The sequence below is a fragment of the Hyphomicrobium sp. 2TAF46 genome (assembly GCF_052114865.1).
Lineage (GTDB): Bacteria > Pseudomonadota > Alphaproteobacteria > Rhizobiales > Hyphomicrobiaceae > Hyphomicrobium_B.
Genome location: NZ_JBFRFO010000007.1, coordinates 225,989 through 283,659, shown reverse-complemented (window position 1 = coordinate 283,659; position 57,671 = coordinate 225,989). Strand labels below are relative to the sequence as shown.

General features: G+C 58.1%; 49 protein-coding genes and 1 tRNA gene (2 of these 50 running past the window's edge). 24 read left to right on the top strand and 26 right to left on the bottom strand.

Annotated features, from left to right (window positions below; all coding sequences use genetic code 11):
• From AB4Z24_RS16300 to AB4Z24_RS16280, 5 genes are all read left to right on the top strand, one after another.
• Positions 1–1,537: the 3' portion of an acetolactate synthase 3 large subunit gene (locus AB4Z24_RS16300; protein WP_441709933.1), read on the top strand. It extends 230 nt beyond the left edge of the window; the window shows 1,537 of its 1,767 coding nt (coding positions 231–1,767); its start codon lies beyond the left edge, outside the window; its stop codon occupies positions 1,535–1,537.
• Positions 1,534–2,079: a hypothetical protein gene (locus tag AB4Z24_RS16295; protein WP_441709931.1), complete on the top strand. Its 546-nt coding sequence runs from the start codon at positions 1,534–1,536 to the stop codon at positions 2,077–2,079. The genes AB4Z24_RS16300 and AB4Z24_RS16295 overlap by 4 nt, the downstream gene beginning before the upstream one ends.
• 5 nt (positions 2,080–2,084) lie before the next feature.
• Positions 2,085–2,759, top strand: coding sequence for a glutathione S-transferase family protein (locus AB4Z24_RS16290; RefSeq protein ID WP_441709929.1), 675 nt, complete (start codon positions 2,085–2,087; stop codon positions 2,757–2,759).
• Positions 2,760–2,793: 34 nt separating this feature from the next.
• On the top strand, positions 2,794–3,339 hold the full coding sequence (gene ilvN, locus AB4Z24_RS16285; RefSeq protein ID WP_441709927.1) for an acetolactate synthase small subunit: 546 nt from the start codon (positions 2,794–2,796) through the stop codon (positions 3,337–3,339).
• A gap of 66 nt (positions 3,340–3,405) precedes the next feature.
• Positions 3,406–4,014 (top strand): LysE family translocator, encoded by a 609-nt coding sequence (locus AB4Z24_RS16280; RefSeq protein WP_441709925.1) that lies wholly within the window; start codon positions 3,406–3,408, stop codon positions 4,012–4,014.
• 63 nt (positions 4,015–4,077) lie between these two features.
• Here AB4Z24_RS16280 and AB4Z24_RS16275 read toward each other — a convergent pair whose 3' ends face one another.
• Positions 4,078–4,821, bottom strand: coding sequence for a tetratricopeptide repeat protein (locus AB4Z24_RS16275; protein ID WP_441709923.1), 744 nt, complete (start codon positions 4,819–4,821; stop codon positions 4,078–4,080).
• An 84-nt stretch (positions 4,822–4,905) separates the two neighbouring features.
• On the opposite strand from AB4Z24_RS16275, the gene AB4Z24_RS16270 reads away from it, so the two are divergent.
• Entirely contained in the window at positions 4,906–5,100 is a 195-nt protein-coding gene (locus AB4Z24_RS16270) for a hypothetical protein (RefSeq protein WP_441709921.1), read from the top strand.
• Positions 5,101–5,117: 17 nt separating this feature from the next.
• Here the strand turns inward: AB4Z24_RS16270 and AB4Z24_RS16265 are convergent, their stop codons facing one another.
• Positions 5,118–5,594, bottom strand: a complete 477-nt coding sequence (locus AB4Z24_RS16265) for a DUF1190 domain-containing protein (protein ID WP_441709919.1) — start codon at positions 5,592–5,594, stop codon at positions 5,118–5,120.
• Positions 5,595–5,854: 260 nt separating this feature from the next.
• Between AB4Z24_RS16265 and ilvC the strand changes: the two genes are divergently transcribed.
• The 3 genes from ilvC (at position 5,855) to AB4Z24_RS16250 (ending at position 9,255) form a co-directional block, all read left to right on the top strand.
• Positions 5,855–6,874: a ketol-acid reductoisomerase gene (gene ilvC / locus AB4Z24_RS16260; protein ID WP_290989996.1), complete on the top strand. Its 1,020-nt coding sequence runs from the start codon at positions 5,855–5,857 to the stop codon at positions 6,872–6,874.
• A 611-nt stretch (positions 6,875–7,485) separates the two neighbouring features.
• On the top strand, positions 7,486–8,229 hold the full coding sequence (locus tag AB4Z24_RS16255) for an NUDIX hydrolase (protein WP_441709917.1): 744 nt from the start codon (positions 7,486–7,488) through the stop codon (positions 8,227–8,229).
• A gap of 114 nt (positions 8,230–8,343) precedes the next feature.
• Positions 8,344–9,255, top strand: coding sequence for a PhzF family phenazine biosynthesis protein (locus tag AB4Z24_RS16250; RefSeq protein ID WP_441709915.1), 912 nt, complete (start codon positions 8,344–8,346; stop codon positions 9,253–9,255).
• Between the two features lie 4 nt (positions 9,256–9,259).
• Here AB4Z24_RS16250 and AB4Z24_RS16245 read toward each other — a convergent pair whose 3' ends face one another.
• Positions 9,260–9,826 carry a cytochrome b gene (locus tag AB4Z24_RS16245; RefSeq protein ID WP_441709913.1) on the bottom strand — a complete coding sequence of 189 codons (567 nt, stop codon included), beginning with the start codon at positions 9,824–9,826 and terminating at the stop codon, positions 9,260–9,262.
• A 468-nt stretch (positions 9,827–10,294) separates the two neighbouring features.
• Here AB4Z24_RS16245 and AB4Z24_RS16240 point away from each other — a divergent pair, with 468 nt between their 5' ends.
• From AB4Z24_RS16240 to AB4Z24_RS16210, 7 genes are all read left to right on the top strand, one after another.
• Entirely contained in the window at positions 10,295–11,875 is a 1,581-nt protein-coding gene (locus AB4Z24_RS16240) for a 2-isopropylmalate synthase (RefSeq protein WP_441709911.1), read from the top strand.
• A gap of 208 nt (positions 11,876–12,083) precedes the next feature.
• Positions 12,084–13,124 carry a rod shape-determining protein gene (locus AB4Z24_RS16235; protein ID WP_441709909.1) on the top strand — a complete coding sequence of 347 codons (1,041 nt, stop codon included), beginning with the start codon at positions 12,084–12,086 and terminating at the stop codon, positions 13,122–13,124.
• A gap of 40 nt (positions 13,125–13,164) precedes the next feature.
• Positions 13,165–14,115 carry a rod shape-determining protein MreC gene (gene mreC, locus AB4Z24_RS16230; protein WP_441709907.1) on the top strand — a complete coding sequence of 317 codons (951 nt, stop codon included), beginning with the start codon at positions 13,165–13,167 and terminating at the stop codon, positions 14,113–14,115.
• On the top strand, positions 14,112–14,627 hold the full coding sequence (gene mreD, locus AB4Z24_RS16225; RefSeq protein ID WP_441709905.1) for a rod shape-determining protein MreD: 516 nt from the start codon (positions 14,112–14,114) through the stop codon (positions 14,625–14,627). Before mreC ends, mreD begins: the two co-directional genes overlap by 4 nt.
• The gene (mrdA, locus tag AB4Z24_RS16220; RefSeq protein WP_441709903.1) at positions 14,624–16,426 is read left to right on the top strand and encodes a penicillin-binding protein 2; all 1,803 of its coding nucleotides are present in this window, start codon (positions 14,624–14,626) and stop codon (positions 16,424–16,426) included. Before mreD ends, mrdA begins: the two co-directional genes overlap by 4 nt.
• Positions 16,426–17,562, top strand: coding sequence for a rod shape-determining protein RodA (gene rodA / locus AB4Z24_RS16215; protein WP_441709902.1), 1,137 nt, complete (start codon positions 16,426–16,428; stop codon positions 17,560–17,562). The genes mrdA and rodA overlap by 1 nt, the downstream gene beginning before the upstream one ends.
• Positions 17,563–17,754: 192 nt before the next feature.
• Positions 17,755–17,830 (top strand) — tRNA-Lys (locus AB4Z24_RS16210).
• 258 nt (positions 17,831–18,088) lie between these two features.
• On the opposite strand, the gene AB4Z24_RS16205 is transcribed toward AB4Z24_RS16210, so the two are convergent.
• From AB4Z24_RS16205 to AB4Z24_RS16135, 15 genes are all read right to left on the bottom strand, one after another.
• The gene (locus AB4Z24_RS16205) at positions 18,089–18,937 is read right to left on the bottom strand and encodes an alpha/beta fold hydrolase (RefSeq protein ID WP_441709900.1); all 849 of its coding nucleotides are present in this window, start codon (positions 18,935–18,937) and stop codon (positions 18,089–18,091) included.
• Between the two features lie 113 nt (positions 18,938–19,050).
• Positions 19,051–19,635: a TetR/AcrR family transcriptional regulator gene (locus AB4Z24_RS16200; RefSeq protein WP_441709898.1), complete on the bottom strand. Its 585-nt coding sequence runs from the start codon at positions 19,633–19,635 to the stop codon at positions 19,051–19,053.
• A gap of 29 nt (positions 19,636–19,664) precedes the next feature.
• The gene (locus AB4Z24_RS16195; RefSeq protein ID WP_441709896.1) at positions 19,665–22,757 is read right to left on the bottom strand and encodes an efflux RND transporter permease subunit; all 3,093 of its coding nucleotides are present in this window, start codon (positions 22,755–22,757) and stop codon (positions 19,665–19,667) included.
• The gene (locus AB4Z24_RS16190; protein WP_441709894.1) at positions 22,754–23,890 is read right to left on the bottom strand and encodes an efflux RND transporter periplasmic adaptor subunit; all 1,137 of its coding nucleotides are present in this window, start codon (positions 23,888–23,890) and stop codon (positions 22,754–22,756) included. The genes AB4Z24_RS16195 and AB4Z24_RS16190 overlap by 4 nt, the downstream gene beginning before the upstream one ends.
• A gap of 305 nt (positions 23,891–24,195) precedes the next feature.
• A complete protein-coding gene (locus AB4Z24_RS16185; RefSeq protein ID WP_441709893.1) occupies positions 24,196–24,759 on the bottom strand; it encodes a TetR/AcrR family transcriptional regulator in 564 nt (187 codons plus the stop codon).
• A 76-nt stretch (positions 24,760–24,835) separates the two neighbouring features.
• Positions 24,836–25,036, bottom strand: coding sequence for a hypothetical protein (locus AB4Z24_RS16180; RefSeq protein WP_441709891.1), 201 nt, complete (start codon positions 25,034–25,036; stop codon positions 24,836–24,838).
• Positions 25,037–25,161: 125 nt separating this feature from the next.
• A complete protein-coding gene (locus AB4Z24_RS16175; RefSeq protein WP_441709889.1) occupies positions 25,162–25,362 on the bottom strand; it encodes a hypothetical protein in 201 nt (66 codons plus the stop codon).
• Positions 25,363–25,629: 267 nt separating this feature from the next.
• Positions 25,630–26,907 (bottom strand): Glu/Leu/Phe/Val family dehydrogenase, encoded by a 1,278-nt coding sequence (locus AB4Z24_RS16170; protein WP_441709887.1) that lies wholly within the window; start codon positions 26,905–26,907, stop codon positions 25,630–25,632.
• Positions 26,908–27,071: 164 nt separating this feature from the next.
• Positions 27,072–27,863, bottom strand: coding sequence for an ABC transporter ATP-binding protein (locus AB4Z24_RS16165; protein ID WP_441709885.1), 792 nt, complete (start codon positions 27,861–27,863; stop codon positions 27,072–27,074).
• 10 nt (positions 27,864–27,873) lie between these two features.
• Complete coding sequence (locus AB4Z24_RS16160; RefSeq protein WP_441709883.1) at positions 27,874–28,674, bottom strand: ABC transporter permease; 801 nt, start codon at positions 28,672–28,674, stop codon at positions 27,874–27,876.
• Between the two features lie 86 nt (positions 28,675–28,760).
• A complete protein-coding gene (locus tag AB4Z24_RS16155; protein ID WP_441709881.1) occupies positions 28,761–29,735 on the bottom strand; it encodes an ABC transporter substrate-binding protein in 975 nt (324 codons plus the stop codon).
• Positions 29,736–29,850: 115 nt separating this feature from the next.
• A complete protein-coding gene (locus AB4Z24_RS16150) occupies positions 29,851–30,843 on the bottom strand; it encodes a LysR family transcriptional regulator (protein ID WP_441709879.1) in 993 nt (330 codons plus the stop codon).
• Between the two features lie 356 nt (positions 30,844–31,199).
• Positions 31,200–31,874, bottom strand: a complete 675-nt coding sequence (locus AB4Z24_RS16145; protein WP_441709877.1) for a DUF1028 domain-containing protein — start codon at positions 31,872–31,874, stop codon at positions 31,200–31,202.
• Between the two features lie 3 nt (positions 31,875–31,877).
• Complete coding sequence (locus tag AB4Z24_RS16140; protein ID WP_441709875.1) at positions 31,878–32,300, bottom strand: RidA family protein; 423 nt, start codon at positions 32,298–32,300, stop codon at positions 31,878–31,880.
• 45 nt (positions 32,301–32,345) lie between these two features.
• On the bottom strand, positions 32,346–34,445 hold the full coding sequence (locus tag AB4Z24_RS16135) for an oxidoreductase (protein ID WP_441709873.1): 2,100 nt from the start codon (positions 34,443–34,445) through the stop codon (positions 32,346–32,348).
• A gap of 330 nt (positions 34,446–34,775) precedes the next feature.
• On the opposite strand from AB4Z24_RS16135, the gene AB4Z24_RS16130 reads away from it, so the two are divergent.
• Both AB4Z24_RS16130 and AB4Z24_RS16125 read left to right on the top strand, forming a co-directional pair.
• On the top strand, positions 34,776–36,062 hold the full coding sequence (locus AB4Z24_RS16130) for a flavin-containing monooxygenase (protein ID WP_441710067.1): 1,287 nt from the start codon (positions 34,776–34,778) through the stop codon (positions 36,060–36,062).
• A gap of 71 nt (positions 36,063–36,133) precedes the next feature.
• Positions 36,134–37,624, top strand: coding sequence for an aldehyde dehydrogenase (locus tag AB4Z24_RS16125; protein WP_441709871.1), 1,491 nt, complete (start codon positions 36,134–36,136; stop codon positions 37,622–37,624).
• Between the two features lie 24 nt (positions 37,625–37,648).
• Here the strand turns inward: AB4Z24_RS16125 and argE are convergent, their stop codons facing one another.
• Positions 37,649–38,797, bottom strand: coding sequence for an acetylornithine deacetylase (gene argE, locus AB4Z24_RS16120; protein WP_441709870.1), 1,149 nt, complete (start codon positions 38,795–38,797; stop codon positions 37,649–37,651).
• A 1,964-nt stretch (positions 38,798–40,761) separates the two neighbouring features.
• The gene (locus AB4Z24_RS16115; protein WP_441709868.1) at positions 40,762–41,097 is read right to left on the bottom strand and encodes a hypothetical protein; all 336 of its coding nucleotides are present in this window, start codon (positions 41,095–41,097) and stop codon (positions 40,762–40,764) included.
• 556 nt (positions 41,098–41,653) lie between these two features.
• Between AB4Z24_RS16115 and AB4Z24_RS16110 the strand changes: the two genes are divergently transcribed.
• The 5 genes from AB4Z24_RS16110 to AB4Z24_RS16090 all read left to right on the top strand — a co-directional run bounded on the left by AB4Z24_RS16110 (position 41,654) and on the right by AB4Z24_RS16090 (position 49,273).
• On the top strand, positions 41,654–45,496 hold the full coding sequence (locus tag AB4Z24_RS16110; protein WP_441709866.1) for a beta strand repeat-containing protein: 3,843 nt from the start codon (positions 41,654–41,656) through the stop codon (positions 45,494–45,496).
• A 68-nt stretch (positions 45,497–45,564) separates the two neighbouring features.
• Entirely contained in the window at positions 45,565–46,197 is a 633-nt protein-coding gene (locus tag AB4Z24_RS16105; protein WP_441709864.1) for a hypothetical protein, read from the top strand.
• 389 nt (positions 46,198–46,586) lie between these two features.
• Positions 46,587–47,951 carry a tetratricopeptide repeat protein gene (locus AB4Z24_RS16100; RefSeq protein ID WP_441709862.1) on the top strand — a complete coding sequence of 455 codons (1,365 nt, stop codon included), beginning with the start codon at positions 46,587–46,589 and terminating at the stop codon, positions 47,949–47,951.
• A gap of 41 nt (positions 47,952–47,992) precedes the next feature.
• Positions 47,993–48,565, top strand: a complete 573-nt coding sequence (locus AB4Z24_RS16095) for a GNAT family N-acetyltransferase (protein ID WP_441709860.1) — start codon at positions 47,993–47,995, stop codon at positions 48,563–48,565.
• Between the two features lie 132 nt (positions 48,566–48,697).
• On the top strand, positions 48,698–49,273 hold the full coding sequence (locus AB4Z24_RS16090) for a DUF4337 domain-containing protein (protein WP_441709859.1): 576 nt from the start codon (positions 48,698–48,700) through the stop codon (positions 49,271–49,273).
• Positions 49,274–49,381: 108 nt separating this feature from the next.
• Here AB4Z24_RS16090 and cobD read toward each other — a convergent pair whose 3' ends face one another.
• The 6 genes from cobD to AB4Z24_RS16060 form a co-directional block, all read right to left on the bottom strand.
• Positions 49,382–50,437: a threonine-phosphate decarboxylase CobD gene (gene cobD, locus AB4Z24_RS16085; RefSeq protein ID WP_441709857.1), complete on the bottom strand. Its 1,056-nt coding sequence runs from the start codon at positions 50,435–50,437 to the stop codon at positions 49,382–49,384.
• A gap of 152 nt (positions 50,438–50,589) precedes the next feature.
• On the bottom strand, positions 50,590–50,718 hold the full coding sequence (locus tag AB4Z24_RS16080) for a hypothetical protein (RefSeq protein ID WP_441709855.1): 129 nt from the start codon (positions 50,716–50,718) through the stop codon (positions 50,590–50,592).
• Entirely contained in the window at positions 50,715–52,613 is a 1,899-nt protein-coding gene (locus AB4Z24_RS16075) for a potassium transporter Kup (RefSeq protein WP_441709853.1), read from the bottom strand. Before AB4Z24_RS16075 ends, AB4Z24_RS16080 begins: the two co-directional genes overlap by 4 nt.
• A gap of 171 nt (positions 52,614–52,784) precedes the next feature.
• Positions 52,785–53,732 (bottom strand): DUF4238 domain-containing protein, encoded by a 948-nt coding sequence (locus AB4Z24_RS16070; protein WP_441709851.1) that lies wholly within the window; start codon positions 53,730–53,732, stop codon positions 52,785–52,787.
• Positions 53,733–53,780: 48 nt separating this feature from the next.
• Positions 53,781–54,320: a universal stress protein gene (locus tag AB4Z24_RS16065; RefSeq protein ID WP_441710066.1), complete on the bottom strand. Its 540-nt coding sequence runs from the start codon at positions 54,318–54,320 to the stop codon at positions 53,781–53,783.
• A gap of 72 nt (positions 54,321–54,392) precedes the next feature.
• A complete protein-coding gene (locus tag AB4Z24_RS16060; protein WP_441709849.1) occupies positions 54,393–55,901 on the bottom strand; it encodes an APC family permease in 1,509 nt (502 codons plus the stop codon).
• A gap of 286 nt (positions 55,902–56,187) precedes the next feature.
• Here AB4Z24_RS16060 and AB4Z24_RS16055 point away from each other — a divergent pair, with 286 nt between their 5' ends.
• Positions 56,188–57,671, top strand: partial view of a DUF294 nucleotidyltransferase-like domain-containing protein gene (locus tag AB4Z24_RS16055; RefSeq protein WP_441709847.1) — the 5' portion only. It continues 583 nt past the right edge of the window; 1,484 of the gene's 2,067 nt are visible here — the first part of the coding sequence; the start codon lies at positions 56,188–56,190; its stop codon lies beyond the right edge, outside the window.

Here is a 57,671-nt window from a genome sequence, read left to right as displayed (position 1 = left end):
TCCCGGCGCGACGAACGCCGTGACGGGCCTCACCGACGCCTTGATGGATTCCATTCCGCTCGTGTGCATCACGGGGCAGGTGGCGACGCACCTCATCGGCAACGATGCGTTCCAGGAATGCGATACGGTCGGCATCACGCGGCCGTGCACGAAGCACAATACGCTCGTGAAGAGCGTGAACGATCTCGCGCGCATCCTGCACGAAGCGTTCTACATCGCGCGGACGGGCCGCCCCGGGCCGGTGGTCGTCGATATTCCGAAGGACGTGCAGTTCGCGCTCGGCAATTATGTCGGGCCGTCGAATATTCAGCATAAGACCTACCGGCCGAAGCTGAAGCCAGAGCAGACGGCTGTGCGCGAAGCCGTGGATATCATCGCCGGCGCCAAAAGGCCGGTGTTCTATACCGGCGGCGGCGTCATCAACTCGGGTCCGAAGGCAAGCCAGCTGCTGCGCGAGTTCGTGCGGCTGACGGGCTATCCGATCACGTCGACGCTGATGGGGCTCGGCGCCTATCCCGCGTCCGACAAGCAGTGGCTCGGCATGCTCGGCATGCATGGCACCTACGAAGCCAATCTCGCGATGCACGATTGCGACGTGATGATCAACATCGGCGCACGCTTCGACGATCGCATCACGGGCCGCGTAGATGCGTTTTCGCCGGGATCGAAGAAGATCCACGTCGACATCGATCCCTCGTCGATCAACAAGAACATCGTAGTCGATGTGCCGATCATCGGCGATTGCGCCTACGTTCTCGAGGACATGCTGCGGATCTGGAAGGCCAAAGCACCGACGCTCGACAAGCCGGCACACAAGGCTTGGTGGAAGCAGATCGATGGCTGGCGGGCGAAGAAGTCGCTCGCCTATAAAAACTCCAAAGACATCATCATGCCTCAGTACGCGTGTCAGCGTCTGCAGGAGCTGACGAAGAATCGCGATACGTTCTTCACGACTGAGGTCGGTCAGCACCAGATGTGGGCGGCGCAGTTCCTTCAATTCGAGGAGCCGAACCACTGGCTGACGTCCGGAGGACTGGGCACGATGGGATATGGACTGCCGGCCGCCATCGGTGTGCAGCTTGCGCATCCGAGATCGCTCGTCGTCGACGTTGCGGGCGACGCGTCGATCCTGATGAACATTCAGGAGTGCTCGACGGCAGTTCAATACCGGCTGCCCGTCAAGGTCTTCATCATGAACAACGAATACATGGGCATGGTGCGCCAGTGGCAGCAGCTCCTGCACGGCAACCGCCTGTCGGAGAGCTATACGGAAGCGCTGCCGGATTTCGTGAAGCTCGCCGAAGCCTACGGCTGGACGGGCATGCGCTGTGAGCATCCCGCAGATCTCGACGATGCCATCGAAGAGATGATCAATACGAAGGGACCGGTGATGTTCGATTGCCGCGTCGCCAAGCTCGCGAATTGCTTCCCGATGATTCCTTCCGGAAAGGGTCATAACGAGATGCTGCTCGGCGAGAACATTACGGACGAAGAGGTCGAGCGCGCGATCGGCGACGAAGGGAAGGTATTGGTTTGAGAAACGGGGGCTCAGGTTTCGGTATCGGACTGGTGTTGGCCGCCGCCATGTGCGCGGCCGCCATCGTCGCCGTGCCGCAGACGTCGGCTGCCAGGGAAACCTGGGACCACGTTGCCAACATCAAGGATGCCGCGAAACGCCTTGGCGAACTGCATCGCAGCCAGGGTTCGGCCGGCGTATTGAAATTCCTCGACGCCTGCTACCGGACGCAGACGCTCGCCAGCGAATATTCGGCAGGTCTCGAGTCGTGCATGGCGCAGGACTACATGCACAGCCAAGTGCTGGCGCAGATCTATGCGCGCATTCCGCAAGCCGATCGCGTGCGGATGGGCACGCCGGCGCCGGAAGACATTGCGCGTGGCATGGGGCAACGGTTCGTCGCGACGTTCCGGCAATACAAAATATCGACGAAGGAAGCCGAGAAGTTCAAGAAGCTGGTCGACACCAACGGCATGCCGATCTTCTTGAAATCGGTGTTCCCGCCGCGGAAGCCGGGTGAAGCCAACCCCGATGCCGACGCCGGCGCGGCGAGCAAGAACTAGCAACGATGCTGAAGCTCGTCATTGCCAACAAGCTTTACTCGTCGTGGTCGCTCAGGCCATGGCTTGTGCTTTCCGCATTCGACATTCCGTTCGAGGAAGTTCTCATTCCATTGAGGACGCCAGAAACCCGTGGGCTGGTGCTCGAGTATTCGCCCTCGGGGAAGGTGCCGGCACTCGCCGACGGCGATATCGCCGTCTGGGAGAGCCTCTCGATCATCGAGTATCTGGCGGAGAAATTTCCGGAGCTTGCGATCTGGCCGCGCGATGTCAGCGCGCGTGCCCATGCCCGCTCCATCTCGAATGAGATGCACGCGGGCTTTCAGGCGATCCGACAGGCTTGCCCGATGCATCTCGGCGCCCGTTTTGCGACGCCGCCGTTAACCGAGCCCATGCGCGCCTCCATCGACCGGATCGAGGACATCTGGGCGGAGGCGCACAATCGCTTTGCGGGCGGACAGCCATTTCTCTACGGTGCGTTCTCGGCGGCCGATGCCATGTATGCGCCTGTCGTGACGCGGTTCGACACGTATCAAATACCCGTGCGCGAGGCGACGCGAACCTATATGGATGCCGTTCTCGCGCATACGGCTTTCAAGGCGTGGCGGGCGGCAGCGCTCGTCGAGCCGTGGCGCATCCCGGATTACTCCGAGGGCCACACGCTGGTCGAAAGCTTCATCTGATCCAAACTTTCATCCCGACACCAAGAGACCGACGATGTCCGACCTAACGAAGCAAATGCCGCCGCCGAGCGTACTCAGATCGCAGGAGATCGTATCGCGTACGCTGTCGATCGTCGTCGATAACGAGCCGGGCGTGCTGGCGCGGGTCATCGGCCTTTTTGCGGGCCGCGGCTACAACATCGACTCCCTGACCGTCACCGAGGTCGAGCACGAGAAGCGGGTGTCGCGCATTACCGTCATCACCAGCGGCACGCCGGCTGTGCTGCAGCAGATCAAGCATCAGCTCGAGCGCCTCGTTCCGGTGCATCGCGTGCGCGATCTGACGGAAGAGGGCGGAGCGATCGAGCGCGAACTTGCGCTGGTCAAGGTTGCGGGCAAAGGCGACAAGCGTATCGAAGCGCTGCGGCTTGCCGAGATCTTCCGGGCCCAAGTCGTCGATACGTCACTCGAGCATTTCGTTTTCGAAGTTACGGGCAAGCCTTCGAAGATCGAGACGTTCGTTCAGCTGATGACGGAGCTCGGGCTGGTCGAAGTTTCGCGCACCGGCATCGCCGCCATCGGCCGGGGTGCGGGCGGCTGATCGCCAAAAGTTCTCGCAGTTTGTGATCGGCAACAGGGAGAACCGGTTCGCCGCGTTGCCGTTCAGATGATGTCGCACGATCTCTTTCTGTCGCTCATTACGTTTGCTTTCGTCTCGAGCATGACGCCCGGGCCGAACAACACGATGCTGCTGACATCCGGCGTCAATTTCGGTTTCGCGCGGACGTGGCCGCACATCCTCGGCGTGACGATCGGGTTCACGATCATGTTCGCGGGGGTCGCTCTCGGCGCTGGGCGGGTATTCACGGTTTTTCCGACGCTCTATTCGGTGCTGCGCATCATCAGTATCGGGTATCTGCTGTGGCTCGCGTGGCGGATCGCGACGGCTGGAACGAGCGATCCTGTCGTCACTGAAAAAGCGCGGCCGATGACGTTTTTCGAGGCGGCGCTTTTCCAGTGGGTCAATCCGAAAGGCGTGATGGTGGCGCTGAGCGTCGCGGCCAACTACGTTTCGCCCGCAAACCTCTGGGCCGGCGTTGCGTTGATTTCAGCGATTTTTCTCACGGTCTCGCTGATTTCAGCGACGACGTGGGCCTTCTTCGGCACCTCGCTCAGGCCGCTTCTCGCGAATGAGAGGCAGGTCAGGATTTTCAACGTGGCGATGGCCGTTGCGCTCGTTGCGTCGTTGTGGCCGCTCGTTCGCGAAATGATTTGAGCGTTCTACGCCGCGCGTCAGCTCTTCTTGGCCATCCGGGCGTTTTGGCGCTCTGTAACCGCTTCACTCGCCCGAAGTGTTGCTCCGCGCGACCTTTGCCCAGTCCCTATCCTCTCGTGACAGCACGACGCCGCGCGCCTTGCTGGCGCGGATGACATCTTCGAAAAGCTTTCGTGCCGCAGCCGGATCGCCAAGCTTCTGCTGCAGCAAAGCGTAGCGGGTGCGGGCTTCGAGGCCGATGAAATAGCCAGCTAGGGCTCGGTATTCGACTTCGGCTTCCTCAAGCCGTCCCTGTGCCTCGAGTGCCCGGGCAAAGGTCAGATGCGCGTCCTGGTTCTGGTATTCGGGGTTTGCGTCGCGGAGCTTATGCAGGGTCTCCTCGGCCGCCCGAGCATCACCGCTGCCGAGTTGCGCCCGTGCGAGCCCGCGTAGCACGTCGGGGTCGTCGGCATAGATGCCTTGCGCAGCGTCCTTGTAAAGGGTGATGGCTTGATCCCACATTCCTTTGCGCTCGCACTCCTCGGCGAACTTGCGTTTGGCCTCGACAGTGCCGCTGATCCGATGCTGCTCGCCGAGTTGACGCCAATGGCGGTCTGGATCGACCGTCGTGTGTAGATCCTCTGCAACCTGCCGGACGCGCCGGCTGCCTGCGAAATCAGGCAGCAGCTCGAAAATCACATAGGCGATAGAGCCGACGACGGGGAGGAAAAGAAGCACCGCCAGCCAAAACTGCGGCCGTCCGGTCTGATACGCGTGAGCCATGAACCCAATAGCAATGAATAAAAGCAGCATGCCCAGAAACGGCATGAATTCCCCCCTTGCAGTCCTCGGGCAAACGCAATTGTTGCCCTGCAAGGTCAACATATCACATGTTTTAGCTTTACATGCGACATGGCTCGGTACGGCATTGCGTTGATTTCAGCGATTTTTCTCACGGTCTCGCTGATTTCAGCGACGACGTGGGCCTTCTTCGGCACGTCGCTCAGGCCGCTTCTCGCGAATGAGCGACAGGTCAGGATTTTCAACGTGGCGATGGCCGTTGCGCTCGTTGCGTCGCTGTGGCCGCTCGTCCGCGAAATGATTTGAGCGTTCGACGCCGCGCGTCAGCCCTTCTTGGCCATCCGGGCGTTTTCGTGTGCCAACGCCTCGGCCGATTCAGAGAAATGAGAACCGTCATCGTTCAGCCCAAACTTCTGTTTGTCGAGCCCTTTGAAAGCGAGTGAACCATCGGACGTGGCGTAGAGCGGGAGGGCGCTCGGCGGCTGGCCGAAGGTCACCAGAAATGCCTGGATGTTCGGCTGGTATTTGCCGTCGACGCCCTTGGCGCAGCGGTCCGGGCCCTCGGCGGCTGCGCAAGCACTCAGCGAATTATAGGACGGCGCGCGGCTTCGATGCAGCGCAACAGCTCTGTCGATCACCTGTCCGCATTGGTCGATCGTCAGTTTCTGAACGCCGGCGCAGTCGCCCGACGAGATGAAAACGCCCGTTTCGACCTTCGTTTTCGGCTGCACGGCCGTCGCGCTATTCCCGCAACCGGCAAGGGTGACGGCGGCAAACAGCATTCCGAATAACGCGATCATTCGCATGGCGTCGGGTCCAAATTGGGCGTCGGAGACCGCAAATATGCGCGTTCGGAGTTAGGGTTCAGTTAATGGTTGCACGGGGCTCGGGAGCGGGGGCTGAGAAAAATTCGATCTAGGGCAGTCGGTAGCACCCCGGCCCGTTGAATCCTTATGCCGATCTCTGTAGGTTCCGCCCAGATTTCGGGCCCGGTTCCGAGCCCCTGTCTTTCAACCCAGCCCGACCGTCGATTTCGACCGGGGAACCCGAGAGGCCGCCCATGCGCGTCTATTACGATCGTGATGCCGATATCAACCTTATCAAATCGAAAAAAGTCGCGGTCGTCGGCTACGGCAGCCAGGGCCATGCGCACGCGTTGAACTTGAAGGACTCGGGCGTCAAGGACATCGTCATTGCGCTGCGCAAGGGCTCGGCTTCGGCGCAGAAGGCTGAGGGCGCTGGTCTCAAGGTCATGGAAGTGGCCGACGCTGCGAAGTGGGCCGACGTCATCATGATGCTGACGCCGGACGAACTGCAGGCCGACATCTACAAAGAGCAGCTCGAGCCGAACATGAAGAAGGGTGCGGCTCTTCTTTTTGCGCACGGCCTCAACGTTCATTTCAACCTGATCGAGCCGCGGGCCGACCTTGACGTCGGCATGGTCGCGCCGAAGGGGCCCGGCCACACGGTGCGCGGCGAATATCAGAAGGGCGGCGGCGTGCCGTGCCTGATCGCCGTCCATCAGGACAAGAGCGGCAACGCGCACGATCTCTTCCTTTCGTATGCGTCGGCCATCGGCGGCGGGCGCTCAGGCGTCATCGAGACGACGTTCCGCGAAGAGTGCGAAACGGACCTTTTCGGCGAGCAGGCCGTGCTTTGCGGCGGTCTCGTCGAAATGATCCGCGCTGGATTCGAGACGCTCGTCGAAGCGGGCTATGCGCCGGAGATGGCATATTTCGAATGCTTGCACGAAGTGAAATTGATCGTCGACCTCATCTACGAGGGCGGCATCGCCAACATGAACTACTCGATCTCGAACACGGCCGAGTACGGCGAGTACAAGACGGGTCCGAGAATCATCACGCCGGAGACGAAGGCGGAGATGAAGCGCGTGCTTGCCGACATTCAGACCGGCCGCTTCACGCGTGACTGGATGCTGGAGTGCAAGGCCGGGCAGCCGAACTTCAAGGCGACGCGGCGCTTGAACGACAGCCATCAGATCGAGGAAGTCGGTGCGAAGCTACGCGCGATGATGCCCTGGATCTCGAAGAACAAGCTCGTCGACAAGGGCAAGAACTGATCGCTGCGGTAGATTTTCGGGCGGGGTCCAGACAGCTGGAACCGCCCGCACTACTGCGCTTTGGGGAGGGTTTACGTGCGGCAGCGCGGGCGGTCTACGTCAAATCCAGCCAACTGACCTTTCGGCCAATCGACCGGGACTAACGCGGGCGGCAGAGGAGCGGGGACCTCTGCCGCCCGTTTCCGATTCTGCCGCTTGCGCGGCTTCTTCGGATATAAAGGGGCTCTGACGCAGCGCGGCCGCTGCGTGAGCCCGATGGTGTTTCCATCGGGCGGCAGGTGATCCATCATCACACCTCGCCGCAATGTACCTAGTGCAACACTAGGCTGCTGAAACCGGCCAAAGGTGCTGGGAGATCTTGACTGTCGCCCCCCAGCGACGCTGTCGTGAGTGTCATATGCGGTTCGAATCTTGGCCGGGTCATGACCAAACTTGGCTGAAGCGAAGGCTAGAGCTTTTTTGTGCAGTTGGAATTCACATCGCTAAGCGCCCAACATATTTGTGCTTCGAGCATTTAAAGAGGAGCCGAAATTGCGGGGGCGCGTTTTAGTCAGATGGAGACTTATTTGCGGCTGCTATTCCCTCGCGCCGTATTTGCGTGAGGTTTGCACGTGAAAGACCGCGCAATGCCGGATGCCGTTTTTCCGTTTGTAGACGGCGTAAAATCCGTTTCGAATTGTTCGCTGAAACTATCGGGTGAGCCTTGGCCATTTGCGCTCGCGCATGCAGCCGATATCGACGCGCATTGGCAGGCGGCGACAAAATCCAATTCCTCGTATTTCAATGGCATCGTGCATCTGATCGATAGCGTGCGTTTCGGCGATGACGTGTTCGAAGCAACGCTGACGCGCACGGATTTCAAAAGCTATCTCTACTGGCGGCTGAGCGGCTATCCCGAGGCCGGTGTTCTCGACGGTTTTGGCTCGGCGGTCATTCGCTCGTCCGACGGCGACATTCTGCTGGCGCAGCAAATGCCGGGGAACGTCAACTATGGTTTTGCCTGTCTGCCATCGGGCTTCATCGACGCGCGGGATGTGCAGCCCGACGGCACGATCGATATCGCGCGCCACATCGGGCGGGAAATTGCCGAAGAACTCGGAGTGGTCGCGAACCATGTCGAACGCGAGGGCCGCTTCATCGTTGTGCGATCCGGCACGCAGGTGTGTTTCGCGATCCTGTTCAATGCGGCGCTCTCGACGGCGGAGATCGCGAAGCTCGTCGACGAACACAACGCGATGAGCGACGATCCGGAATTGGATTCGATCATTCCGGTTGCAAGCCTCACCGGCATCGCCGATCTCAAGATGCTGCCTTATGCGCGCGCATTGCTGGAGGCGCTTTTCGCCGCGCGCTAGGGCTCGTGCGCTCCGTGAAAAAGAGCTTGGCGGCGGCGGAGGCTTGCCGCATGGTGCCGCCGCTCACGCGGTCGCTCGCCGGCTTGAGCGCAGCAGCGGGGAGTATGGCGCACGATGGCGCTCACGTATCATGTCCTGGACGTTTTCACGGAGCGGCCGTTTGGCGGCAATCCGCTCGCAGTGGTCCTTGGTGCCGACAGGCTGAGCACCGCCGACATGCAGACGATCGCCCGGGAGTTCAATCTCTCCGAGACGGTGTTCGTGCTGACGACGACGAGCCCGGGGCATACGGCGCGCATCCGCATTTTCACGCCGAGCCGGGAGCTGCCGTTCGCGGGGCATCCGACGATCGGCACGGCCGTGCTGCTGGCCGAGCTTCGCGCGATGCTCGGAAACGGCGAGAGCGATGCGATTATCGCGCTCGAGGAAGAGGTCGGCAGCCTTCGGGTGGGCGTGCGCATGCGCGCGGGCGGGGCGTCGTTCGGAGAGTTCGACGCGCCAAAGCTTAGCTGCGTTCCGGAGCTGTTGCCGGAACCCGAGCAGATCGCGGCGGCAGTGGGTCTCATTCCGAGCGAGATCACCTTCGAAAATCACAAGCCGACGCTGGTTCGAAGTGCGCCGTCGTTTGCCTTCGTGCCGGTGTCGAACCTCGAGGCCATGGCGAAGGTGCGCATTTCTCCGCAGCATTGGGCGCGGGCGTTCACGGATCGCGGCGTCAGTGGCGTCTATCTCTACACGCGGCAGTGCGTGCGCGGGCAATCGGCGTTTCATGCGCGGATGTTCGCGCCGGATCTGGGCGTGAGCGAAGATCCGGCGACGGGGGCGGCTGCGGCGAGCTTCGCCTATGTCATCCAGGAGTTCGACGGCCTGACCGACGGCGTACACAAGCGCGGTATCGAGCAGGGCTTCGAAATGGGGCGGCCGAGCGCGATTTCGCTGACGATGACGGTCGCGCGCGGGAAGCTCGAAGGCGTGCGCATCGGCGGCTATGCCGTGCGCGTCGCCGAGGGAACGCTGAAGATCTGATCTTCTACTTGCGCGCCAGGACCGGCATCATGCGGGACAGCGTGTTGTCCTTATAGGCGTAGTGGTGCGCCAGTGCGGCGAACGCGTGCAAGCCAATAATGAAATAGAGCGCGTTGCCGATGAGCTCGTGCGCCTCCTTCAGCGTGCGCCCGAGGTCTTTGTTCTCGCCGATGAGGGAGGGAAGCTCGAGGCCGAAAAAGGGAGCGGGGCGGCCTGCGGCGTTCGACATCAGCCAGCCAAGCAACGGCAACGTCACCATCGCAGCATAGAGCGTGGCGTGGGTGAGATGGGAGATGCCCGTCTGCCAAGCTGGCGGCACGGGGATGATCCGAGGCGCGACGATACGGGTCCGCAACAGGATGCGGACGATGGCGAGGAGCAGGATCGTGATCCCGAGCGATTTGTGGGCCAGCATGAGCAGGTCGCGCGTCGGGTCGCCCTTTGGAAAGGATTCGTGGAACTCGACGGCGGCGAACACCGCGACGAAGGCCAATGCCGTAAACCAGTGCAGAGCGACGAGGGCCGGCGGGTACGCGTTCGCTTCGGTGGATGGTTCAATGGCTACGGTCACGCAATCTTCTCCCCGGGGAATGCTTCGGATTGGTCCTTGTGGCAGTTTCTGAACGAGTTTTGCGACCGTTATCCGTTGGAATGGGACGAAAATTGCCGAAGACGGCCGGTTTTGTTGCAGATGCTTGGCCGTGTTCCTGGCCGCGGCGGCGGAACGGCTTGATTTCCGGGAACCAGATCGGTTATTCACCCCTCGATTGAATTGTTGGACCGGATGGGTCCCACGGATCGGACTTCTGCCTTCATGGCGTGCGCGACCGGCATTGCTGCAACTTTGGCGTTTGCTACGAGCAACCGCGGCGGCACCCTCGCGCCTAAGTTCCTATTTTCGCTTCTCCTTACTGGCCCCTGGGCCGCATGACGCCCGGCCGTCGCCGGGTTCGTGCCCAGGGGATCAGACGGCCACCAAATAGAGCTTGATAGCGCTCGCGGCAGACCCAAGAGTCGCCCGGCAAAGGATGAAAAAGCGATGACTTCCGAAAGCAAGAACGCGCCGGCAGCGCCGAAGCGCGAAGCCGACAAGATCATAATTTTTGATACAACCTTACGCGACGGCGAGCAGTGCCCCGGCGCGACGATGACGTTCGAGGAGAAGCTGCAGGTCGCCGAGCTTCTCGACGCGATGGGCGTCGACGTGATCGAGGCCGGTTTTCCGATTGCGTCGGACGGCGATTTCGAGGCCGTGACGGAGATCGCCAAGCTCGCGAAGCAGTCGGTCATTTGCGGCCTGGCGCGGGCGAACTTCAACGACATCGACCGCGCGGGCGAGGCGATCAAGCCAGCGAAGCGCGGCCGTATTCATACGTTCATCGGCACGTCGCCACTGCATCGCCAGCATCAGCTGCAGCTGACGCAGGAGCAGGTTTACGAGCGCGTCGTCGCGTCGGTGACGCGGGCGCGCGGCTACACTGACGATGTCGAGTGGAGTGCGATGGACGCGACGCGCACCGAGCACGATTATCTCTGCCGGGTCGTGGAAGCGGCGATCAAGGCCGGCGCGACGACGATCAACATTCCCGATACGGTCGGCTATGCGCTGCCGGAAGAGTATTTCGACCTCATTACGATGCTGAAAACGCGCGTTCCCGGCATGGACAAGGTCATCATCTCGACCCACTGCCATGATGACCTGGGCCTCGCGGTCGCCAACTCGCTCGCCGGCGTTCGCGCTGGGGCGCGCCAGATCGAATGCACGATAAACGGTCTCGGTGAGCGAGCGGGCAATGCCGCGCTCGAAGAGATCGTGATGGCCATTCGCACGCGTCACGATCTGCTGCCGCATGACACGGGCATCAAGTCCGAAATGCTGTCGCGGGCATCGAAGCTTGTTTCGGCGGTGACGAACTTCCCGGTGCAGTACAACAAGGCGATCGTCGGCCGGAACGCGTTTGCGCACGAAAGCGGCATTCATCAGGACGGCGTGCTGAAGAATACCGAGACCTACGAGATCATGACGCCGGAATCGGTCGGTGTCGGAAAATCGTCACTTGTCATGGGTAAGCACTCCGGGCGCGCGGCGTTCAAGTCGAAGCTGAAGGAGCTCGGCTACACGCTCGGCGACAACGCGATGGAAGATGCCTTCAACCGGTTCAAGGCGCTCGCTGACCGGAAGAAGCACATCTACGACGAAGATATCGAGGCGCTTGTCGACGACGGCATGGCGCACATGAACGACCGGGTGAAGGTGACGGCTTTGACCGTGATCGCCGGAACGATGGGTCCGCAATCGGCGACGCTGACGCTCGATGTCGACGGGCAGTCGAAAACGGTGCAGAGCGCGGGCAATGGGCCGGTCGATGCAACTTTCAATGCGATCAAACTGCTGTTCCCGCATAATGCGCGTCTCGATCTTTATCAGGTGCACGCGGTGACGGAGGGCACCGATGCGCAAGCGGAAGTGTCGGTTCGTCTCGAGGAGGATGGCCGTATTGCTACCGGCCGCGCCGCCGATCCGGATACGCTCGTCGCCTCCGCCCGGGCATTCGTCGCGGCGCTGAACAAGCTTGTCGTCAAGCGGCAGAAAACCGCCCAGGCGCAGCAGGCAGTCTAGAAGAGAAGAATAGAGCGAGTTTTCGCTTAATTTGGCGGGGTGGCATGCAGGAGCACTGTGCGCTACCCCGCGTCCGTCTGGCGGTATATGGAAAGGGACGGCCGCCAGTTAACATTCGCGCAGAAGCCTTGCTTTGGACGTGGCGGCATTCTTGTATAACGCCGTCCACTTCATAAACTCAGCGGCAGAGAGTAGGCCAGGTTCGCGAATGTTCGGTTTAGGCTTCAGCAACGTCCTCTCCGACAACATTGCTATCGATCTCGGCACCGCGAACACGCTCGTTTACGTGGAGGGGCGGGGCGTCATCATCAATGAGCCGTCTGTCGTCGCCATCCGCTCGCGTGGCGGCGTCCGCGATGTTCTGGCCGTCGGCGAGAAAGCGAAGCAGATGCTCGGCCGGACGCCGGAAAGCATCGAGACGATCCGGCCGCTGCGCGATGGCGTGATTGCCGATTTCATCGCCACCGAAGAAATGCTGCGCCAATTCATCCGCCGCACGAAGTCGCTCGTCGAATTCATTCGTCCGCGGATTCTGGTTTGCGTGCCGGCCGGTGCGACGCCCGTGGAGCGGCGTGCGGTTTACGAGACGGCGCTTTCGGCGGGCGCGCGCAAAGTGTTTCTGGTCGAGGAGCCGGTGGCGGCGGCGATCGGAGCCGGGTTGCCGATCGACGAGCCCAAGGGATCGATGGTCGTCGATATCGGCGGCGGGACGACGGATGTCGCGGTTCTGTCGCTCGGCGGCGTGGTGCAGGCGCGTTCGATCCGCTGTGGCGGCAATGCGATGGACGAATCTATCGTCCGTTACGTCCGGCGCAAGCACCAGCTGGTGATCGGCGAAGCAAATGCCGAGCGCATCAAGATCGAGGCGGGATCGGCATCGCGCGTCATCAACGGTGAAACGGCGGAAATTGTTATTCGCGGCCGGGAGATGAAGGAAGGCAAGGCAAAGACGGTCGTTCTCGGGCCGCACGACATTGCCGAGGCGCTCGAAGGAACCGTCGAGCAGATCGCGGAATTCATTCAGCATACGATCGAGGATCTGCCGCCGGAGATTTCGACGGATATCTGCGAGCGCGGCATTTATCTTTCTGGCGGCGGCGCGAAGCTGACGAAGCTCGACGAGGAGCTCGAACGCAGGGTCGGCGTCAAAGTTCATTTACCCGAAGTGCCGGAGCAATGCGTCATAACGGGAACAGCGGCAATACTGCGAACGCTCAAGGAGCGCGAGCATCTTTTGATCAGACCCTGACCCTTTTCGTGTAGCGGGTCGAGAGCGGCGGACAAGCGGCATGACGCGGCTCAAGGATCATAATCTCTTTTTGCGACGCACGGATCATGCGGCGCCGGGAAAGCGCGTGCGCCCGGTATTGTTGCTGCTCGTGTTTGCGGCATCGGGCTTGCTGCTTCTCAGCCGTCTCGATCACAGCATGCTCGGCGACGTGCGATGGCGCGCTGCTTCGTGGCTGACGCCGGTATTGCAGGGCGCCATGATCCCGGCTGCACCCGTCCGCGAGATCGGGCGATCGATATCGACCCAAGTTGACCTTGGAAACGAACTCGAGCGGCTGAGGCAGGAAAATCAAAAGCTCGAAAGCTGGAAGTGGCGGGCGCAACAACTCGAGGGGAAGGTTGCCGATCTCGAAGCGCTGGCAAAGGCCGTGCCCGCGCAAAAGCTCGATTTCATTACGAGCCGCGTCATCTCGGATGCGAGCGGCGCATTTGTTCGCAGCGTGACGATCGACGCGGGACGCGGACGAAACGTGAAAGAGGGGTATCCCGTTGTCAACGCCGATGGGCTTGTCGGTCGGATCGTCGATGTCGCCCCGGATGCGGCGCGCGTGCTGCTTGCGACCGATCTCAACAGCCGGATCCCAGTTCGAATCGGGCCCAACGCCGTGCGCGGAATTCTTGCGGGAGACAACAGCTCGCGTCCGAAGCTGATCTACATTCCGGACGACGCCAATATCGCGATCGGCGACGATGTGGCGACGTCGGGCACGGGCGGCCTCTTTCCAGCCGGGCTTCGTCTCGGTTCCGTCGCGGGCAATCTCTCGGAGCCGCGCGTTGCGTTGCGCGCCGATCTCGACCGGCTGGACTACGTGAGCGTACTTTTCTTCGCCGATCCGTTTCACGATCTCACCGACGAGCTTTCGAACCGCAAACCCGCGGGGGAAGCGAACAACACCGCTTCGCCGCCCAATGCTTCGCTTGGCAATGCTTCGCCGGGGAAAGCCAAATGAGGTCGCTCCGCCTGCTGATGCCGGTCATTTCCGTCGCGGTGCTGACACTCGCGGCGGCGCTGCCGTGGGGCTTGGCGGCGGAGGATCGGTTCGTGTTGCCGCTGTTGCCGGTGATCGCGATCTATCAATGGACGCTCGATCCCGATGCGTGGTTGCCGGAGTGGGCGATCTTCATCGCGGGCCTGACACTCGATGTATTGACGCAAGGACCTCTCGGGTATTGGGCGCTCGTCTATTTGTTTACGTACATCGTCGCGATCTTCGCATCACGCGCTCGGACAGAGACTGCCACCGGTAGAATGGCGCTGCTTGCCGTCGCGATCGTTGCGGTGACGGGCTTTTCGTGGATGCTGGCATCGCTCTATTTTCTGCAGCTGCTCGACTGGCAGCCTTATGCGCGGAGCACGCTGATCACCATAGTCGCGGCCTTCGTGCTCGTGCCGTTGCTTAGCGCTTTCCGTTTCTGGTCGCGGCCCGCCCGAGGCATCCGTCTCACGCGAGGCAGCGGATGACGGATGTGTCCGATGGGGACGAGCGCGGGCGCGGGGATCAGTTCACACGGCGAAGCTTGCTGCTTGGCGGTGTGCAGGCGGCGGGTTTAAGCCTTGTCGGTTGGCGGGTGTTCGATCTGCAGGTGCTGGGCGCGCGCCGCTATGGGCCGCTCGCCGAAGATAACCGTATCAATCTGCAAGTACTGGCGCCGAAGCGGGGGCGTATTTTCGATGCCTATGGCCGCCTGCTCGCCGACAACGAGCAGGTTTTTCGCGTCACGATCACGCCGGGTCTCGCAAAGAACAGCGTTGGCGTGCTTCGGCGCGTCAGCCGCATCGTGCCGCTGTCGGACGATGAGATCGCGAAGATCGTCGTGCGGGCGCGGAAGCAGGGACGCTACGTCCCGACGACGATCGCGTCGGACTTGAGCTTCGAGCAGGTGGCGCAGCTCAATCTTTTCGCGCCGAGCCTCCCCGGCATCGCCACGGACGCCGCGTTGCGCCGCCGATATCACGATGGACCTGCACTCAGTCATGTCGTCGGCTATGTCGGAAGCGTCGAACGGTTCGCCATCGACGACGACGCGGTCGCGCGGCTTCCGGAAATGCGCATCGGCAAGGGCGGGGCCGAACTTGGATTCGACGGCGAGCTTCGCGGCACGGGCGGCATTCAGAAGGTCGAAGTCGATGCGCGCGGACGTATCATCCGCAATCTTGAAACGGTCGAGCCGGTTGCGGGGCGGGACGTGACGCTCACGATCGATTCCGAGCTGCAGCGGCTCGTTACGGACCGGATGCAAGGTGAAGGCCGCGCGGCGGCGGTGATGCTGGATATTGCGACCGGCGGCATCGTCGTCATGGCATCGGTTCCGGGTTTCGATGCGGGCGCGATTGCGGGCGGCATCGCGGGCGCGGACTGGCAGAAACTCGTGCAGTCGGAAGACAAGCCGCTGCTTAATCGCGCGATCGCCGGACAATATGCGCCGGGATCGGCGTTCATGGTCGTGACGGCGCTTGCAGGTCTCGATGCCGGCGTTCTTTCGCAGGGCGAACGCATTCAATGCGACGGGCACTATGCGTATCGCGGCGAAGTCTACCGCTGCTCGAAGCATGACGGTCACGGGAGCCTGTCGGTGCACGAGGCGATCCGATCGTCTTGCGAAGTGTTCTTCTGCGAGGTGGCGAGCCGTTTGGGGATCACACGGATCGCGGCGGCGGCGCGCGCGATGGGGCTCGGCGGGACGTCGAATGTGGGGGTCGGCGAGGAGAAGGCCGGGCTAGTTCCGGATCCGGATTGGAAGCGCGGCAATCTCAATGCGTCGTGGCTCGGCGGCGAGACGCTGCTGACCGGCCTTGGGCAAGGCTACATGCAGGCGACGCCGTTGCAGCTCGCGGTGATGGCGGCTCGTATCGCCAGCGGACGGGCTATCGTACCAGTGGTGGAGAAGCGCGCGGGCGCTCCGGAATTTCATCCGCTGCCATTCGGAGCGGACAGTTTCGACGCCATTCGCAAGGGCATGGCCGCCGTCGTCAACGACGAGGACGGAAGCGCCAGCGAGGCCAAGCTCGGCGCGGGGAGGCCAATGGTTGCCGGCAAGTCCGGCGGGGCGAAAGTCTTCGCCGGGTTCGAGCCGGCGGAGGCGCCGCGCTATGCGATCGCGACCGTCATCGAGCGTGGCGGAGACGGCAACGCGACTGCCGCGCTACTCGCGCGCGACATTCTCAATCTCGCCGTCGACCGCACTGATCCTGCCCACGGCGATATTGCGCCGGGCGGCGGCGTTGTTCCGGCGACGAACTCCGGCGAGAAGGCGGGATGATGGAAACCTTATTCGCCACGCGCAGCACCTTCGGCCGGCCGCTTCGCCTCAGCGAGAAGCTGTGGCGCATCAACTGGCCTTTGCTCCTGACGGCCTCTCTGCTGGCTGGCATCGGAACGGCAACGCTCTATTCCGTTTCCGGCGGTTCGTTTCAGCCTTGGGCCGAGCGGCATACGCTCCGCTTCCTCATCATGCTCGGCATCGTCGTCGCCATGGCGATCGTGCGGCTGGATGTGTGGATGAAGCTTGCCTATCCCGTGTATCTCGCGGCGCTTCTGATGCTGGCGCTCGTGCCGTTCATCGGCTCGGAAGCGCTCGGAGCGAAACGGTGGATCGATGCTGGTCCAATCTCCTTTCAGCCATCGGAGCTGATGAAGCTCGCGCTCGTTGCGGCGCTGGCGCGCTTCTATTTTCAGGTGCCGCCGGAAAAAGTGGGCAAGCCGCTGTTTGTCTTGCTGCCGCTTCTCATCATCGGCGTGCCGGTTTTCCTGACCATGCAGCAGCCGGATCTCGGATCGGCCGCACTGTTCGTTGCGCTGGGCCTGTCGCTGATGTTCCTCGCCGGCGTGCCGCTTCGCTATTTCGCGCTCGGCGGCTTACTTGCCCTCGCGTCGATGCCGGTGATCTGGTCGGGAATGCATGACTATCAGAAGCGGCGCGTCGAAGTGTTTCTCAATCCCGGCATGGATCCCCTTGGCGCGGGCTATCACATCACGCAGTCGAAGATCGCGCTTGGAGCGGGCGGCGTTGCGGGAAAGGGCTTCATGCAGGGCACCCAGAGCCAGCTCGATTTTGTCCCTGAGAAACATACGGACTTCATCGCGAGCATCATTGGCGAGGAGTGGGGCTTCACCGGGATGCTGTTTTTGATCGCGGTGTACGGTCTGCTCATCCTGATGATGATGCTGATGGCGCAGCGGTGTGAGAACCGCTTCGCCCGGCTCGCCATCGCAGGGTCGGCGATGACCTTCTTTCTCTATGTCTTCATCAACCTGGCCATGGTCACGGGGCTGGTGCCCGTCGTCGGCATTCCGCTGCCGCTCGTCTCGTATGGCGGCACGTCGATGACGACCCTGATGATCGGCCTCGGGGTTGCCATGTCGGCTTATGTGCATGGCCGGAACGGCCGGGGATGAGCCGAGGGCGGGTTTCCCCCCGGAAACGCCAGCAAAATCGGGCTTCATTTCAATGGACTGTGATAGTTTGGGCGAGGGGGTGGACAGAGCCTTCGGCCGATGCTATTCGCTCCGTCCAAGGGGCCCGTATTCGGGCCCCTTCGCCGTCCTTTGGAGCCGCTTGGTTCCGTTTGCCGGGACGGCGATTGGTACGGGTGATTAGCTCAGTTGGTAGAGCAGCTGACTCTTAATCAGCGGGTCCACGGTTCGAGCCCGTGATCACCCACCAAATCCTTGCGAAAGCTGCAAAATTTTTGAAGTCAGTTTTGCATTTGCAGCTGACTCCGAGAAATCTCCACTATCGGGACGCCGGCTCTTCGTTCGAAATCATACCTCTGCGTGTCCTGAAGCGAAGGCCCGCTCTAGGCCATTAGCGGTCATTATCGCTCGGGAGCATACGAAGAAAAGTTGCCGAATGTGCCAGAAACCTTCCTCTCTAAAGTGGCATCATCAATTTCCATTGGGCCGACGTTCCGATTTTCTCTCACTAACTTTCCAGGATGATGCGCGCCAGTTCCGGCGGATTTTCGACGGCGGAAAAGTGCCCGGTGTCTTTAAGTGTGAACATGCGTGCATGCGGGACCAGGGCATGGGTTCGCTCCCGCTCGTTGGGGCGCGACCAATCGTTGTCGCCATAGATCAGCGTCACGGGAGCTGTGATTCCCCGATACTGGTCCCGCGCCTTGCTCCAAGATCGCCAACCCCCCAGCACTTTTCGCGCGGCACGTTTGTAACCGGGAAGATGGGCCACTTTATCGAATTCTGTGAGAAGGTCGGCAGGAAGTTTATTCGGATCATGATATCCGCCATCCATGATCTTTTTGAGGACCATCCTGTTCTCCAGTGACGCATTGAATGCGCCCAGAACCGGAACCTGCAAACTTCCGATGATAAAATTCGCGAACCAGTTGCCACGTCGAATGCCATCGCCGTAGCGGGATTCGTAGTCGTAGGGGTTGATTGCAAAAACGCGCTTCACGCGCTGCGGAATTGTGGCCGCGACGGTTAGAGCCAATGCGCCCCCGATCGACTCGCCGACAAGTGTAACGTCGGTGAGATTGAGTTTCTCTATGAAGCCGATGACGCTTTGCCTGAAATAAGGCTCATCGAGGCGCGCATGCGGATCGATCGGCGAACGACCGTGTCCTGGAAGATCGATAGCGTAAACCGTGTACGATTTGGCGATGACAGGTGCCAGACTTCGGAAATATTCGAGCTGCGTCCGAATTGTATGCATGAGGACTAGAGGTGGCCCTTCGCCGGTTTTTTGGTAGCGCAGGCTGAGCGTATCCGAAATTTGAAGCAGGCTGGGTTCGGTTTTGAGCGGAATTGACATTCGATTTCTCCTTTGAGTTTTTAAAGAAGAGCAAATCCAGTTGGCTTTCTCGATTGCTAAGAGTGCCTGATGGCGACCGGGCGCGATGTCGGATTTCCCGCCAGCGTGGGACGTCAAACTTTCTCTTCGATGATTTGCAGCGCACGGCGTCGCGCCTCTGCAAGAATGGTCTCCGATAAGTCCGCATCGTTCGTGGCGCGCGCCATGACGAGCGCTCCCAACATCAGCCCTCCGAGTTCGATGGCGCGCTCGGCTCGCTTTTCCTCCGGGCAGGACAATCCGTCTGCTGCAAGTTCGAGAACTTTGCTGATGCCATTTGTGAAGGCTTCGCGGACGATAGCGCTCTGTCTGGATGCATCCGCTCCACACGCCGAAACCATGCAGCCCAAAGAGGGATCATTGCGGTGCAAATCTGACAGGTACTCGAGCACATAGGCGATGAGCGCGTACTTGGGGCCTGCTTCCACCGTCCTCTTCTCGAACCGTTGAACGACTTCTTCGAACGCCTTCAAGGTCGACGAAGCGACGAGTTCGTCTTTCGATTTGAAGTGACGGTAGAAGCCGCCGTGGGTCAGTCCTACTGCCTGCATCAGATCGATGACACTTGTCCGTTCGATCCCGCGTTCGCGCAACATCCTCGACGCCGCTGAAGTGATCTCTTCATGATGCTGAGCTTTTGCATCGCGTGACAGGCGCATGACACGTTGCCTTTCTTTTTTGGTCTCGATCACACCGTCACGAGCGCTTCAGCGACGTGCGATTGTATTTTTTCCGTTGGACGAACGCGGAACCAAATGGCGTAGAGGGCCGGCAGGAACAGCAGGATCAGGAAGGTGCCGACTGCCGTTCCACCTATGAGCGTGTAGGCCATCGAGCCCCAGAAAACGGACGTCGTCAGCGGGATGAAAGCGAGCACGGCAGCCATCGCCGTAAGCACGACGGGGCGAGCCCGCTGCACCGTTGCCTCCACCACGGCGTGATAGTCGTCGAGCCCGTCGGTCTTGTTGCTCTTGATTTGCTCGATCAGGATCAAGGTGTTTCGCATCAAGATACCCGACAACCCAATAAGGCCGAGGATGGCGTTGAATCCGAACGGTTGCTGAAAGATCAAGAGCGTCGGAACCACGCCGATTAGTCCCAGGGGCGCCGTAGCAACAACCAGCCACATCGCTGAAAATGACCTGACCTGTAAAATGATCACGATAAGCGTGAGGATGAACATGAGCGGAAACACCGGGACCAATGCGTTGTTGGCCTTGGTTGCCTCCTCAATGTTTCCGCCCATTTCGATGCGATAGCCATCAGGGAGCGATGCGATCAGAGGCTGTAAAGCCTTCTCCACCTCGAGGGAGACAGGCGGCGGTTGCAGGGTTTCATCGATGTCGCTCTGCACCGTAATCGTGGGTGTGCGGTCACGCCGTTTCAGGATCGGGTCTTCCTGAACGATTTCGATGCGTCCGATCTGGCTCAGCGGCACCAATTGGCCGCTGTTGTTTTGCAGCACGAGATTGCCGAGCTTCGTCGGATCGAGCCGGTCGGGTCCGGCGCTGCGTGCCATGACTTGAACCGTGCGGATGTCCTCGCGGACGCCGGTCACCGTCACGCCGGTCAGCAAAAATTGCAGTTGTTGCGAGACATCGTTGGGAGACAACCCGATCAAGCGCAAACGGTCCTGATCCAAGGTGAATCGTACCGTAGGGGTTCGCTCCGTCCAATCCGTATTGACCTCCCGCGTGTGCGGATTGGCGCGCATGATCTCGGCCACCTTTTGAGAGATCTCCCGCAATTTGGCGAGATCGGGCCCCATGACGCGGAACGCAACGGGAAATGGCGAAGGTGGCCCGAATACAAACTGGGTCGCGCGAACGCGCGCTTCAGGTGCTAGGCCTTCCGCGATCTTTTGCCGGATGCGCCATTTCAAGGCGTCCCGAGCTTCCGAGCTTGGCGTCAACACGACGATTTTACCGAACGAGGGGTCTGGTAATTCCGGATTGTAAGCGAGGAAAAAACGAGCCGCGCCCTGACCGATGAAGGAAGTCACGTTTTTGGCTTCCGGCTGCGACTTCAGCCACGCTTCAACCTTGGCGACGGCGGCGCTCGTAACTTCGATGCTTGTGCCTTCGGGCAACTGCACCTCGACGAGCAGTTCGCGCCGATCAGAGCTCGGGAAGAATTGTTGCTTCACCCCAGCCATGCCAACTCCAGCCGCGACGAAAAGCAGTGCCACGAAGCCGGCAACGATGAATTTGCGACGGACCGACCAACCGACCAATTGCCGAAAACGCTCGTAGTTCGGCGTCGAATAAATTGCGGCGTGGCCGCCAACGACCGGTTTGATGTTCGGAAGGAGCTTCACGCCCAAGTAGGGAGTAAAGGCGACGGCGACGATCCAGGATGTGATGAGCGCAAATCCTACGATCCAGAAGATATTGCCGGCATATTCGCCCGCCGTAGATTTGGCGAAGCCCACAGGCATCAGCCCAATGACGGTTACCAGAGTTCCTGACAGCATCGGGGCCGCCGTGTGACTCCAGGCATAGGCCGCCGCCTTGGTGCGTTCGTAGCCTTCTTCGAGTTTCACCACCATCATTTCAATGGCGATGATCGCGTCATCGACGAGGAGTCCAAGTGCGAGGATCAGTGCGCCAAGCGTGATGCGATCGAAGTTTCGATCGGTATACATCATAATCACGAACACGGCGGCGAGCGTCAAAGGCACGGCCCCAGCCACGACGATGCCGACGCGCCAGCCAAGGCTCAGGAAGCTCACGATCATGACGACCGCAAGCGCCACGAAGAACTTCAACATGAACTCGTCGACCGATTCGCGAATGTTTTCGGCCTGATCGATGATCTTGGTAAAGGAAAGGCCCACGGGAAGGGTCTTCGCGATTTTGGCTTCTTCCGCGTCCAGCGCCTTGCCGAGATCAAGACCGTTCCAGCCATCCTGCATGACGGCGCCAAGCACCATCGCCGGCTCGCCGTTATGCCTGATGAGGAAGGTAGAAGGATCTTCATAACCCCGCTTCACGTCCGCGATGTCGGAAAGCTTCAGAACGCGGCCGCCCGCAACGATCGGCGTGTCGGAAATCTTTCGCAGATCATCATAGGCGCCTTCGACGCGCACGAACACCTGCGGACCATTGGTGTCGATGGACCCGGCCGCTGTAACGACATTCTGCCGATTGAGAGCGTCAAAGATCGTGCTGGCGCTAATCCCAAGCGTCGCGAGTTTTGCATAAGAAAACTCAACGAAAATTCGCTCGGGTCGCTCCCCAAGGATGTCGACTTTCTTGACACCAGCGACGTGGAGAAGGCGTTGCCTCAGGGATTCCGCCTCTCGCGTTAGCTGACGCGGTGGCATCCGGTCTCCCTGCACCGTATAGAGGGCAAAGGTGACATCCGCGTATTCGTCGTTGATGAACGGTCCTATGGTGCCGGCTGGGAGCTTGGGCGCCTCATCTCCGAGTTTCTTGCGCGCTTGGTAGAATTGCTCTGAGACATCGGCTGGAGGCGTCTGGTCTCTCAGTTCCAGCTTCATCAACATTAGGCCAGGGCGCGTAAAAGTCTCAACGCGGTCATACCAACGAAGCTCTTGCATGCGCTTTTCAAGCGGTTCTGCAACGAGGTCTTGCATCTCTTTAGCCGTCGCTCCGGGCCACATGGCACTCACCGTCAAAGTCTTGATGGTGAAGGGAGGGTCCTCGGCCCGGCCGAGCTTCGCGAAGGCGTATGCTCCCGCCAGGGTGATTGCGATGATCAAAAACAACGTGATGGCGCGTTCGCGGACCGCCAGTGCGGACAGATTGAAATTTGTCATCGCGAAGCCGTCTCGTCGCCATCGACGCGAACGCTATCGCCCTCACGCAGAAGTCGCGCACCAAGGGCGACGACCTGATCACCAATCTGGATCCCCTTGCTGATGAGAGCCGTTTCTTCGCTGACACCGGCCAGCGTTACGGACCGGAAGTCGACGACCATCTTCTGCTGATCGAGCAGCCAGACGCCGGAGGACGTGCCATTGTCGACAATCGCGCTAACGGGCACCTCGACGACATTTTTTGTTTTGAGCTGCGGGATGTGTAACGTCACGGTTGCGCCGAGGGGAGCGTTTGCGGCCGCTCCCGCCAGAACGTATCGCGCTTCATAAGTTCTCGTGCTTGGGTCCGCCGCATCTGAAAGCTGGCGCAGGCGCGCCGGCGATAGGGATTTGAGATCGCCATAGAGGGTCGCGGACGCTTCTGAGCCGACTGCGGGCCGCTCAGTTTCGGGCAGATTGACAGCGGCTTCACGCGGTCCCGCGTGGGCGAGCCGTACAACGGTCTGTCCTGCTGAGACGACCTGGCCAGGCTCGGAAAGGGTTTCCATCACGACGCCATCGGCATCGGCGACCAGAACGGAATAATCCTGCGCATTGCGGGCAAGCTGCGCATTGGCTTCGGCGGCCGCGAGCTGCGCCTCCGCGTTATCGAGGGCCGATTTCGCCTGCTCGTAGCGCTGGTTGGAAACCCAACCCGGGCCCACAAGTTTTTTGTAACGCGCTTCGTCCGCGCGCGCCTGGATGGCCGTTGCGCGCGCTGCGTTGATCGCATTGTTTTGAGCGTCAATTGTGAGTTTCAGATCGGCTGGATCAAGCTTCATCAACGGTTGCCCGGCCTTGACCGTCTGGCCGGTGTCTACGAGGCGCTCGATGATTTTTCCGGATACGCGAAAGCCGAGGTTGCTCTGCACGCGCGCGGCAATCACGCCCGTGTAGGAACGCTCGGCGGCGCCAGCCAAATGAACGGTGGCGACGCGGACGAGCGGAACGCCCGTCCTTGGATCGGCATCTGATGGCTTGCAGCCAGCAACGCCCACCGAAAAAAGCGCAGTGGCTGCAATAACCCCCGACGCTTTCCGCCACGACGTGCCGGTTGAACGGAATTGGCCGGCATTCCTTTCCAGAGTTTCCATGATGACCTCACTGCCCAATGGCGTTCACAGATCTTCCAATTTTCAACCTCGCAGATATAGAGTATAACTGACATCTAAAATTTACAAGAAGAAAAAGATGCCGATCGACATCTTTCTTGCGAAGCCAAAAAAGCCTGTCTTGGAAAAAGGCTTATGCCGATCCGAAGGCAGAAGGGTGCGGAGAATTGCCTGGTATCTAAATCGTTCCGGTCGAGCTGTGCATCGGCGTTAGCATCCGACAAGCGCCCACGGTCCTCAGGCTATGCCCAAGGCTCATCGTGTCAGGGTCGAGACGATTTTTTCGATTATCGACGCGCTTCGATGATTTGACTTGCCCGCTTACGTGCAGAGGCAATGATCTCGCTGGACAGCTTCTCATCGTCCGTCGCCCGAGCCATCGATACGGCTCCAGACAGCAGCGACATGAGTTCAACGGCTTTTTCCCGGCGATCGGCAGGCGGGCACAACAGGCCTTCCATGATGAGTGAAAGAGTGGTCTTAACACCGCCCGTGAATACACCCCTTACCGCACCTTGTTCGCGGCTGATATCTGGGCCGAACGACGGTATCGGACAGCCCAGCTCCGGCTTTTTGACGTGTGCCAACGTAAGATATTCGGTGACATAGGCTTTGAGCCCTGCCCTCGCACCTTGCGACTGAACTCTTTCCTCGAAGCGGGTGTTGATCTCGGCGAAAATCCTTTCGGTCGCCTCCGCGACGAGGGCATCCTTTGAGTCAAAGTGTTTATAGAAGCCGCCATGTGTAAGACCAGCCGCCGCCATCAGATCTGCGAGGCTCGTGCCGACGATGCCCCGTTGACGCAGCATCTTCGACGTCTCGGAAATGATTTCATCGTGCCGTTGGGCCATGACCTCTCGAGACACTCGCATCGTCAAACCTCTGTTTCGTGCAGTTGCGTATATATTCCGGCTTTCGCCACCACTCTCAGGTCACTCGGCGCTTTGGATCGCCCCACAGTGCCGACAGCGCCCTATTAGGGTCTCGCCGAAGCAAGCTTATCTCATCTTCCAAGCGCAAAACGCGCGCCTGCAATTCTTCGAGCGGGTCATACTCGGCGGCCATCCCGACGCGATCGAGCCATGTCCAGAGGCCGCTCCAACTGGCTTTGGAAGTATCGTGTCCCATGCTTCGACTCCATTAAAGCATTAGATGCTGAGCGAAATCCAAATGTCAAGATCTGTTGATTGCGTCCGACAAGGAAACGGAGACCGAAATAACCTCGGTCCCCGTTTATCTTCTGGAACGACCGTTCAGCGCTTCTTGCGGGTCACGACTGCGCCTGCATGGCTAACGTTCGACGCCGACTGAACCCAAGAACCTTTGGCAGGCCCGTTTGGATTGACATACGAGCCGGCACCCATTGCTCGATCGGTTTCATCCAAAGCCTGGGCACTGAAGGCGCCAGCGGAAAGAGCAGCGGTGGCAAGAGTGGCGATGATCAGAGCTTTCATTGTCATTCTCCATTTGACTGAGAGTTACACCGCCGACTTGTGGCCGGTGGCCTGATTAGATGACGATCATCATCTTATGTATAGATGCTAATTGACATCCAAATGGTCAAGCGCGATGTCCGTCGTTGAATGGGAAAGGCGATTGTGTCGCACGTTAGATGTCAATCAAAATCTAAAAAAGCAGCCAACTGGGCCCAATGGGAGACGATCGATGGCGTAACCGGGCCTCCGGTCGCTCTGCAGCTTACGGAAATTAGGGATCATAGATCAGGGATAGAGCCCACGTTCCTCGCGCGCGGCAAGGATGCGTTCGCACGCAATGACGTAAGTCGCGGTGCGTAAGGAAATTTTGTTGTTTTCTGCACAAGTCCAAATCTTCCGAAGAGCGTCGACCATGAGCTTGTCGAGGCGAGCGTTGATTTCCTCTTCGCTCCAGAAATAGCTTGAGAAGTCTTGGACCCATTCAAAGTAACTGACGGTCACGCCGCCGGCGTTACAAATGACGTCTGGCACGACCAAGATGTTACGATCGGCGAGGACGTCATCAGCATCGGGCAATGTCGGCCCGTTGGCTCCTTCGAGGACGAGCTTTGCTTTTGTTTTGCGCGCTCTTTCCGGGGTCATCTGCGATTCAAGGGCCGCCAGAATCAGGATGTCGCAAGGCGTGTCCCAGAACGCTCCGTCATTTGCCAGTGCACCTTTCACGCCTCGGATGCCTTGCGGTTGCGCCAACAAAGTTTGAATGTCGAGGCCGTGCTCGTCGATTAGCGTTCCCCACTGATCTTGCACGGCAACCACTTTGGCTCCATTGGCGGCGAAAAGTTCCGCCGCCGCCGAGCCGACGTTTCCCAGCCCCTGGATGGAAACTTTCGCACCTTCGATCTTCAACCCAATGCGCGACGCAGCTTCCCGGCCTGTAACAAAGACACCGCGCCCCGTGGCCTTTACGCGGCCAAGCGAGCCACCGAGGTGGATCGGCTTTCCCGTGACCACTCCCGAAGCCGTAAAGCCGACCTGCATGGAGTAGGTGTCCATGATCCAGGCCATCACCTGCGCGCTGGTATTGACGTCGGGAGCAGGAATATCCTTGGTCGGACCGATGATGAGGCTGATCTCGCTGGTGTAGCGGCGGGTGAGTTTTTCCAGTTCGTTCTGCGAGAGGGTAAAGGGATCAACGCACACTCCGCCCTTCGCACCTCCGAAGGGAAGATCCATCGCGGCCGTCTTGATTGTCATCCAAGCTGCGAGAGCCTTCGTCTCGTCGAGAGTGACCTGTGGGTGAAAGCGAATGCCGCCTTTGCCGGGTCCACGAGAAAGATTGTGCTGGACGCGGTATCCCTCGAAGTGGCGAACGCTGCCGTCATCCATTTCGATCGGAACGTCGACAATCAATGCGCGCTTGGGATGCTTAAGCGTTTCGACCCAGCGAGCACGGTTTTTCAGGTACGGCGTGACGCGATCAACTTGAGCGAGATAGGTGGACCACGGATTCGGTGATGCCGTTTCGATGAAGGAGAGGTGCTTCGAGCCTCTTTCGGAGGACATTCTTTGGTTCATCGCGAGATCGCTTCCATGTCGTGGTTTAGCTTATTGAAAAAGCTCCGAAACGGAGGCTCGGCTGATAAGCATCGCGCGACGCTAGCGGGATACTTTGAGGAACGAATCTGCGGAGATGCCCGTCGACCCCAACAAAGGGGCCGAAGGAGACCCTAGTATTCGGCACCGTCTTGTCGGAGAAGCGCCAGGATCTGGCGCTTAAGGGCGATGAAATCTGCTTCCATTGTCAAATCGGACGTGCGCGGCCGTGGGAAGTTGATGGCAAGCTCTTCCAGAATCTTTCCAGGGCGACCTGACATCACAACAACGCGGTCACCAAGGAGGATCGCCTCATCGATGTCATGGGTTACGAAGAGAACGGTCTTCTTTGTGTGATCCCATACCCTGAGCAAGAGCTGCTGCATGGAGTGGCGAGTTTGACTGTCGAGTGCTCCGAAGGGTTCATCCATCAAGAGCACGGCAGGATCATTGGCCAAAGCTCGTGCTATGGCGACGCGTTGTTTCATTCCGCCAGAAAGTTGGGTTGCGTAATGATTTTTGAAGTCTGCCAGCCCTACTTCCTCGAGATAGTGATCGACGATCGCTTTCCGCTCTGCCGGTGCAACGCCCTTGAGCTTTGGCCCATATTCAACGTTCTGAGCCACGGTCAGCCATGGGAATAGTGTATAGGATTGAAAGACCATCCCGCGATCGGCGCCAGGCTCAGTCACCACTTCGCCACCAACGGCTATCGTGCCACTCGTTCGATCCTCGAGACCGGCGATGAGATAAAGCAAGCTGGATTTGCCGCAGCCTGATGGCCCGACAATTACGCAAAATTCGTTGGATTTCACCCCAAGCGAAAGATTGCTCAAAGCCAGGACAGAGCTTTCGCCCTCGCCGTACCGGAGGGAAACGTCTTCGACAGCGATAGCCGACAATCCAGTATCAGCCTTATTCAGCATCAGCATTGTCTCAACGTGCCCAAGGAGTAACGTAGCGGCGAAGCAGAAGGAAGGCATAGTCGGTCGTAAGGCCCAGCAGTCCAATCACGGCAATCGCGAGGAAAATCACGTCGACCTGAAATCCTCGCATGGCTTTGAGGGAGATGTATCCGAGGCCAGAGCGGGCAGCGACGAGCTCAGCAACGACGAGATATGTCCAGGCCCAGCCGATCGTCACGCGAAGCACATCAATGATATTGGGCAGGGTCGCCGGAAAGACGATGTGCCAGAGTGTTTCAAAACGGCGTGTCCCCAGGGTGTAAGCCGCGTTGACGAGATCGCGTGGGACGGACCGAGCCGCATCGGCGACCATGACCAGTTGCTGGAAGAAGATTCCGATGATGACCACTGACACCCGTTGCTCAAGCCCGATACCCACCCAAAGGATCAGCAGGGGCACGAAAGAGGTTACGGGGAGGTAGCGGATGAAGTTCACAAGCGGGTCAAGGAACGCTTTAATAGCCGGATAAGTTCCCATGAAGAGACCGAGTGGAACTGCAACCATTGACGATACCGCAAAGCCGATCAGCACCACTTCCAGACTAGCAATCGTATGCTGAAGGAGCGTCCCATCACCGATGAGGGAGACGGCCGTCGTTACTACCTTGCCTGGAGGGGGGAGGAAGATGGTGGGCACAAGCCCACCATAGCTCAGCAAAATCCACAGCCCGACCACGAGCGCCCAGATCAAAGCCCCGAGAGCAAGGGTCAAGCCACTGGAGATTTGCCCGAACGGCTTAAGGACAGTGGTCGCTATAGATTTGGCCGCCACGTGACAGATCCATGGTTGAGTGGGAGTGGTGGCCGCGCGGGAAGGAATATGCGAGGGCAAGGCCGGCCGCTGCCCTCGCAAGGAGCCTATTTTACGAACGTGGGGTCAACAAGGTCGCTGTACTTCACGTCCATCTTAAGTTTACCCCGGGTGCCCCAAATGTCCCGAACCAGGCCCAGAAGTTTGCCCGCTTCGCCGTCTTCGTTCTCACCCAAAAATTCTTTCGCACGGTCGTAGCCGTAGAAATTGACACCGGCAGCAGACGCAGCGAAGTCTTTGGGATTGGAGAGATAGCCGCCGACACCCTTGGCCATAATCTCGTAGGCTTTGTCGGGATTGCTTTTGAGAAACTCGTGGGCCTTCTTGAGACCAGCGATAAGGGCCTTCACGTCATTGGGGCTTGATTGGATCGTATCGCATCTCAAGGCAATGACATCGAGGATAGCGCCGGGGGTTTCTGTCGAGTTGATTAGTACGCGCCCTTTTTTCGCATTCTTCGATTCCGTGAGATGCGGCTCCCACGTGACGGCAACGGGAACGCGATCGGCCATAAAGGCGGCAGCGGCGTCGTCGGCCGTCATATTCACGATGTTAACGTCCGACTCTTTCAGACCATTCTTTTTCAAAAGAATGTTGAACCAGAATTGCGAGACGCTCCCTTCGTTGAGGGCCACATCGCGCCCCTTAAGGTCGGCAAAGGATTTTACATCTGCAGGAACAAGTACGCCGTCTCCCCCGTGGCTGTCGTCAAGCGCGTAGACCGCCTTGAAGCAGGCTTCCGGTGCGCGGTACTTGCTGATGTCGTCAAACGTATCTGCGACGCCTTGAATTCGGCCGCCGGCCATCGCCGCCATATAAAGCGCCGATTCCTCGATGATCTCGAGGTCGACATCAAGTCCGTTTTCCTTGAAGTATCCGAGATCTCTAGCGAGGAAGAGGGGGCCATATCCAACCCATGTCGTCATCGCAAGTTTGATCGTGCCAGCCTCGGCTGCAGTGCCTACCAGAGAGGTGCAACATATCGCGAAAAGGATTCCACGGAGTCTTAAGAGAGACGACATCCTACTTATCTCCACGTTTCCGGATCAGATCACCAGATGCATCCAGCTGACCGGCTCTGTTCAGGGGATGAATGGCGGAGAAAAGGAAAGCACGCTTCCTTCGTCGTAAGAATTATCATTTTGTATCGATCTGGTTAGGCAAAGACGAACCAGAACCAGACTGTTTCTTTCGCTTTCTGCCCATTCCAGGGGCAACCATGCCTGGAATGTAGGTCTCTGAAATAAATGACCGCGCGTGACCGATAAATGCATCTAACACAAGCGATTTTCGCAATTGCCGCAATGTAATCAACCCGATGGTCATCGGTCGGTGATCGCCGGCGACGGGCACGCGGACGATGCGGCGTCCGTCAAGAGCCAGATCCGAACGGGGGGTAACGTTGGCGAGGGTGTAGCCATACCCGTTTGCCACCATGGTACGGATCACGTCGGGGTGGGAGATGCGGTAAGCGATATTCGGCTGCAGGTGCTCTTTCATGAACAGCGCCAAGAAATATTCGGCGCTCAAAGGCATGTCTAAAAGGATTAAGGGGAGGGGAGCGAGCTCTTCGAGAGTGACCGCGGCATGTCGTGCGAGGGGATGGTTCTCGCCGATGACCGCATGGATCGGCAAGTTCACGAGAGGCGTAAATTCCATGTCTTGCGGGACTTGAAGATCGTATGAGATCGCGACGTCGATGATGACCTTTTGGAGCCCCGACAGAAGGACCTCCTGATGGTCGGTGACGGGGCGAATAACAACCTTCGGAAAGCCGGTCGTGAAGGAGATCGCGAGTTCCGGGAGGATCATCGGAGCAAGCGTCGTAAGACAGCCGACGTTCAGGATGCCTCTGACTTCATCGCGCGCCTCTGCCGCTACAGTATAGAGCGAGAAGGCATGCTCGATGAGCCGTTTGGCCTCAATGAGCATAGAGCGCCCTACTGGCGTCAGCGACAACCCGGTCGCATGATGCCGAACAAAGAGTTGAACATCGAGTTCCTGCTCGAGCTGGGAAATTGCCGTCGAAATGGACGGTTGAGATATGTTAATCCGCTCTGATGCGACCGTAATGCTGCCGGTCTCTCCTGCCGCTATGAAGTATTCGAGCTGCCGCAGTGTAAAACGCATGCCTGTTTACCTTGGTCGGTTTGACGAGTATGCCGCCAATGCCGCCACTCAGGATGTCAGTCAAGGCTCAAAGTGCCTATAGTTTGATCATCGGCTGCTTAACAGCTCCCCAGGCGGGCTTATCGGCGCCTTTATCAAAGGCACGCGTCGACAAGCTACGGCTCCGCTACGCCCCTGACCAAGAGATTTTTTTGTTTGTATGGACGGCGTAGGGGCGCGGCTCCGCACCGGCTCGCAAGCTCAGGAAATCAAGGTTTGGCGCCTGACAGAATTGCTAGTCTTACCCGAGCCGCCAGCCCGTGGACGAGGGCATTTGCGGCCATGATCAGGCGTCTTTCATCGACGACCCGTGTTTCTCAAGGGTCGCCCGGGACCCCGTAGGATGGCGCAGAACTTGGATCAAGTGCGCGGGCCAGAAAATCATTCAATTGCGGCTTGTAGAGTCTCCAGAGGTCGGAAATAGCTTCGATAGGGTCGTTGTCATGCCAATCCACGCGAAGATCGGCAACTGGCCAGCTCACTGCGTCGACCAAGCTCATTCCGCCGGCATGGATTGGACCAGCCTCACCACCCGCAGCGCGAGCGGCCTTCAACACCGCGACAAGACGGTCACCAAGATGCCCGTCCGTTTGCTCGAAACAGCGCGCCATTTCGGTAATCACGCGGGTCGAGGCAAGCAGGTTCCCCGAGCAAACGCAGTCCTTGCCTTGCACCTCGGCGTAAACTCCTAGGGACTTTTCTCCGGAGAACACAGCGGTTCGACCCTCGTTATCGATAAGGCCCACCTGCCGATACGCGGCGAAGCAATAGTCGGAGAGCAAGAGATCGAGCGCCTTCGGCGCGGAATGGCCTTCGGCGAGGAGGGCTAACGCCTTTTGACCGAGTGCAGGGTCCGTGATGTTCTGAGAGGTGACCGCACCGACCTTGGCCCGCACGTGGACGCAACGTGCGGCGACCGCAGGAGAGGAGGAGGCGAGTGCGATACCGAACATGCCGGTCTTCGCGCAACGCGCGGCAATAGAAAACGTCATGGCTCAGGTTTCGCTCGGGATGACGGCGATGGCGTCAATTTCAACCAACCACTCTGGACGCGCGAGAGCGGACACGACAATGCCAGTCGAGACGGGATATACGCCCTTTAGCCAACGCCCAACGACTTGATAAACCGCTTCACGGTATCGTGGATCGACGAGGTAGATCGTAATCTTGGTGACGTGCTCGAGCTTTGAACCGGCCTCCGTGAGGAGCATCTTGATATTGGCCATGGCTTGTTCCGTCTGCCCAGCGGCGTCGCCGATGGCAACACTTTCGGATGTTTCGAGATTTTGACCGATCTGTCCGCGAACGAATACCATGGCCCCCTTTGCTACGACGGTTTGGCAAAGATCATTATCGAGTTTCTGCTCGGGATAGGTGTCTTTGGTGTTAAACATGCGAATTCGTTGATGGATCGGCATTCTCGGACCTTTCAAAGACCAGCTGACAGCAAGTAGGGTTCTTCCTCACGACCGCGCCTGCCAAGGAAGTGCCCCACTGTGAAGGCCGGCGACCTCGCGGAGGAACGGCAGTTCGTCCAGGCCGCGCTCTGGAGCATCCAACTCCTCGGCGTAGCGCCGGCCGGACCAAACGGCCGCTGCGATCGTTCCGGGCGCCAACGCGTCACCAATACGCGTGACCGACTTGAGGGCAGTGTCTCCCCATTCGGGGCGGCGCGCTTCAAGCTCTTCGGCGAGGTTCTTTTCCGGCAATCGCGCGGTCACAAGGACCAATGACCCAATCGGGCGCGTGAAAGTTCGTCCTGTGTATACACAGGCAAGCGTAATCTCGTCGCCGGTCGCCTGGACGGGAAGACGATGAGGCACGATTTCGACATCCAGTTCGAGCAGCCGCGCCTGCACGCGATGCTGTTCCATGGTCATTTCCATCCACGACGACACCTCGGCGGTCGGCGTGACCAGCACAACCTTGCGACCTTCGCGGACCAGGAGTTCTGCGAGGACACCTCCCATGTAGTAGTGATCGTCGTCGATGATGACGACCGGGTCTTTCTTGGGGCGGCGGCCGGCCATCAGATCATCCGGTGTCAAGACATCCTGGCCGGTGAGAGGGATCGGCCTCAGCAACCTTCTTCCAACACCATCGGTGCGCCACCGCGAGCCGGTGGCGATCGCGACATGCTCAAATCCAAAGGCAAGGATGTCGTCGCTGGTAAGCGGGCTCTCGCGGTAGATCTGGACATTGGGCATCGATTGGATTTGGCCCACGCGATAATCAACGACGCGACCCCATGCTGAGAGACCTGGAAGCGCGCGCTCTCCCACCAGACGGCCGCCGAGATTGCGCGTCGCTTCAGAGAGCACGACCTCGTAGCCGCGCCTTCCAAGCATCATTGCCGCTTCGAGCCCGGCGGGTCCGGCGCCGACGATGAGAACTTTCGAGTCGCTCTGCTTTGGCCGAATGTATTCAGGATGCCAACCGCGCCGCCACTCTTCGCCCATGGAGGGATTCTGCGTGCATCGGATCGGGGTCGTGGTGTGGTCGCCCGAGACACAAATATTGCAGCCGATGCATTCCCGGATGTCGTCGGTCCGGCCTTCTTCGATCTTCTTGGGTAAAAAGGGATCCGCGATCGAAGGGCGAGCCGCGCCGATGAGGTCCAAAATTCCCTGGCGGACCATTCGGACCATGGTGTCGGGCGATGTGAAGCGACCGACCCCGACGACGGGCTTGCTCGTCAGCTTCTTGATGCCGGTGACGAATGGCTCTTGATATCCCTCGTCGGCGAAACGCGAGGTCTGGCTATCGTTATCCCAGCTTGAAAGGGTGAGGTCCCAGAGATCTGGAATTTCAGCGAGATGACCGATGATGTCCTGTGCTTCCGCCGCGTGCAAGCCTTCTTCGCCGATAAGCTCGTCGACGGAGATGCGACAAGCGACGGCCATCGTGTCGCCGACCGCGTCCTTGGTGTCTTCGATAAGCTCTTTGAGCAGACGGCAACGATTCTCGAGCGAGCCACCATATTCATCGGTTCGTTGATTGTAGCGGCGGGATAAAAAGAACATCGCCCCGCCGAAGAGCTTGCCCGCATAGACATAGGTGAGGTCGTAACCTGCTTTCTTAGACCTTAGTGCCGCAGATTTGTGCCAATGCCGAAGGTTCCGAATGTCGGTCTTGTCCATTGCGCGCGCCTGGACGGGATCATTGTAGATCGAAAAAACGGGCAGATCGGCAGGACCGAAGGGAATTTCACGCGAATAGAGGTTGGGCGCGTTCATGCCGTTGTGCGCGAGCTGGAGACCTGCAAGGGCATCGCGCGAGTGGATCGCATCGGCAATGCGCGCAAGCGCCGGCACATCTTCGTCCGACCAGTTTCTGAGCTCGATGAAGGGAGCAATATCCCCGGTCGGGTGGATTTCAACTTGTTCCGTGCACACAACACCCCAGCCGCCCTCGGCCTTTATTGAGCGCATTGTCGCGTGAGCCGTTGGATCGCGGTAGCCCATGCCGTTGCAGTGAGGCACCTGATAAAATCGGTTCTTCGTCGTTACCGGTCCGATTTTTACCGGGTCAAACAGAATGTCGAAGCGTGGATCCCGGCCCATTCCCTGGCTCATCCCTTTTCGTCTGCGAACAAAGAACTGATTTAGCCTGGCCGACGCGAAGCAGAAAGTCTGTTTTGCCGATGCTGAGGATCGGAACTTACGAGGCGAAGCGCCGGCGCGGGTTTTCGATCTCACCAGACCGATTTCCTGAAGTTCGGAAATTTCTATACGAGACTTCGGAGATTCATAGTGTCCGACTGCCGCTTGGTGCTGCTAGCTCTTGTGTCTCCGATCGAGAGATGGGTCGGCTAGCGAAGCCGATCATCGTTGGCTGCGTGTGTGGCTCGCGCTGCAGAAATTCTCGACAAGCCTGCCGACAAGGGACACGAAATGGCAATTGAACGCGTAGACACGCTTGTTGTTGGTGGTGGCCAGGCTGGCCTGGCCATGAGTGAGCATCTCAGCAAGCATGGTGTGCCTCATCTCGTCCTCGAGCGGCATCGCATTGCCGAGCGGTGGCGTTCGGAAAGATGGGATTCTCTCGTTGCTAACGGCCCTGCCTGGCATGACCGCTTCCCGGGGCTTGAGTTTGCAGATGTCGATCCTGCTGTCCGTGATGATGATTTCGCGCCCAAGGAAGTCGTGGCGGATTACTTCGTCGCCTACGCTGAGAAAATCACGGCGCCTGTCCGCAGTGGCGTCGAGGTCCTGAGTGTCGAACGGAATCACGGCCGTTCCGGTTTTCGTGTCGAAACATCCGCAGGCACGATCGAGGCCGAGCGGGTCGTGGCCGCAACCGGTCCGTTCCAGCACGCCTTGATTCCGCCTGTGATTACTACCAAAGCCCCCGTGCAGCAGATGCATTCCTCTGCCTATCGCAATCCGGGTCAGCTTCCGGATGGCGCGGCGCTGGTCGTGGGTGCGGGCTCTTCCGGGGTTCAGATCGCGGACGAGTTGCTCCGCGCGGGCAAGCGCGTCTACCTCTCGGTTGGTCCGCATGATCGTCCTCCCCGCAGCTATCGCGGGCGCGACTTTTGCTGGTGGTTGGGCGTGCTCGGCAAGTGGGATGCTGAAACTCCGGGGCCCGGCACAGAACACGTTGCAATCGCAGTGAGCGGAGCACGTGGCGGCGAAACAATTGATTTTCGACGGCTGGCTGCGCGTGGAATGACGCTGGTTGGCCTTACAGAATCCTACAGGGATGGCACGTTGTTTTTCGCAACGGACCTTGCGGAAAATCTCGTACGCGGTGACGCAAGCCTTACGTCATTACTCGATGAGGCCGATGCTTTTGTTGCTCGCAATGGCCTCGATCTCCCTGAAGATCCGCAAGCGCGTAAAGTAGAAGCGGATCCAGAGTGCGTGACGAATCCGATCCTCGAGCTCAATCTGGCGGAGGCCGGAATAACGTCGATTATCTGGGCGACGGGTTTTGCAACCGATTTCAGCTGGCTGAAGGTTGATACCTTTGATGAGAAGGGGCGGCCAAAACACCAACGCGGCGTTTCGCAGGAGCCGGGTATCTATTTCCTCGGTTTGCCATGGCAGTCCCGAAGGGGCTCCAGCTTCATTTGGGGCGTATGGCATGATGCCAAACATCTGGCCGACCGGATCTCCACGCAGCGCAAGTATCTTGGATATCATCATCCATCTCCAAATTTCGAGGCGGTCAAATGACCACTCGACCCTTCGAACACTCGCGGCGACAGTATTTGTAGAAACGAATAAGAAGGAAGTAGAAATCCGCCATGAGCGAACTCACTCACAACGACTGGATCGACAAGGCATCGAAGATTCGTTTTTGCGATAGAGCCTTCATCGACGGAAAAACCGTTCCCGCGCGCTCCGGCAAGACGTTTGCCAGCTTGAACCCCGCCACGGGCGAGACACTGGCGGAAGTTGCATCGTGCGGGGAGGAGGACATCGATCTCGCGGTCGCCGCAGCACGCCGCAGTTTCGAATCCGGTGTCTGGTCCCGTTCCAGTCCGGCGCATCGCAAGGAGGTGCTCCTCCGCTTGGCAAGCCTGCTGCGTGAAAACTTGCATGAGCTTGCCCTTCTTGAGTCTCTGGATATGGGCAAGCTTGTTAAGGACGCCGCGACCATCGACGTGCCTGGCTCGGCTGCCATCTTCCAATGGTACGCAGAAGCCATCGATAAGCTCTACGGCGAGGTCGCGCCAATGGGCGAAGGCGATCTCGTTCTCGTGCGGCGCGAGCCGCTGGGTGTGGTGGGCGCGGTCGTGCCGTGGAATTTCCCACTCGACATGGCGACTTGGAAATGTGCGCCCGCTCTCGCGGCAGGCAATTCGGTCGTGCTCAAGCCCGCCGAGCAATCGCCTTTCTCAGCGCTCAAATTGGCGGCGCTCGCGATGCAAGCGGGCTTGCCCGCAGGCGTTCTTAATGTCGTGCCGGGCCTCGGCGAAACCGCCGGCCAAGCGCTCGGGCGACATATGGATGTTGATTGCCTCGCGTTCACCGGCTCAACGTCGGTCGGCAAGCTATTCATGCAATACTCGGGTCAATCCAACATGAAGCAGGTCTGGTTGGAGACCGGCGGCAAAAGTCCGAATGTGGTGTTCGCCGATTGCAGCAATCTCGATGCGGTCGCCGACATGGCGGCCTTCGGCATCTTCTTCAATCAGGGGGAAGTCTGCTCTGCGAATTCGCGTCTGTTGGTGCAGCGTGGGATCAAAGATGCCCTGCTCGATAAGCTCATCCAGCGGGCGGCCGCAACCCAGCCGGGTGATCCGCTCGATCCAGCCTCGAAAATGGGCGCAATGGTTGACGCAGGACATACCGCAAACGTCATGCGCTTCATCGAGGCTGGAAAGAAAACAGCTCGGCTGGCCACAGGCGGCGAACAGGTTGCCGTCAATGGGCGCGGCAGCTTCGTGCAGCCGACCATCTTCGACAATGTGGCGCCGGAGGATCCGCTTGCCCGCGATGAAATATTCGGACCTGTGCTGTCGGTGATTGCTTTCGACGACGAGAACGAGGCGGTGCGCATCGCCAACGACAGTATCTACGGCCTGGCCGCCTCTGTGTGGACAGACAGCCTTTCGCGGGCGCATCGAATTGCTGGACGGCTTCGAGCCGGGACTGTGTCGGTGAATACGGTCGACGCGCTAAGCCCGATGACGCCATTCGGCGGTTTCAAGCAATCCGGCTTCGGTCGTGATTTGTCTCTGCATTCGTTCGATAAGTACACTGCGCTGAAGACAACCTGGATCAAGTACTGAGAGCTTGTCTCGGCTTGATCACCGTTAGCAAAGCCGTTGCAGCAACGTATTTAGCATCTCATCGCAGCGGCGTAGTTGTTCGACGGTGATGTATTCGTCCGGCTTGTGCCCCTGCGCCATCGACCCCGGGCCGCACACTACGGTGGGCGTCCCGAGATCGCGACTGAACAAGCCACCCTCTGTTCCGAACGCGACTTTAATGGTTTCATTTGCGCCGGTAAGCGATTTCACAAAGGCCATCGCTTCCGAGCTTAGGGGCGTATCTAGCCCTGGATAGGCGTTGATGACGTCTATTTCTATCGCGGCGTCCAGCGCAATCGGCCGCGCAGCCGTTGCGATGCGTTCTGCCGCGCGCCGCAGCGATTTAAGGATTCTTCCGGCATCATCGGCAGCGACGTTGCGGATTTCAAAATCGACTTCACATAACTTGGGAACGATATTGAGGGCCACGCCAGCATTGATCTTGCCTGCATGTATTGTGGTGTAGGGAATGTCATAATCAGTATCGCGAGGTCCAGCTTCGGATAGCTGACTTTGCCTTTTTCGAAGAACAGCCACGAAGTCACAACCGAGGTGGATGGCGTTGACCGACCGCGGAGCCGAAGCAGAATGGCTTTCCCCACCGCCCCGGCATAAAGCGCGGGCGGCGATTTTGCCTTTGTGACCGGATGCCACCTGCATGCCAGTCGGTTCTCCGACGATGCATAGAATTGGCTTTTGTGGTGCAACGCGGAGAATATCGATAAGAGAGCGCACGCCGACGCACCCAATCTCTTCGTCATAGGAAAGTGCCAAATGCAAGGGCGTCTTGAGCGTTCTCTCAGTTGCCTTCAGACAAGCGGCAAGCGCGCAGGCAACAAATCCCTTCATGTCGGCGGCCCCACGCCCGTAAAGCCGTCTGTCGCGCTCCGTCATCCTGAAGGGAGGCACAGTCCAATCCTGCGCATCGACGGGCACCACATCCGTGTGTCCGGAGAGCATGACGCCCGGCACTCCGGCGGGCCCTACGGTGGCAAAGAGATTAGCCTTCCGGCCATCCTGGCTGGGAATGATGCGGTATTCGATGCCACGTGCCCCGAGCAGCTCTGCGGCATAGCGAATGAGGTCGAGGTTTGAATCTCGGCTGACAGTCGGAAAAGCAATCAGCTTTTCAAGGTAATCGATGCTGGACATGCGCCTCGGCTCTCATGACCGCAAATGCCCTAGCATGGGGTCTACGCGATCTTAGAGTCGAATTTTACGTAGCCTTGCTTCGCAGGAAGCTAACCTATACGCGGGTCGCACATCGCAGCGAGTGCAGAGGCCCGGCGGCAGGAACAACCGGGCGTCGCGGGCCTTGAGTTCCAAACCAGCCCAGGCTTGTGCCGTCACACCGTTTTGCGTCGATGTAGCTGTCGTGGCCGAGGCTTTTGGGCAGCCCTTCATGGGCTAGCCGCGCTCGAACGTTCAGGCCGAATTAGACCGAACGTGCGTAGCGAACGTATCGTACTTGTTGTTCGGGCGATCGTAGCCTCGGGAAAGCGCACGTCCGCTCGCAGCTGATACTATTCTGTTGAATGACTGCTTTGGCGCATCGTCGGACACACTCTTGAGCACTGATATTAGTCTACGACTGCTGCTCCAGGTGGCAGCATGTGCGGTTATGCGAACGCCCGGCAAGAGAGGCATAACTTTTGCCGATCTACCCCAAGTAGCGAACGTGAAAAGCGACAACATTTGCTCGCCAGATATAGGCGGGCGACGTCCGCTTGTGGGATGAAGCGTCTTGCCAGACAAATTTCCCTCTGGTGGCGTCCGCCATAGTCGATGAGTGTGAGCGCACTTTCATTCCGACATGTCGATTAAGCTATTGATATTCTGTGGTAGGTATTTAGCCACGAAAGTCAGAATGGCCTTTGATTTACAACGCATGGGCGCTGGCTCTTAATCAGCGGGTCCACGGTTCGAGCCCGTGATCACCCACCAAATCTCAGTAATCCCGGAGAAATTTCTGCGTTTGGTTTTACAATCGCAGCTGACTCTCGAATATCGATCACGGAATGTCCGCTCTTCCTCTGAAACCGGACGCAATGATCTGTCTCTGCAACTCACGCGTCAAAAGCGGATGTCCGAGTTGGGTCAAAAGCAGTCGTTGCACGCAATGACGTCCGACCGGGATCGCACCCAACATTTTCCGCGACGATAGAGATCTTTGATAACTCGATAAAAGTCGACGCCCCGATCTGGCGGCCCCCTGGTCGGTCCCTGGGCCACGCTCCAACGGGTGTCTATCATCTCTATTGCATCCGGTCCCGATGCGACCGCGCTTATCGCGCCAGGAAATAGCACAGCGTTTCGACGGGAAACGCGTCCGTTACATGGACGCTGAGTACCTTAAAATATCGAGTCTTCCTGCATCTCGTCCAACGGCCGCGGATAGGTGCTCGACGGGCCGGCAGATGTGTGCTTGCCAAGTCGTGTCGGATAGCTGCTGACGGTTGATGGCAGCGTCGATGTTGTTGAGGTCGTCGAACCGGAAGCGGTACTGTTGGTCGTGGTGCTCTGCCCTGAAATTGACGACGATTGCAAAATCGAATTGTAAGAAGCGCCAGGAGCAACGTTTATTACCGTTGCTGTGAACTGGTCGGGATTGGCAAGTGTCGACGGCGAGGCCCCCAGTTGAAGCCTCAATGGCGTTTCTGCAGATGGATCCAATCGGTTTGCCTCTACGGGCGAAGGATTAACTGGGGTCGCGACTTCAGTCGAACCCGTCGCTGTGGACGTGGTTGTCGTCGTACCTGGGGTCGTTGATTGCGAAGATGGGCTCTGAGAAGACGGTGACGTGGTCGTGGTATCCGTCGATTGAGCTGCGGCGGGAGACGCGCCTAGCGCCAAAACTAAAGCTGCCAAATGCATCGGTCGCATTTTTGCTCCCCGAGCGGGCCGCACACAACACGGCGGCGGTTAAAGACAACTGCCAGTCGGACCCCAGTAGATACAACAATAGAATGTAGCGAGAGCTAGGCCTCGTCGCGGAATGCCGGGTCGTTCTTTCGATCTATTACCAGCGGCTGAGCTTCTTCCCGGAGGTGCCAGAGCATGAAGCGGTCACGGAACTGTTTTTGCCGCTGAAATAGCGTCTCTGACCGCCTCGAATATCAACGCTGCACGATGAGGTTGCTCAAGATGATAAGCACCAAGGGCAATATCGAGATTTTGCCCAGCCGATCACCGACCTGACGATTCCGCATGGATTCGAAAGAATTAGCAGAATTTTCGTCATTAAGAGCACTCACGATTTCTTTTATAGCTGAATGACTGGTTGGGCGGCAATATTGGAATTCCGCCAAAACCACGAGATGGCGCGATGCGGTAATACGAGTATAGCTGCGATCGCGCACGCGATAGCGAACCGTTCCCAATCCTTGGATCACGGGGAGCGAGAAAATTCGGTCGCCTCCAAGCCGCATTTTTCGTTCGTCGTCGCGATTCAATCTCGCGCCCACATTTTTCATCTATCGAACAGTGCAAAACGCGACGAAGCAGCAGTAGTTTTAAAGTTCGAGCGAAGCAGAAAAAGAGAACGAAGCCGCGGGTTGCGCAGTGACGGCGTCGCTGCATAGCAGTCAGCCGGCGATCTTCACGGGTCAGTTGGCGGAGCGAGTGAGTTGACTAAATCGGCGTGAAAGATGTGCTCGCGCTGTTCTGCTCTGCGCGATGCATGCGATTGGACGCTGCTGTTGTTGTCAATTCGATGCGAACATCACTGAGGGCTTGTGGTTTCGCGTGTCCGAAAATCCAGATTCCCGACTCATTTTTTGAAACACTTGTTCAATAGTTTTTCTGTGGCCTGCCGAACATAGACGTGTGCGGATCTTTCGCTTACAACGGATGCATTCCTCGTTTGCGTATTTTTCCTTTCAGCTCCACGCGTATTGCAGAGTCATCCGATATTTTTTTCTAGGATGTGCTGCGCCCGGCCAGCAGCAATTTTGTGTGCGTCCCCACTTATTTTTATCAATTGATATTATCTCCGACGGAGACACATCGGTGAAAATTATATTTGCAAGTCCGCCGCCTTTCGGCGCGACGGCGGGCATCGCCACATATTTATCCGAAGCGACAAGCGCTCTTCACGATGCCGGACACGAGCAGCGCCGGAACGTCGAGTCATTCCTGAGGAATTGCCTAATCAGGGATTTTCTTCGAAGTCTCAGTCAGATCATGGGTAGGGGAAAGCGCGTGCTGCTCGCGACGGTGAGCGTGACGGCGCTGACGACGGCGACGAACCTAGCGCTTCCAAACGCGGCAATGGCTGCAAACTGTGGCAGCGGAACAAACAACATAACTGGCACCAATTCGGGTCAAGCGAATGCTGGTCTTTTATCCGGCCTGACTTGCAATCAAAACAACGTGCAAGGCGATGAGTCGGTCAGATTCAATGGTACGACCTCTGCGGGATTAGGTGCCGGTAGCGCGAACATCCAAAATAATCAGGTTCTCGGCGATCAGTCGCTACGCGAGAATGGTTCGAGCCTCGTTGGTGGGTCTGGCAAAGCGACGATCCTGAACAACAGTATAGTTGGCGTAGGCTCCGGAGATAAGAATGGCAGTACAGGGGCTGGAGCAGCATCGGCCGACATCGAGAACAATTTTGTCGGGGGCAACGGTTCTCTGAGCGGCAACGGCACAACTCTCACAGGTCCCGGCAGCGCTACCCTGACGAACAACGTCGTCCTTGGAAATAATTCGGGTAGCAACAATGGCGTTGGCCTTACGGGCGGAAGCGCCACGATGGACAGCAACGTTATTATCGGCAACGGTTCCGGAAGCAATAATTTCGGAGTGGGCGGAGTCACCGTTTCTAACAACACAATTCTGGGTAACAATTCCGGATCTGGCAATGGCGGCAACGTCACCGGAAATATGATATTCGGTGATAATTCTGGAAGCCTGAACCTTTTTGGGCCCGTCACTAATAACACCATCATCGGCAATGGTTCGGGCAGCGGTAACTTTGGCTCGGTTACGGGCAATACGATTTTTGGCGATGCATCAGGGATTCTTAATGGCGACGGGTTTGCCAATAACACCATTATAGGTAACGGTTCAGGCGCGCTTAATGGTGCAGGTTTTCAGAATAACAAAGTATCTGGTAATCTGTCGGGAAACGGCAACGGTCCCAACTTCGCAAACAATACGATTATTGGTGACGGTTCCGGCAATCTCGGTGGAGCGAACGTTTCCAACAATACTGTTATCGGCAATGCATCGGGCAACGGTTATAAAGACAACGCCAGCTTCAATAACGTCGTAGGTAGCGGGTCCGGAAATGGCGTCGACGGATCTGGCAACAACGCCTTCGGAGATCTGACCGGAAACTCGGTTACTGGTTCCGGTAATCTTGCCGCCGGACTAGCTTCCGGAAACTTTGTTGCTGGCTCGTTCAACAGCGCCTCTGGCTTCCTCTCAGGCAACGGCGTGCAGGGCAGCTTCAACAATGTGCTTGGTAGTCTCTCCGGTAACGGCGTAACGGGGGATAGCAACTCGGCAGTCGGCAATGGCTCCGGAAACTTCGTCACCGGCAGCAACAATCAGGTTCTCGGCGATTTGTCAGGCAATGCCGTTACGGGCAGCCGCAACAGTGCCGACGCGTTTCTGAGCGGCAACGTCGTCAACGGCAGCGATAACAACGTTACGGGCACTCTGTCGGGCAATTTCATCACCGGTGATCGAAATTCTGCTTCGGGGTTCGGGTCGGGCAATTTCATCCAGGGTTCGGATAATCAGGCCTCGGGCACATTGACTGGAAATCTCGTCGGCGGTGATCGCAACTCGGCGTCGGGCGTCGGCTCCGGCAATCTCGTCAGCGGCGACGATAACCAAGCGAGTGGTACTGCGACGGGGAACGTCGTCGGCGGCAGCCGCAACGTCGCGTCGGGTGTTGGCACTGGCAACATCGTGACGGGCAGCGACAACAACGCGACCGGCACCGGCAGCGGTAATGTCGTGCTTGGTGACCGCAACTCGGCGTCAGGCGTCGGCTCCGGCAATCTCGTCAGCGGCGACGACAATCAGGCGAGTGGTACCGCGACGGGGAACCTCGTCGGCGGCAGCCGCAACGTCGCCTCGGGTGTCGGCACTGGCAACATCGTGACGGGGAGCGACAACAACGCGACCGGCACCGGCAGCGGCAATGTCGTGCTCGGTGACCGCAATTCGGCGTCGGGCGTCGCCTCCGGCAATCTCGTCAGCGGCAATGATAACCAGGCGAGTGGCACGGGCTCCGGAAACTTCGTCTCCGGTTCCTCCAATGTCGCGTCCGGCACCGGTTCAGGCAACTTCGTGGCTGGGTTTGGCGACAAGGCGACTGGCGTTGGTTCGGGGAACTTCGTTTCGGGTGCTTTCAATCAGGCGAGCGGCGCCTTCTCCGGGAATGGCGTCGCGGGCGTCGGAAATCAGACCTCCGGCGTTGCGACGGGTAACGTCGTTGCCGGCAACGGCAATCAATCGAGCGGCATCGCGTCAGGCAATTTCGTCGGCGGCGATAACAACTACGCGAGCGGCTTGCGGGTCGGAAACTTGGTCATTGGATCCGGAAACCAAGCAACGGGGACAGACTCCGGGAACTTCGTCGCGGGCGACAATAACCAAGCGAGCGGCGATACCGTCGGCAATGGCGTCGTTGGCGCCGGCAACAGGGCATCGGGAACCAACTCCGGCAATCTCGTCGCGGGCGTTAACAACGAGGCGGACGGTTTGGGATCGGGCAACGCAGTTGCTGGGTTCAGCAACGTCGCGCAGGGTGCATTCTCCGGGAATGGTGTGATCGGCGTTGATAATCGAGCCAGCGGTCTGGGCGTCGGTAACGGCGTTATCGGATTCAACAATTCGTCGTCGGGTGCGTTCTCCGGAAACGAGGTCGTTGGAGCAAACAACCAAGCCAGCGGATTTGCCTCCGGCAACGGAGTGATCGGCTTCGACAACCAATCCAGCGGTTCGCTTTCGGGCAACGGTGTTATCGGTTTCAATAACCAGGCGAGTGGGTTTGCTTCCGGCAACGGAGTCCTGGGCGCCTCGAATATCGCGAGCGGGTTTGCCTCCGGAAATGGCGTTCTGGGCAACAACAACGTTGCGATTGGCTCGGGTTCGGGCAATGGCATCGTAGCGTCGAACACGATAGCTGTGGGTACGCAAGCGAACGCCGTATCCGACGACGCTATCGCCATGGGTTCGAACGCCACGGCCGGCGGTACTGGAGCAGTGGCTGTCGGACGGAATTCGCTCGCTGCTGGACCTGGGGACGCGGCATTCGGCGACGGCGCACAAGTTCATTCGGACAGCAGCACTGCGGTCGGTCAGGGAGCGAGTGTCGGGTCAAATTCTCCGTATGCCTCCGCGATCGGTGCTGGCGCGACGGTCGCCAGCAATCGGCCAGGCGAAATGGTTTTCGGAACGGCGCCGAGCGGGGCCAATCCCGAGGGCAATACCTATACGATGCCGGGCATTACCTCATCGCAGAGTTTGGCGCGCCAATCTGGCCCACTCGATGTGGTGACCTCCGACGCCAATGGTCACCTCGCGACTGACGGCGGCAGCATTTACAATAGTCTGAGCAAACTCGATGCTGGCATTGCGATCGCCATGGCCCAGCAAAACCCCGATCTCGTTGCGGGGGAGAGTTTCGGACTGGCTATGAATGCCGGCTTCTATGACGCGTCGCAGGCTTTGGGCTTCAGCGGGCAGGCTGTGGTTGGACGGAATGTACTCGGCTACAGCAACCGGGTGGCGGTGACCGGCGGCGTCGGGTTCAGCGTCAACGAGCCGACAGTTGGTGGGCATACTGCTCCGACCCAAGTCGGCGGCCATGTCGGCGCGCAGGTGACTTGGTAGAAGCCTCTATCTCGAGTCTGCTCGTGAAATTTCTGTCGATATCGGCCGGAAGATCAGGCGAGGTTGGAATGTACTGGCCGGAGAGATTGGTGGTGGCGTGTTTGTTGCTCGGCCTATTTGCTGACGATAATTCCGTGCGGGCTGCAGAGACTAAAGCCAAAAATCCTGTGGCCACGAGCCGCGCACAACCTTCAGGGCAAACGGCCCCTAAGGCGGGCAGTCCGTTATCAATGTCGGCATCTGCCGCAATAATCCCAAGCGGTCCGCAACTCCGCTTGCTGATTTACACGACGCTGATAGCCGTCAACCAAGCCAATCAAACAGGCAACTATACGGTTCTTCAAGATATGGCAGCCCCCGGCTTTCGCGAAGCCAACAACTCAGCGCGACTCACGGAAATATTCAGGAATTTGCGGCAGCGAAACCTCGACCTTTCGCCGGTGATCTTACTCGAGCCCCGGCTGGTGAGACCGCCCGCGCTCATGGACAATGGAATGCTGCGTCTCAGCGGCTACATGCCCAGCTCGCCGGAACAGGTGAATTTCGACTTGGCCTTTCAGCAAGTGGAAGGGCGTTGGCTTCTATTCGCTGTGGGTGTGAACACTAGTTATTCCGGAACAGTCGCGAGCGGAACTGCGACGACTGAGAGTCCCGATGACCGGGCATCGGTTACGACCAACGCGGTTTCTAAAAAGCGATGAGACTTCGAACGGTCCGAATTCTGTCGTTGCACGTAATCCAGAGGCTTCAGCGCATCGGAGCGCACGGGATGTCAGTGCAGGTAGACACTTGCTTCGAACGGACGGCGTAAAATGCTCGGTACCCTGCGACTACTCATGATCTTCGATGAGAACCATTGATATAGGTGGCCTGCTTCGACTTCAGACCCGAAGCAGAACATCATCGAACTCGACTTCATTCGAGCCCTTGCAAAATCTGAAAGTCAGGCGTGCCCAGATCTCGGCCACATGGCCTAGTCCTCCGGCTCTGTTAGTTCTCTGCAAGTTTGGCGTGTCGCTATCAGCTCTTGCGGATTCAACTCTTGGCTCTTCCAAGAAGGGAATGCCTCGGCTTCGGGAGCTGATACCTAATGAATATCATCCAGATTGACCGCAGTTGCGGAAAGACGCCGAGCGAGATTCTGGCCGAGGCGATGGATTTCCACGCGGCCGGTGAGCTCGAGGCGGCCGAGACGGCATACGTTGCAGTCATCTCTCGTGGATATCGGGTGATTGATGTGCTGCCGCTTCTTGCAGGCATTTCGTCCGCCAACGGCGATTTTGAAATTGCGCTCGAACGTTGGACGCAGCTTCTCGAACTTCAGCCATCACATCTTTTTGGGCTGATGGAAAAGGCAGCTTTACTCCACCGGCTGGGCAGATGGTCCGACGCCGTTCGTCATCTGGAAATGGCGGAGCAAATTGATCCTTTCAATCCTGCGACGCTCTTGAATCTTGGTGTAGCGTTGATGGATGCGGGCCGCGGCCATGAGGCGGCAACGGTTCTCCGTCGTCTGGCGGCCATCCAGCCTGGTAACCCACTCGTTGAGCACCAGATACGCCGCGTGTCATCGGCGCTCGTGCCTTTCTGGCATATCCCGATGCTCAATGATCAAGCGCGTAATGATGCATTCGAGAAAGCTATACAACAGGCCATATCGGCGCATGGGAGCGACGCCAGTGTTCTGGATATTGGCGCCGGAAGCGGTCTTCTGTCGATGATGGCGATACGCGCAGGCGCGCGAACCGTAGTCTGCTGTGAAGGCGTCGAGATCATTGCCGAGATGACAAAAAGGATCGTGTCGATCAACGGCTATGAAGATCAGATACGCGTGATATCAAAAAATTCCAAGGAGCTGGTCGTCGGCGAAGATCTCAACAAACGTGCCGATGTGCTCGTTTCAGAAATTCTCTCCTGCGATCTGCTATCCGAAAGCGTACTCAGCACATTTGAAGACGCGATTGATCGACTTGTCCACGAAGACGCTGCCATTATTCCAAGGTCGATCACAGCTATGGGCTGTCTGATCGAAAGTGACGTCCTGGCGAAATACGCTTTCGTAGACCGGGTTTCGGGTTTCGACGTCTCGCCATTCACCGAACTGGCTTCAACCAGACTGCCAGTCCATGGAAAACTGACCTCCTGGCGCAGGCTTTCCGAAGATCACGATCTTATTCATATCGATCTCAGAGCACGGCGGCACGAAGGGACATATCAAAAGCTCTCCCTTCCAGTTACCGCGGATGGGACTGCAGTCGGTATCATGCAATGGATACGCGTCGACGTGGCAGAAGGTGTGGAGTTCTCAAATCCGCCTGACGACTATGCGGACGGGGGCTGGCTCCAAGTGGTTCATACCTTCTCGCATCCCGTTGTCGTCCGAGCCGGAGATGAGTTCGAGCTTCTCGCGGGCCACGACCGGACAAGCCTTATTTTGATGCCTGCGCACAAATAGGCGTGCGGCGATAATTCTCGGAGACCGGGCAACAATCCCCCATGCGACTCTCGCAAGCGCTGATCTCAGCAAAAGTCTTGACCAGTGGGATTTCGCTTCGGCTCAGAGAAAAGCGCGATGCGGAAGATTTATGGAACATGTTCGGCCAACCGTTATGCCGGCGGGGCGCAGTTCTCGAGCCCTTCGCTTCTGCTGCGGAGCTGCAGGCCTGGCTTGATAGCCTCAATGGGCATTTCGATACGGTGGCGACAGTGGGGGATCGCGCGATCGGGATGGGTGGCCTTTACCTCGGCGCTGGGAACCAAAGCCACGTCGGCACCCTGGTCCTTTTCATACACGATGATTTTCATCGCCGTCGCATCGGCACCTTAATGATGTCCGTATTGCTTTCGACTGCAGATATCTTGCTTGGCCTCCGACGCGTTCAACTGCTCACATTTTGCGACAACTCCCACGCGATTTCACTCTATCGAAAATTTGGATTCGAAATCGATGGCCGGCACGAGTGTTTTGCGCGTCGTGGCGACACTCTGCTGCCAGTCTACTCCATGGCTCGCCTGAGGCTCGATACCCCGACAGGGGGCGACGTGGATTCACAAAGAAGCGGAATTTGAGAAGTCGTAATCGGCCTTGTCCTCGTTGGCGGCGATCAAGCCTGTGTCGTATTTCGGCGCGATCGGTCGCATACACGATTTTCATAATTCCGCCTAGTCGTGCGTCGTCCACCCTTCGCCCGGAAACTTTCCATGAGCGATATCGACTTGTCGCACGAAGCGATTGAGCACGCCGATGGCAAAAACCCGCCCCGCGACAAGCGCGTGGCGTTGATCATAAGTGTCTTCGCTGTGTTTCTCGCTATGACGGAGATTCTCGGTCAGAATGCTCAAGCCACTGCCGTCGAAAATAATATCGAGGCTGCCAGCCAATGGGCATTTTTCCAAGCGCGAGCTGAGCGTGAAACTACCTATGCCGTCGCCATCGACGCAGTCCAAGCTCTTGGCGACAAGGAAAGCGCTGAAACCAAAGGGGCGCTCAGAGACGCTATCACAAAATGGCAGCAGTCTGCAGAGCGGTTGCACAATGATCCGCAGAACAATAGCGGCACAATTCAACTGTTCAAACGAGCCAAGGCGGCCGAGGTCAACCGGGATCTCGCCAAAAAGAAACATCATCGCTACGAATTGGCCAGCGCGCTCCTGCACATCGGAATCGTTCTTGCCTCTGCGTCCATCATTACGGGCATGCCGTTTCTGGTTGGAGGCGCATTTGGATTCGGCGGAATGGCGATGGTGTTCGTTTTTGCAGGAATTGTTGGTTGGTAGGGCGGAATACACTGCGCACGAACAGGCCGGATGAGGACCAATGACGGTCGGTTTTTCAATTCGGACCTTGGCGCCGAGGTGAGGGGTGGGCCATGCCTTCCATTGCGCTCATGCGGCAGGAGGCAAGGATGCGAACCCTGCTTCGAGACGACACAATGCTTCGGTGGCGGGAATGCCGAAGCGCAGCCATGTCTTCTGGTCGGAAAATTGGCGCACGTGAATCCCGTTGCATGCAAGAGCATCAGCGACGCTTTGTGCTCGTGGATGTTCCGCGAGACGAAACAGCGTGGTTCCTCCTATAATCTCGCATCCCGCGCCCACGAGCAGCTTGTCCAGCTGCTGGGCGGCGTTGGCAAGATTAGCCCGTGCGTCGATGAGCCAGCCTGTGTCTTCCAGTGCTTGGCGACCGATTGTAAGTGCCGGCCCTGAAACCGCCCAGGGACCAATCCACGCACGTAGCAGCGACGCCACTTGCGGCTCTGCGATCGCAAATCCCAGGCGCAAGCCCGCCAGACCATAGGTCTTTCCGAATGACCTCAGAATGATGGTCGAAGGCGGCTTCAAAGGAACGAGGCTTTGCTCGGCTCCAAGAAAATCGGCGAATGCCTCGTCGACCAGTAGAAGGCCTTGCCTGCTGGCTATGTCCTCCGCGAGGTTAAGCAATCGGTCGGGAGTGTAATGCCGCCCCGTGGGATTATTTGGATTCACGAGAACGACAACCTTCGCATCGGCGATCTCGTTCACTTCTCCAATCTCGCGAACGGTATGTTCCATCCTTTTCCAACACCGCATGTGCTCACGATAGGTGGGGCCGACGATTGCAACCGTCGTCGGCTCTATCAGACGCGGAATAACCTGGATGAGGGCCTGGGTTCCTGGCGCCGACACAATGCGATCCGGATCGTCAGCTCCGTAGTGGTGAGCAGCGACAAGGCGCAGCTTGTCCTCCTCTTCCGCGAGAGGAAGCCTCGACCAAGTGTCTGCAGGAAGCGGCGGGATCGGATAGGGAAACGGATTGATACCGGTCGACAAGTCGATCCACGGTTCGGGTGCGTGCTGATACCTTTCGCGTACATGGTCAATATCGCCGCCGTGCATTTCAAAATCGCCTGGCCGGCAGAATTGGCTCACCCAGAAAGATGGCGCTACGGTAGGATCATTCATCGTGTTCGTATCCGCATCGATCCGCTGTCCACTCATTGAATGGATTTTGAAGCGACGGATCAAAAACTGCTAACTGAGCATAGGACACAGTTATCTGAAACTTGGAAGATGCCATTACGGCACAACAGCGTTCGGGAAAGGTCGGCAAGAGTTTAGATTTCGCGGTTGTCGACGGTCAGTTCGATGGCTTTGCCCGCCGCAACCTTTATCTGCGCCGGTTCAAACCTATGATCCTTGATCGACAGCTGTCCGTCCCGCACAAATGCGACGTTCGCAATCATATCGAAACCTGCGCTCCGATCTCGACGACGCGATCAGTCGGAATATGAAGATATTCCGTTGCACTTTGCGCTTTGCGCGCCAGCGCTATGAATAGCCGTTCCTGAAACCATGATAGTTCCGAACGTGCCGTTGTGCGGAGCGAGCGCCGGGAAAGAAAGAATGATGTTGCTCCGATTTCGATGCTCAATCCCTTTTTTCGACAACTCTCGATTATTTGGGGCACCGAGGGTGTCTCCATGAAGCCATAGCGTGCGGTCACGGCGATGAAGGTATCATTCGATCGGTAAATTTCGACGCGATCTTGCGCAGAGACGCGGGGAATATCCTCTGTCTTGATAGCGAGAATGATATTGCGCTCGTGCAGCATGCGGTTGTGTTTCAGATTATGCAGAAGGGATGTTGGCGCGACTGCGACGTTGGTTGTCAAGAAAACGGCCGTGCCCGGCACGCGGTGCGGCGGCTTCACGATTAATTTGTGGGCAAGCCAGTCTAAATCCGCCCGCGTATTGTCTGCTGATCTGCGAAGGATGTCGTTGCCTTTGACCCAGGTGTAAATTGCAAAGCACACGCATCCTGCTAGCGCGAGTGGGAGCCAACCACCATCGACGACTTTGGTGATGTTCGCCCCAAAGAACGCAATCTCGACAAGAAAAAGCGGGCCGATCAGAGCTGTTGTTCGAAGAGCGCTCCACTGCCATAAATTCCGGATGATGAACCAAGCCATCACCGAGGTAAGGATCATCGTGGCCGTTACGGACACCCCATATGCAGCCGCCAACCGATCGGAACTTTTAAAGCCAATTACAACGAGGATGACGAGGACCAGCAGAAGCCAATTTATGCGCGGCAGGTAGATCTGTCCTTCGACGTCGTGCGAGGTATGGATAACGTGCAGTCGCGGCAGCAGGCCAAGTTGCACTGCCTGTCGGGTGAGAGAGAATGCACCTGAGACGACGGCTTGACTCGCGATGATTGTGGCCACGGCAGCTAACGCGACCATGGGAAGAATTGCCCAGTCGGGAAAGAGTAGAAAAAATGGATTCTCGATAGCCTTCGGATCAGCAAGCAGGAGCGCTCCCTGGCCGAGATAGTTGAGCGCGAGCGAAGGGGCCACCAGCCAAAGCCATGAGAACTGGATAGGTTTCCTGCCGAAATGCCCGAGGTCGGCATAAAGCGCTTCCGCACCTGTCACAGCCAGAAACACGAGGCCCATCACCGTCAGGCCTATGGCCCCATGCGTGGCGATGAATATCAATCCGGTTAACGGATTGAGCGCCGCAAGCACATCTGGCTTTTCTACAAGACGAAAGAACCCGCCGAGACCGATTGCGATAAACCAAATGACCATCACGGGTCCAAATAAGCTTGCCACGCGCGCGGTGCCGCGTGCTTGCAAAACGAACAGTCCAACGAGACAAACCAGTGATAACGGCAAAACGAACCGGTGAAGGGACGGAGAAACGAGTTCCAAGCCTTCGATTGCGGAGAGCACAGAAATGGCCGGCGTGATAACGGCATCACCGTAAAAGAAGGAAGCGCCAGCGACGCCGAGACATAGCAGTATCGGAGCTGTCTTAGCCGAAATTGATTGGCCAAGTGCCATCAGTGCGAACGTTCCTCCCTCGCCCTTGTTATCGATGCGGAGAAGGATGAAAACGTACTTTACCGTCACAATGAGCGTCAGCGTCCAAAGGATGAGAGATATGACGCCGATAACGGTAGACTGATCTAAAACGCCTTCGGATTGGGCGGCCTTCGCTGCTTCTCGCAATGCATAGAGTGGGCTCGTGCCAATGTCGCCGAATACGACCCCAAGAGATCCAAGAACGAGACGCCAGAATTTTGCGATAGGGAGCGCTTGCTGAGTTCTCTCGGATGCGCCACTGATTTCCACAAGGAGGAATCCCGGATTGTTGCTCGGGCGGCCTTATCTACCGCATGTCCGACCAACGCAATGCGCGGCGCGCAGATTTGCGAGTATCTTTATAACTTTCTTATAAGTTCCGCGGGTCAGATGATGTATCTGGCTCAAGACGATGGCGCACAAGAACCCGCTAACACCGAGCTATATTGACCTGTGTGGCGCCTGCAGTCGTCGCGGTACCGCTACATCCTGGAATGTCCGCATATCGGGTACACCTATGTTGCGAGTTCGAAATTTTGAGTTCCTGAATGTGTTTGCCATTCTTACGTGTTTAGCGCTGAAGACGTGGGCATAGATCCGGCTATCGGCGCAGTATGCTCTCTTGCGATTTTCGTGCTGCACCCATTCTCGCGAAAGCACTTCTTCCGAGGCGTACCCTTTGTCCCAATGAAGCAAGAGGGTAACTCTGGTGCTGATGGGAAAGGTGATCTCCGCCGTCTTGTTCAACAACCCATGATCGCCGTAGATCGGATGAATGGCGTCCGGCTCGATGGCTCTAAAGATGGGATTATCACAAGTAATGAAATAGTGCTGCTGAGCTCGGACCACCGACCATTTCATCTGCAAGAAGAGTTTTGCAAATCTCTCCGCGTAAACGTCCCCCTGATCGCGAATTGGCTCGGCGGCCTTGAATTTCGACAGTTGCACGATCATTCGACGCACGCCGTCGAGATCCCAGGGCTGCAAAGGATCTTTCTCAAGTCTTCTCAGCAGACTGCCAAAGAGACCGGGATGTTGCGCGTAAGCGGCCAACATGATCTCCATGCTGTATTTGTACAGTCCTTTCCGGATGCCCCGCATGTCCGGGGTCAGCGCATATAAAAAACCGAGGAAATATCCAAACGTCTCACGATCGGACCCCCGCAAGGCTTCGCCGAGGACAACGCGTTCATAAATCGGCGCAACCTCCTTCTCTAGACGCAAGAAGTTGCTTCGGACGTCACTTTCATTGCCGAATTGATTTTGGAGCTCGGCTGTTTCCGGGGCTTCGAGCCAGTGCTGAGACAATAGCTTATCGTACGTCCAGAGTTTTCCATTGGACCCCGCGAAGTACTTTAGAGAGATATTGAGAGCACTCTGCGCGTTCATCAAAACAAAGACCGATTGCTAATAATCGAACCGTCTGTCCGGCAGATCCTAACTACTGGACCCTAGGCCAAGCTCCGGTGTTTCCGGAGTATCGATCACAAGGTGAATAGGCAGCTGGCTTAGTCGGCGAACTCGATAGGGCTCGTGTGACCACAGCAGACCCCGAATTAGCCAATGCGGTTCAGGATCTGCCCCCATTACGATCTCTGAATACGTTCTCTGGCGCAGCTTGGCCAAAATGGCTTTTGCAGCGTCCCGGCTGCGTAAGACCTCTCCAGTGCAATCAATACGCTGCCGTTCTAGCTCGTCGATCGCCGCGGCGACGATATCGCGTTGACATTGAAGCTCGAGGGCGGTCGGCATAAGGCCCGGATGAGGAAGGCCAAAGGCCGAACCCCAAACACGAGCCACCGTAAGAACGTGAACTCCTGCGGCCTTATCGGTCGCGAGGCGAGCGGCCATCGCTACCGCGTTGCGCGAGATCGGACGCCCCTCGGAGGCAAGAAGTATTGTTTCGCCTGCAATACGCTTTTGCACCTCTCCTCTCGGGCTGGATGCATTTCCTTCGGTTTCAGCCTTACAACCCATCCCCATCGTGAACACGCGCAAAAGAACTGATTGAGATGAAGCGATTGCATACACGAGCGGCGCGCGCCGTACCTAAGTCGTCGCTGCCACAACTCTTCTATCTTCCGCTTTCCGCCACAGATAAAATGGAAGATAGAGGAACAACACCAACCATCCGGCCCAATAATAGATGACGGCGTTCCCGAGCTGCGAATAGACGAGGCCGCCGTAGAGCCAGATGATGAAGTAGAGGGCGGCTATCGCAAGCGCGACGTACTTCATGAACTCTGGCAGTCTGAATGGGCGCCGCAGGTTGGGCTTGTCGTTGCGGAGCAGATAGTAGCCGATTAGAACTGGCACAAACGACACGGTGTAGCCGACGTTAGAGAATGTGTAGATCTCGACTGCGCCGCCCAGCATCACGACGATCAAAGACGCGATCGTGTTAAACCCCATTGCGATATGCGGCACACCGTGGCTGTTCGTCTTCCGAAAAATAAGCGGAAACTCGCCATCGAGCGACATCTGATAGAGCGCCCGCCCGGACCCCATGATCGCATTAAGTGCCGAGAGAGCCAGCGCAATTATAAGCATCAGTCCGATGACGATGTCGAGCCAATGTCCTTTCGCACCGAATACCTTGCCCGCAAAAGTCACGAATATCGTGTTCGGATCCGCTTGTGCGGGATCGGATAGCGCCTTCGCTCCCAGCACGACGAGGAAAGCGATTGGGATCATCGAGTAGATGAAGACACCGTACCCGCCTTCGAGATTCATCGCGATCTTTGCATCCTTGTCTGGATCGCGGCACTCGCCGATATAACAGGCTGCTGCCTCCATCGCGATGACATTCCAGGTCAGGAGAAACGCATAGGCTATGTAGGTCGTGAGCCACCCGTACGTGACGCCGTTCGCACCCTTATAATCTGAGAAAAAGCTCGAACCATCCAGTCTCGGGAAGCCCGAGATCTCGCCGTAATTGACGGCAGAAGGATTGAAAAGCCAAGCGACCGCTATGAACGTAAGCGGGATCATCGACAGGAGGCCGAGAATGGTAGCGGTCATTGCTCCAAAGCGGATGCCGAGATACGAGGCTATAAAGAATATCAAAATGCCGACGATCGAGATCACCAAGGTCGAGTAGGCGATCGGTGTATGAATCGGTGTGAAGCTCGCCGTGGTGTCGAGGCCGAAAAGGTTCGCCAAGTAGAGCGATGCAAGAATCATATTGAGGGGCGCAACCGGAAACCAGCCGAGCCAATAAGCCCATGCAGTGACGCCATTTATGTGTTTTGCCAGCGTCGGCCAGCGTTCCTTGAACGCTGGATACGCGTAGGCGGGTGAGCCGCCCGCGCGATCCGGCATCATCGATGCCAGTTCGGCGAGCAGGAGGCACAGTAGCCAGCCCGTTATCGTTATGAAAATCGTGAGTGGAATCGACGACGCACCGAGCGTCGTCACCATGACCGGAGCGATGCCGGTGACAAGGATTGTGCCAGCGAGACCAATAACAAAGGCGCCCCACCAGTTGGTATGTCGATTAAGAGCAGCGGATGTATAGCCTAGTTCAGCTGCAGCTGATTGCAGTGGCACCTTTGTCATTGGACATCCCTCTGCCGCGTTGATGTGCTGGCCGGTCTTGACGTTCGCCCACGTTTCGTCAGTCAACTGTATAAATTTTATAAAAATCGAGTTTCATGTGTAGAAATTTGGTTGTCTATAAAGAACCTATAAAGAAAACGCACTTTTTTGAGGTTTTGGTGGCGACCGCGGCGAAGCGCTGATTTGCCCGGAAAGGATGAACTCCCCCAACCGACCTGAGTTTGCTAACCTCGATTACGAGCAGCTTTGGACCGGTCGAACAGTGAACACCAGCGCAACGCCGCTAATGTCTCTTGACGCTGTTGCGTTGGACACAGAGACCACCGGCTTGGATGCGAGGATCGCCAGAGTCATCGAGATCGCCGTTCTCAGAATGAGCCGGCTTCAGATTTTGCACGAAGGGAGACTGGAGCTACTCGTTGATCCGCAATGCCCTGTTCCTGCTTCATCAATTGAAATCCACGGCATTACCGAAAAGGACTTACGTGGCGCCCCGGCGTTCCGTCACGTCGTTGCAGCGCTGGACGACCGCATCGGCGATGCCGTGGTGGTCGGCCACAATATTGGCTACGATCTTGCCGTCATTGATCGCGAATATAGACGGGCCGGGCTCACTTGGAAGGTACCTCGATCTCTCGATGTGCGCGCTCTCGCGCGTTTGGCTGATCCGCATTTGGCCAGCTACGATTTACGTGCTCTTTGCAACTGGCTTGACGTCGAGCTTTATAGGCGGCATCGGGCCTATCCCGACGCACTTGCGGCCGGGCAGGTCTTTATAAAGGTTGTCCCTCGGCTCAGGGCCTGTGGGATTCGCACACTTGCCGAAGCGGAATTGGCGTGTCGCAATCTTCCGGGCGAAGAGCGGCTGTATCAAGTCGGCGGCTGGATCTCTCCCGCTCAAGCCGTAACCGCTGACACCGCTCCTGCCATCGCTGCTGTCGACAGCTACCCATATCGGCATCGCATCAGAGACGTGGCGACTCATCAGCCCGCATTTATGGATCTGTCTGCCGATATCAAAAATGTCGCGCGAACACTCTCCGAACCATCGTCGGCCGGTATGGTAGTGGTGAAGTCTGCCAATGGCCACGCGAGCTTCGTCACCGCCACCGATCTCCTGCAGGCATCAATCGACTCCGATGCCAAGGCTGTGACGCTCGGCGATATCAAGCGCCGGTCGTTGCCAACCGTCACCGACGACGAGTTTCTTTACCGCGCGCTTGGCAAAATGAACCGACTCAACATTTCGCATCTGGGTGTCGTCAATCGCAGCGGCAATATTATCGCTACAATTTCTGCCGCCGATCTGCTTCGCCACCGGGTGATTTCCGCCCTGATACTGGGAGACGAAATTGAATCGGCAAGAACGGTTCCCGATCTCGGCCGCGCCTGGGGTAAGCTTCTGCAAGTCGTGGAGGCCTCACTGCGAGAAGGACTTAAGCCAACCGATATCGCCTCGATCATCAGCGCTGAGATCCGCGTTTTAACCGCAAGAGCGACGGACCTAGCCGAGGAACGTATGCTCGCTAGTGGCAAAGGCCGGCCGCCATGCGCCTACACGATTCTCGTTCTGGGCTCGGCCGGCCGAAACGATAGCTTATTAAGTGCTGATCAGGACAACGCACTTATCTACCAAGCTGGCGAGCCGGAAGGAAACGAAGACGCCTGGTTCGCCGAAGCGGCAACTCACATCGCTGACATTTTGCACCAAGTAGGCATCTCCTACTGCGACGGGGGCGTGATGGCCAAGAACCCTGGATGTCGCCATAG

Bases quoted from the DNA above. Each gene is read 5' to 3' on its own strand.
- AB4Z24_RS16175 (WP_441709889.1), bottom strand. From the start codon at position 25,362: ATGAAAGCTCTGATCATCGCCACTCTTGCCACCGCTGCTCTTTCCGCT.
- cobD (WP_441709857.1), bottom strand. From the start codon at position 50,437: ATGAATGATCCTACCGTAGCGCCATCTTTCTGGGTGAGCCAATTCTGC.
- AB4Z24_RS16270 (WP_441709921.1), top strand. From the start codon at position 4,906: ATGGCTCGGTACGGCATTGCGTTGATTTCAGCGATTTTTCTCACGGTC.
- AB4Z24_RS16130 (WP_441710067.1), top strand. From the start codon at position 34,776: ATGGCAATTGAACGCGTAGACACGCTTGTTGTTGGTGGTGGCCAGGCT.
- argE (WP_441709870.1), bottom strand. From the start codon at position 38,797: ATGTCCAGCATCGATTACCTTGAAAAGCTGATTGCTTTTCCGACTGTC.
- ilvN (WP_441709927.1), top strand. From the start codon at position 2,794: ATGTCCGACCTAACGAAGCAAATGCCGCCGCCGAGCGTACTCAGATCG.
- AB4Z24_RS16235 (WP_441709909.1), top strand. From the start codon at position 12,084: ATGTTCGGTTTAGGCTTCAGCAACGTCCTCTCCGACAACATTGCTATC.
- ilvC (WP_290989996.1), top strand. From the start codon at position 5,855: ATGCGCGTCTATTACGATCGTGATGCCGATATCAACCTTATCAAATCG.
- AB4Z24_RS16090 (WP_441709859.1), top strand. From the start codon at position 48,698: ATGAGCGATATCGACTTGTCGCACGAAGCGATTGAGCACGCCGATGGC.
- AB4Z24_RS16080 (WP_441709855.1), bottom strand. From the start codon at position 50,718: ATGATTGCGAACGTCGCATTTGTGCGGGACGGACAGCTGTCGATCAAG.
- AB4Z24_RS16190 (WP_441709894.1), bottom strand. From the start codon at position 23,890: ATGGAAACTCTGGAAAGGAATGCCGGCCAATTCCGTTCAACCGGCACG.
- AB4Z24_RS16275 (WP_441709923.1), bottom strand. From the start codon at position 4,821: ATGCCGTTTCTGGGCATGCTGCTTTTATTCATTGCTATTGGGTTCATG.
- AB4Z24_RS16165 (WP_441709885.1), bottom strand. From the start codon at position 27,863: ATGCTGAATAAGGCTGATACTGGATTGTCGGCTATCGCTGTCGAAGAC.
- rodA (WP_441709902.1), top strand. From the start codon at position 16,426: ATGGAAACCTTATTCGCCACGCGCAGCACCTTCGGCCGGCCGCTTCGC.
- AB4Z24_RS16240 (WP_441709911.1), top strand. From the start codon at position 10,295: ATGACTTCCGAAAGCAAGAACGCGCCGGCAGCGCCGAAGCGCGAAGCC.
- mreD (WP_441709905.1), top strand. From the start codon at position 14,112: ATGAGGTCGCTCCGCCTGCTGATGCCGGTCATTTCCGTCGCGGTGCTG.
- AB4Z24_RS16195 (WP_441709896.1), bottom strand. From the start codon at position 22,757: ATGACAAATTTCAATCTGTCCGCACTGGCGGTCCGCGAACGCGCCATC.
- AB4Z24_RS16145 (WP_441709877.1), bottom strand. From the start codon at position 31,874: ATGACGTTTTCTATTGCCGCGCGTTGCGCGAAGACCGGCATGTTCGGT.
- AB4Z24_RS16105 (WP_441709864.1), top strand. From the start codon at position 45,565: ATGTACTGGCCGGAGAGATTGGTGGTGGCGTGTTTGTTGCTCGGCCTA.
- mreC (WP_441709907.1), top strand. From the start codon at position 13,165: ATGACGCGGCTCAAGGATCATAATCTCTTTTTGCGACGCACGGATCAT.
- AB4Z24_RS16250 (WP_441709915.1), top strand. From the start codon at position 8,344: ATGGCGCTCACGTATCATGTCCTGGACGTTTTCACGGAGCGGCCGTTT.
- AB4Z24_RS16290 (WP_441709929.1), top strand. From the start codon at position 2,085: ATGCTGAAGCTCGTCATTGCCAACAAGCTTTACTCGTCGTGGTCGCTC.
- AB4Z24_RS16125 (WP_441709871.1), top strand. From the start codon at position 36,134: ATGAGCGAACTCACTCACAACGACTGGATCGACAAGGCATCGAAGATT.
- AB4Z24_RS16265 (WP_441709919.1), bottom strand. From the start codon at position 5,594: ATGATCGCGTTATTCGGAATGCTGTTTGCCGCCGTCACCCTTGCCGGT.
- AB4Z24_RS16200 (WP_441709898.1), bottom strand. From the start codon at position 19,635: ATGCGCCTGTCACGCGATGCAAAAGCTCAGCATCATGAAGAGATCACT.
- AB4Z24_RS16135 (WP_441709873.1), bottom strand. From the start codon at position 34,445: ATGGGCCGGGATCCACGCTTCGACATTCTGTTTGACCCGGTAAAAATC.
- AB4Z24_RS16060 (WP_441709849.1), bottom strand. From the start codon at position 55,901: ATGACAAAGGTGCCACTGCAATCAGCTGCAGCTGAACTAGGCTATACA.
- AB4Z24_RS16070 (WP_441709851.1), bottom strand. From the start codon at position 53,732: ATGAACGCGCAGAGTGCTCTCAATATCTCTCTAAAGTACTTCGCGGGG.
- AB4Z24_RS16185 (WP_441709893.1), bottom strand. From the start codon at position 24,759: ATGGCCCAACGGCACGATGAAATCATTTCCGAGACGTCGAAGATGCTG.
- AB4Z24_RS16180 (WP_441709891.1), bottom strand. From the start codon at position 25,036: ATGGGACACGATACTTCCAAAGCCAGTTGGAGCGGCCTCTGGACATGG.
- mrdA (WP_441709903.1), top strand. From the start codon at position 14,624: ATGACGGATGTGTCCGATGGGGACGAGCGCGGGCGCGGGGATCAGTTC.
- AB4Z24_RS16100 (WP_441709862.1), top strand. From the start codon at position 46,587: ATGAATATCATCCAGATTGACCGCAGTTGCGGAAAGACGCCGAGCGAG.
- AB4Z24_RS16205 (WP_441709900.1), bottom strand. From the start codon at position 18,937: ATGTCAATTCCGCTCAAAACCGAACCCAGCCTGCTTCAAATTTCGGAT.
- AB4Z24_RS16140 (WP_441709875.1), bottom strand. From the start codon at position 32,300: ATGCCGATCCATCAACGAATTCGCATGTTTAACACCAAAGACACCTAT.
- AB4Z24_RS16065 (WP_441710066.1), bottom strand. From the start codon at position 54,320: ATGGGTTGTAAGGCTGAAACCGAAGGAAATGCATCCAGCCCGAGAGGA.
- AB4Z24_RS16170 (WP_441709887.1), bottom strand. From the start codon at position 26,907: ATGTCCTCCGAAAGAGGCTCGAAGCACCTCTCCTTCATCGAAACGGCA.
- AB4Z24_RS16155 (WP_441709881.1), bottom strand. From the start codon at position 29,735: ATGTCGTCTCTCTTAAGACTCCGTGGAATCCTTTTCGCGATATGTTGC.
- AB4Z24_RS16280 (WP_441709925.1), top strand. From the start codon at position 3,406: ATGATGTCGCACGATCTCTTTCTGTCGCTCATTACGTTTGCTTTCGTC.
- AB4Z24_RS16150 (WP_441709879.1), bottom strand. From the start codon at position 30,843: ATGCGTTTTACACTGCGGCAGCTCGAATACTTCATAGCGGCAGGAGAG.
- AB4Z24_RS16095 (WP_441709860.1), top strand. From the start codon at position 47,993: ATGCGACTCTCGCAAGCGCTGATCTCAGCAAAAGTCTTGACCAGTGGG.